Origin of the sequence: Escherichia sp. E4702 (assembly GCF_963883545.1) — a bacterium.
Classification (GTDB): Bacteria; Pseudomonadota; Gammaproteobacteria; order Enterobacterales; family Enterobacteriaceae; genus Escherichia.
In genome coordinates, this window is record NZ_CAWORF010000021.1 from 54928 (window position 1) to 111988 (window position 57061).

Below are 57061 nucleotides of genomic sequence, written 5' to 3' on the forward strand. Positions count from 1 at the left end.
GATAAACTGGTTGAACGCGCTAACCTGCCAGGTTACCTCGGTAACTGCCACTCTTCCGGTACGGTCATCCTGGATCAACTGGGCGAAGAGCACATGAAAACCGGCAAGCCGATTTTCTATACCTCCGCTGACTCCGTGTTCCAGATTGCCTGCCATGAAGAAACTTTCGGTCTGGATAAACTCTACGAACTGTGTGAAATCGCCCGTGAAGAGCTGACCAACGGCGGCTACAACATCGGTCGTGTTATCGCTCGTCCGTTTATCGGCGACAAAGCCGGTAACTTCCAGCGTACCGGTAACCGTCACGACCTGGCCGTTGAACCGCCAGCACCGACCGTGCTGCAGAAACTGGTTGATGAAAAACATGGTCAGGTGGTTTCTGTCGGTAAGATTGCGGACATCTACGCTAACTGCGGTATCACCAAGAAAGTGAAAGCGACCGGCCTGGACGCGCTGTTTGACGCCACCATTAAAGAGATGAAGGAAGCGGGTGATAACACCATCGTCTTCACTAACTTTGTTGACTTCGACTCTTCCTGGGGCCATCGTCGCGATGTCGCAGGCTATGCTGCGGGGCTGGAGCTGTTCGACCGCCGTCTGCCGGAGCTGATGTCTCTGCTGCGCGATGACGACATCCTGATCCTCACTGCTGACCACGGTTGTGATCCGACCTGGACCGGTACTGACCACACGCGTGAACATATTCCGGTACTGGTATACGGCCCGAAAGTAAAACCGGGCTCACTGGGTCATCGCGAAACCTTCGCAGATATCGGCCAGACGCTGGCAAAATATTTTGGTACTTCTGATATGGAATATGGCAAAGCCATGTTCTGATGGATTTGGGCGGAGCGTTGACTCCGCCTTTGTTATGTCACAAAAAGGATAAAACGATGGCTACTCCACACATTAATGCAGAAATGGGCGATTTCGCTGACGTAGTTTTGATGCCTGGCGACCCGCTGCGTGCGAAGTATATTGCTGAAACTTTCCTTGAAGATGCCCGTGAAGTGAACAACGTTCGCGGTATGCTGGGCTTCACTGGTACTTACAAAGGCCGCAAAATTTCCGTAATGGGTCACGGTATGGGGATTCCGTCCTGCTCCATCTACACCAAAGAACTGATCACCGATTTCGGCGTGAAGAAAATTATCCGCGTTGGTTCCTGTGGCGCGGTTCTGCCGCACGTAAAACTGCGCGACGTCGTTATCGGTATGGGTGCCTGCACCGATTCCAAAGTTAACCGCATCCGTTTTAAAGACCATGACTTTGCCGCTATCGCTGACTTTGACATGGTGCGTAACGCGGTAGACGCGGCTAAAGCCCTGGGCGTTGATGCGCGTGTTGGTAACCTGTTCTCCGCTGACCTGTTCTACTCTCCGGACGGCGAAATGTTCGACGTGATGGAAAAATACGGCATCCTCGGCGTGGAAATGGAAGCGGCTGGTATCTACGGCGTGGCTGCAGAGTTTGGTGCGAAAGCACTGGCTATCTGCACCGTGTCTGACCACATCCGTACTCACGAGCAGACCACTGCTGAAGAGCGTCAGACCACCTTCAACGACATGATCAAAATTGCACTGGAATCCGTTCTGCTGGGCGATAAAGAGTAATTGTGTTTCGCTGAAAGGCGATTGTCGTGTTAAGCCGGAGCGGGAGACTGCTCCGGCTTTTTAGTATCTATTCATCAATAGCGACTGATATATAGATTTACTATTATTTTTCATATGGATAGGAAATCAAAACCATTCAAGTATCTATTCACGAATCTATTCATTTATGTTCAGCCGTCATCCAGGAAGGGTGTATCAGCAACTCTGGTGGACAACCATAAATTCCTGCCATTTTGCTTTTGATGTTTGAACTAAGCCGTTCCGTCTTTTCGAGCCGTTTTAGAGAATTAATCGAGATACCTAACATTTTACTTACTTCAGCAAGCGATAATTTATGCCTGATACGCATGGCGGCTAGCCAGGATATACCCTGGCTGAACATTAAATTGATAATCTCCCGTTCCTGGTTCTCCAGATCGATCATATTTCCTTCCCTGGAAATTTTAATGAGCGAGTTACCGCACCGCCCCTGCCATCCATGCCGACAACTCCCGTAGCTCTTTTTCCTGTTCCGGGAAGTCGACCAACAGCGCTTCGCACTCCTGTTGCAGCATATCCGCGCGGTACAGACAGCCTTGCAGCCGCCCGGCGAGAGCTTCCAGCGGCGCGGGGTTAAGGCTGTCGGTAAACACCTGGGCGCGGGTGATATGGCCTTTTTCAACGTCGAAATGCAGTTCTACGCCGCCCCAGGTAAAGCGTTCGTCCAGCAGATGCGAGAACGCCGGAGCCTGACCGAAGTTCCACTCCCAGCTACTCTGGCGGGCAAAGGTTTCGGCGAAGTTCGGCAAGTCTGGCGTTTTGTCCGGGGAGATGATTTCCGCTTCTACACGCTCGCCATAATGGGCGAAAAAGGCCTCGGTTATGGCCTCGCAAACCTGCTCATGGGTGATCCCCGGCAGCAGCTCGGTCAGATTGGTCACGCGGGAACGTACTGAAGTAATGCCTTTCGCCGCCAGTTTCTTTTTATCCGGATTGAGATAGTTTGCCAGGCGGCTGAGGTCGGCATTGAGCAGCAAGGTGCCATGGTGGAAACCGCGATCCTTGGTTTCGCGATAGGCCGAGCCTGAGACTTTGCGGTCACCTTCGGCGGTTTTCACCACCAGATCGTTGCGCCCGGACGCTTCTGCGGTGACGCCGAGCGCGTTCAGCGCATTAAGCACAATCTCCGTGGAGATGGTTTTATCGTACTCCGGCTTGCCAGCCATAAATGTAAAACAGGTATTGCCGAGATCGTGGAACACCGCGCCACCGCCGCTACTGCGCCGTGCCAGGCGGACGTTATCTTCTTCCATTCGCCGGGTATTACACTCTTTCCACGGGTTTTGCGCGCGACCAATCACTACCGTGTCGGCATTGCGCCAGAGAAATAGAACGCGCTGCGTGGCGGGCATCTGGCGAAAAATACACTCTTCCACCGCCAGGTTAAACCACGGATCGTAAGAGTCAGAAATGAGCAGGCGTAATGTGGACATAACGATTTCCTTTCTTGTAGTAATGGGTCACTCTTTTTTCTCGCTTTCTTCCTCTTCCGGTACCGGTTTGCTGGCGGTTAACAGGAAGGGCGATTGCTGCCAGCGGGTACGTTTACCCTGCAACAGTGTGCGAGTCAGCACCACGCCGATTGCCAGCGAGAGCAGCAGCATCAGGCGTAGAATATTGGTGGTGTTATCCACCTGTTTGGCTTCGGTGGCGAGCGTATGGGTATCGAGCGTGAGGCGCAGATAGCCGAGCGGTCCATTTTTCCCCTTAATCGGTTCGACAATCTGCTGGTTAAAATAGCCACCTGCTTTTTTACCGTCGAGCGCCAGTCGGTCGCGCACCTCGACGCTTTCGCCTGCGCGGGCGATAAGATCGCCTTGTTCGTCATACACACCCGCGTCGAGGATGCGACTTTCGTCCGTCAACTGATCGAGGATCGCCCGAATGCGTTTTTCATCAGGTGAGTTGGTACGCATCAGCGGCGCAACGTTCAGGGTTACCTGATGCGCCAGGGTACGGGCCAGTTCTTCCAGCTGTGGATTACGCTGTCGCTGGTGGTTTTGACTAAACCATGATGCTCCCTGCATTAGTGCGACTAACAACGCGAGACAGAACAGGACAATCACTGCCCGATGCAGCCGGAATTTTAGTTTTGTGCGAGCCATATTCCACCCGTTGAAAATTTGAGACTTAATGTTGCCAGAAGCAATGGATACAAGGTAGCCTCATGCGTTATTTTCCCTGCTTCGAACGATTTTACAGGAGCCTTAATGCCTAACATTACCTGGTGCGACCTGCCTGAAGATGTCTCTTTATGGCCGGGTCTGCCTCTTTCATTAAGTGGTGATGAAGTGATGCCACTGGATTACCACGCAGGTCGTAGCGGCTGGCTGCTGTATGGTCGTGGGCTGGATAAACAACGTCTGACCCAATACCAGAGCAAACTGGGCGCGGCAATGGTGATTGTTGCCGCCTGGTGCGTGGAAGATTATCAGGTGATTCGTCTGGCAGGTTCACTCACCGCCCGGGCTACGCGCCTGGCCCACGAGGCGCAGCTGGATGTCGCTCCGCTGGGGAAAATCCCGCACCTGCGCACGCCGGGTTTGCTGGTGATGGACATGGACTCCACCGCCATCCAGATAGAATGTATTGATGAAATTGCCAAACTGGCCGGAACGGGCGAGATGGTGGCGGAAGTGACCGAACGGGCAATGCGCGGGGAGCTTGATTTCACTGCTAGCCTGCGTAGCCGCGTGGCGACGCTGAAAGGTGCTGACGCGAACATTCTGCAACAGGTGCGTGAAAATCTGCCGCTGATGCCGGGCTTAACGCAACTGGTGCTGAAGCTGGAAACGCTGGGCTGGAAAGTGGCGATTGCCTCCGGCGGCTTTACCTTCTTTGCTGAATACCTGCGCGACAAGCTGCGATTAACCGCCGTGGTAGCCAATGAACTGGAGATCATGGACGGTAAATTTACCGGCAATGTGATCGGCGACATTGTAGACGCGCAGTACAAAGCGAAAACCCTGACCCGGCTGGCGCAGGAGTATGATATTCCGCTGGCGCAAACCGTGGCGATTGGCGATGGTGCCAACGACCTGCCGATGATCAAAGCGGCAGGGCTGGGGATTGCCTACCATGCCAAGCCAAAAGTGAATGAAAAGACGGAAGTCACCATCCGTCACGCTGACTTGATGGGGGTATTCTGCATCCTCTCTGGCAGCCTGAATCAGAAGTAATTGCCCGCCCGTCATCCTGCGGGCGGCACAGCATTAACGAGGTACACCGTGGCAAAAGCTCCAAAACGCGCCTTTGTTTGTAATGAATGCGGGGCCGATTATCCGCGCTGGCAGGGGCAGTGCAGCGCCTGTCATGCCTGGAACACCATCACCGAGGTGCGTCTTGCTGCGTCGCCAACGGTGGCGCGTAACGAGCGTCTGAGTGGCTATGCCGGTAGCGCCGGAGTGGCTAAAGTCCAGAAACTCTCCGATATCAGCCTTGAAGAGCTGCCGCGTTTTTCCACCGGATTTAAAGAGTTCGACCGCGTATTAGGCGGCGGCGTTGTGCCGGGAAGCGCCATTCTGATTGGCGGTAACCCAGGTGCCGGGAAATCCACGCTGCTACTGCAAACGCTGTGCAAACTGGCGCAGCAGATGAAAACGCTGTATGTCACTGGCGAAGAGTCGCTGCAACAGGTGGCAATGCGCGCTCATCGCCTTGGCCTGCCGACTGACAATCTCAATATGTTGTCGGAAACCAGCATCGAGCAGATCTGCCTGATTGCCGAAGAAGAGCAACCGAAGCTGATGGTGATTGACTCGATCCAGGTGATGCATATGGCGGATGTTCAGTCATCGCCAGGCAGCGTGGCGCAGGTGCGTGAAACAGCGGCTTATCTGACGCGCTTCGCCAAAACGCGCGGTGTGGCGATTGTCATGGTGGGGCACGTAACCAAAGATGGTTCGCTGGCTGGCCCTAAAGTGCTGGAACACTGTATCGACTGTTCGGTGCTTCTGGACGGCGATGCCGACTCCCGTTTTCGCACCTTGCGCAGCCATAAAAACCGCTTCGGCGCGGTGAATGAGCTGGGCGTATTTGCGATGACCGAACAGGGGCTGCGTGAAGTTAGCAACCCTTCCGCCATCTTTTTAAGCCGTGGCGATGAAGTGACCTCTGGTAGTTCAGTGATGGTGGTATGGGAAGGAACGCGTCCGCTGCTGGTGGAGATTCAGGCGCTGGTCGATCACTCGATGATGGCGAATCCGCGCCGCGTGGCGGTAGGCCTGGAGCAAAACCGTCTGGCAATCCTGCTGGCAGTGCTGCATCGTCACGGTGGTCTGCAAATGGCTGATCAGGATGTGTTTGTGAACGTGGTCGGCGGCGTGAAGGTAACCGAAACCAGCGCCGACTTAGCGTTACTGCTGGCGATGGTTTCCAGCCTGCGTGACAGGCCGCTACCGCAGGATCTGGTGGTGTTTGGTGAAGTCGGGCTGGCAGGGGAGATCCGCCCGGTGCCCAGCGGCCAGGAACGAATCTCAGAAGCGGCGAAACACGGTTTTCGGCGGGCAATTGTTCCGGCGGCTAACGTACCGAAAAAAGTGCCTGAAGGGATGCAGATTTTTGGCGTTAAAAAACTCTCCGACGCGCTTAGCGTGTTCGACGACTTATAATAAGAGATACGGAGGGAGATATGTCGTCATTTGATTACCTGAAAACTGCCATCAAGCAACAGGGCTGCACGCTACAGCAGGTAGCTGATGCCAGCGGTATGACCAAAGGGTATTTAAGCCAGTTACTGAATGCCAAAATCAAAAGCCCCAGCGCGCAAAAGCTGGAGGCGTTGCACCGTTTTTTGGGGCTTGAGTTTCCACGGCAGAAGAAAACGATCGGCGTTGTATTCGGTAAGTTCTACCCACTGCATACCGGACATATCTACCTTATCCAGCGCGCCTGTAGCCAGGTTGACGAGCTGCATATCATTATGGGCTTTGACGATACCCGTGACCGCGCGTTGTTCGAAGACAGTGCCATGTCGCAGCAGCCGACCGTGCCGGATCGTCTGCGCTGGTTATTGCAAACCTTTAAGTATCAAAAAAACATTCGTATTCATGCCTTTAACGAAGAGGGCATGGAGCCGTATCCGCACGGCTGGGATGTGTGGAGCAACGGCATCAAAAAGTTTATGGCTGAAAAGGGGATCCAGCCGGATCTGATCTACACCTCGGAAGAAGCCGACGCGCCGCAGTATATGGAACATCTGGGGATCGAGACGGTGCTGATCGACCCGAAACGCACCTTTATGAGTATCAGCGGTGCGCAGATCCGCGAAAACCCGTTCCGCTACTGGGAATATATTCCTACCGAAGTGAAGCCGTTCTTTGTGCGTACCGTGGCGATCCTCGGCGGCGAGTCGAGCGGTAAATCCACCCTGGTAAACAAACTTGCCAATATCTTCAACACCACCAGTGCGTGGGAGTTTGGTCGTGATTATGTCTTTTCGCATCTCGGCGGCGATGAGATCGCATTGCAGTATTCCGACTACGATAAAATCGCGCTGGGACACGCACAATATATTGATTTTGCAGTGAAATATGCCAATAAAGTGGCGTTTATCGACACTGATTTTGTGACTACTCAGGCGTTCTGCAAAAAGTACGAAGGACGCGAGCATCCGTTCGTGCAGGCGCTGATTGATGAATACCGTTTCGATCTGGTGATCCTGCTGGAGAACAACACCCCGTGGGTGGCGGATGGTTTACGCAGCCTCGGCAGTTCGGTGGATCGCAAAGAGTTCCAGAACTTGCTGGTGGAGATGCTGGAAGAGAACAATATCGAATTCGTGCGGGTTGAAGAGGACGATTACGACAGCCGTTTCCTGCGCTGCGTGGAGCTGGTGCGGGAGATGATGGGGGAGCAGAGGTAACCGTGACGAAACGGCTCAAAGGCGAGGTATAAAATGAGTTTTTTTGATGAGTTGAAAACCTCTCTGGAAGAGGCTGTCGAGATTAAACAAGGTTTGAAAGAACCAGCACGGATGACCCGCTACGAAATTGCGGATGCTAAGGCTGTTGTAGGCCGGAAGAGGCGTTCACGCCGCATCCGGCATCCGGTGCTCAATGCCTGATGCGACGCTTACCGCGTCTTATCAGGCCTGGAGTTTCACACCGTATTGAAATCGCTGGTTTTGTAGGCCGGATAAGGCGTTCACGCCGCATCCGGCATTTTACGCATTACTTCGCAATACGCTTGTACTTGATACGCTTCGGCTCCAGCGCGTCTGCGCCCAGCGTGCGTTTTTTGTACTCTTCGTACTCGGTAAAGTTACCTTCGAAGAACTCAACTTTACCTTCATCCTGGTAATCCAGAATGTGCGTGGCGATACGGTCGAGGAACCAACGGTCGTGCGAGATAACCATCGCGCAGCCCGGGAACTCCAGCAGGGCGTTTTCCAGCGCGCGCAGGGTTTCGATATCCAGGTCGTTGGTTGGTTCGTCGAGCAGCAGCATGTTGCCGCCAACCTGCAGCAGCTTCGCCAGATGCAGACGACCGCGCTCACCACCGGAAAGTTCGCCAACACGTTTACCCTGATCAACCCCTTTAAAGTTAAAGCGGCCAACGTAGGCGCGGCTTGGCATCTCGGTGTTGCCGATCTTCATGATATCCAGCCCGCCGGAAACTTCTTCCCAAACGGTTTTGCTGTTATCCATTGAGTCACGGAACTGATCAACCGATGCCAGTTTCACCGTTTCACCCAAAGTGATGGTGCCGCTGTCCGGCTGTTCCTGACCAGAGATCATACGGAACAGGGTCGATTTACCCGCACCGTTCGGACCGATGATCCCGACGATCGCCCCTTTCGGGATCGAGAAACTCAGGGAGTCAATCAGCAGACGATCGCCATAGGATTTACGCAGGTTGCTGACTTCCAGCACTTTATCGCCCAGACGCGGTCCAGGTGGAATAAACAGTTCGTTGGTTTCGTTACGTTTCTGATATTCGGTGCTGTTCAGCTCTTCAAAGCGCGCCAGACGTGCTTTACCTTTCGACTGACGGCCTTTCGTACCCTGACGTACCCACTCCAGCTCTTTCTCGATCGACTTACGACGCGCCGCTTCTTGAGAAGCTTCCTGCGCCAGACGCTGATCTTTCTGCTCCAGCCAGGAGGAGTAGTTGCCTTCCCACGGAATACCTTCACCGCGGTCCAGTTCGAGGATCCAGCCTGCAACGTTATCGAGGAAGTAACGGTCGTGAGTAATCGCCACAACGGTGCCTTCGAAGTCGTGCAGGAAGCGTTCCAGCCAGGCCACGGATTCGGCATCCAGGTGGTTGGTCGGTTCGTCGAGCAGCAGCATGTCTGGTTTTTCCAGCAGCAGACGGCACAACGCCACGCGACGACGCTCACCACCAGAGAGGTTAGCGATTTTCGCGTCCCAGTCCGGCAGACGCAGCGCATCCGCTGCACGCTCCAGCTGTACGTTCAGGTTGTGACCGTCGTGAGCCTGAATGATCTCTTCCAGACGGCCTTGTTCAGCGGCCAGCTTGTCAAAATCGGCATCCGGATCGGCGTACAGCGCATACACTTCATCCAGGCGTTTCAGGGCGTTAACCACTTCAGAAACCGCTTCTTCAATGGACTCACGCACGGTGTGTTCCGGGTTCAGCTGCGGTTCCTGCGGCAGATAACCAATCTTGATGTCTGGCTGCGGACGCGCTTCACCTTCGATGTCTTTATCAATGCCCGCCATAATGCGCAGCAGGGTGGACTTACCCGCGCCGTTCAGACCCAGGACACCAATTTTTGCCCCAGGGAAGAAACTCAGAGAGATGTTTTTCAAAATATGACGTTTCGGCGGAACAACTTTGCCGACACGATGCATGGTATAAACGAATTGAGCCACGTTGGACTTCGCCTCTATGTTTATCGTGATGATGAGTTTTCAAAGGCGAAGTGTAGCCTGTTTCCTTATCTAATCCCAGCCGGTCGATCACCCTCGCAGTATACTCGTCATACTTCAAGTTGCATGTGCTGCGCTTACGCTCGCTCACCCCAGTCACTTACTTCTGTAAGCTCTTGGGGACTCACTCACTTATCGCCTTCCTGCAACTCGAATTATTTAGAGTATAAAAGTAAAAAAGTGTCCGTAACGTGGCGTAAACGGCAATGACTGGTTAGCATAAATCTATTACGCGGCATGATGCTGCATTGATGTATTTACACTTAGAGGATGCGCTTGTGGAAAAAGCCAAACAAGTTACCTGGCGGCTGTTGGCTGCCGGTGTCTGTCTGCTGACGGTCAGCAGCGTGGCGCGAGCCGACTCACTGGATGAGCAGCGTAGCCGTTACGCGCAAATCAAGCAGGCCTGGGATAATCGACAAATGGATGTGGTCGAACAAATGATGCCATCCCTGAAGGATTATCCGCTTTATCCCTATCTGGAATACCGCCAGATCACCGATGACCTGATGAATCAACCGGCGGTGACGGTTACTAACTTTGTTCGCGCTAACCCCACGCTTCCTCCTGCTCGCACGCTGCAATCGCGTTTCGTCAATGAACTGGCGCGACGCGAAGACTGGCGTGGCTTGTTAGCCTTTAGCCCGGAAAAGCCAGGCACAACCGAAGCCCAGTGTAATTACTACTATGCAAAATGGAACACCGGGCAGAGTGAAGAAGCCTGGCAGGGGGCGAAAGAGCTGTGGCTAACCGGAAAGAGCCAGCCTAACGCTTGTGACAAGTTATTTAGCGTCTGGCGAGCGTCCGGCAAACAAGAACCCCTGGCATATTTAGAGCGTATCCGCCTTGCGATGAAAGCAGGCAATACCGGGCTGGTGACGGTGCTGGCAGGGCAAATGCCTGCCGATTACCAGACTATTGCTTCGGCAATTATTTCGCTGGCGAATGATCCTAATACTGTACTGACCTTCGCGCGTTCCACCGGCGCGACCGATTTTACCCGTCAGATGGCGGCGGTGGCATTTGCCAGCGTGGCGCGTCAGGATGCTGAAAACGCACGACTGATGATCCCTTCACTTGCCCAGGCACAGCAGCTTAATGAAGATCAGATTCAGGAGCTGCGTGATATCGTCGCCTGGCGTCTGATGGGCAACGATGTTACCGACGAACAGGCGAAATGGCGTGATGACGCGATTATGCGTTCGCAATCCACGTCGTTAATTGAACGCCGCGTGCGGATGGCGCTTGGCACTGGCGATCGCCGTGGTCTGAATACCTGGCTGGCGCGTCTGCCAATAGAGGCGAAAGATAAAGATGAATGGCGCTACTGGCAGGCGGATATACTGCTGGAACGCGGGCGTGAAACTGAAGCAAAAGAGATTTTGCATCAACTCATGCAACAGCGTGGATTTTACCCGATGGTCGCTGCGCAACGTATTGGCGAAGAGTATGAGCTGAAGATTGATAAAGCGCCGCAGAACGTTGACAGCGCCCTGACCCAGGGGCCGGAGATGGCGCGCGTGCGCGAGTTGATGTACTGGAATATGGATAACACCGCACGTAGCGAGTGGGCCAATCTGGTGAAGAGCAAGTCAAAAACAGAGCAGGCGCAATTGGCACGCTATGCCTTTAATAATCACTGGTGGGATCTCAGTGTTCAGGCAACGATCGCCGGGAAATTGTGGGATCATCTGGAAGAACGATTCCCCCTGGCCTACAACGATCTCTTCGAACGTTACACCAACGGTAAAGATATCCCGCAAAGCTATGCAATGGCGATTGCCCGTCAGGAGAGCGCCTGGAATCCGAAGGTGAAATCACCGGTAGGAGCCAGCGGTCTGATGCAGATTATGCCCGGTACGGCGACTCAGACGGTGAAGATGTTCTCTATTCCTGGTTATAGCAGCCCTGGGCAATTGCTGGATCCGGAAACGAACATCAACATTGGTACCAGTTATCTGCAATATGTTTATCAGCAGTTTGGCAATAACCGTATTTTCTCCTCGGCAGCTTATAACGCCGGTCCAGGGCGGGTGCGCACGTGGCTTGGTAACAGCGCCGGGCGTATCGACGCGGTGGCGTTTGTCGAGAGTATTCCGTTTTCCGAGACGCGCGGTTATGTGAAAAATGTGCTGGCTTATGACGCGTACTATCGCTATTTCATGGGTGATAAGCCCACGCTTTTGAGCGCTACGGAATGGGGACGTCGTTACTGATTTGAACCTTTATGATATGCTATCGTACTCTTTAGCGAGTACAACCGGGGGAGGCATTTTGCTTCCCCCGCTAACAATGGCGACACACTATGGCCCAGCAATCACCCTATTCAGCAGCGATGGCAGAACAGCGTCACCAGGAGTGGTTACGTTTTGTCGACCTGCTTAAGAATGCCTACGAAAACGATCTCCATTTACCGTTGTTAAATCTGATGCTGACGCCAGATGAGCGCGAAGCATTGGGGACTCGCGTGCGTATCGTTGAAGAGTTGCTGCGTGGTGAAATGAGCCAGCGCGAGTTAAAAAATGAACTCGGCGCGGGCATCGCGACCATTACGCGTGGATCTAACAGTCTGAAAGCCGCCCCCGTTGAGCTGCGCCAGTGGCTGGAAGACGTGTTGCTGAAAAGCGATTGATTTTGTAGGCCTGATAAGACGCGGCAGCGTCGCATCAGGCATTGTGCACCGAATGCCGGATGCGGCGTGAACGCCTTATCCGGTTTACAATGACTGATACACGGCATTATGAAACGGACTCAGCGCCAGGATCACCGCCTGGTGATAGACGCTGGCGCGCGTGAGTTTCCCGGCGGTAAACACGCCGATGGCTCCTTCCTTACGACCAATCTCATCAATACCGGTATAACGCGACATCACGGGGCCAAGCGCTTCACCCTCACGCACTTTCTGCAGAATCACCGCAGGCAACGGCAAAGTAGCCGAACGTGCTTCGCCACGTTGGTTGGCGTTTTCAATGACCACCCAACTGAAGGTGCTGTCGCCATCGATGCCTGCTTCAATCGCCACCCAAAAATCGGCCTCTGGATGTAAACGGCGGGCATTTTCTACCCGATTTCGTGCGCCAGCGCGCGTTTCCTCACTGCCAAAGGGTTGTTCCGGTACGCCGCTCTCGACGGCAACGGACTCAATGTGGCAGGATCCTTCCCCGAAGATCTTGTGAAATGCCTGCAGAATGGCCTGAATTTTAGCGGGATTGGTGGTCGCACAGACAACATGGTGCATAATCAGGATTACTCAAAAATTAACGTTACAGCAGTATACGGAAAAAAAGCATGTTACAGGTATACCTAGTCCGCCACGGTGAAACGCAGTGGAACGCCGAGCGACGTATTCAGGGCCAGTCTGATAGCCCACTGACTGCCAAAGGTGAGCAACAAGCAATGCAGGTGGCGGCGCGAGCCAAAGAGCTTGGCATTACACATATCATCAGTAGCGATTTAGGTCGCACCCGGCGCACGGCGGAAATCATCGCTCAGGCTTGCGGCTGTGACATAGTCTTTGATTCCCGCCTGCGTGAATTAAATATGGGCGTGCTGGAAAAAAGACATATCGACTCTCTGACCGAAGAAGAAGAGAACTGGCGTCGCCAACTGGTAAATGGCACTGTTGACGGGCGTATTCCTGAAGGCGAGTCAATGCAGGAACTGAGCGAGCGCGTCAATGCTGCTCTGGAATCTTGTCGGGATTTGCCGCAGGGAAGTCGACCGCTACTGGTGAGCCACGGTATCGCGCTGGGATGCCTGGTGAGTACTATTCTGGGCCTACCTGCATGGGCAGAACGCCGCTTACGTCTGCGTAACTGTTCTATTTCGCGCGTGGATTATCAGGAAAGCCTGTGGCTGGCGTCTGGTTGGGTAGTTGAAACAGCAGGGGACATCTCGCATCTGGACGCCCCTGCATTAGACGAGCTGCAACGTTAACGACGTACTGGAATCAGCAGTTCGCAGCGCAGATTAATTGGGCGATCTCCCGCTTTGGCATCTTCTGCCGGATAGTATCGCTCAATATCCTGACCTTTACGGCGCGTCAGGTTCAGCATCGGCATACAGGTTCCGTACACCGTCAGGATAAATTCCTGCACGCCGGTTCCCAGACCTTCATAGGTAAACATCACATATTCGCCGCCCTGCAACAGCACCGGATGCCCCGTCAGTACATAGCCGTCTGCTTGCTCCTGGGCTAACGCGGTGGTGTAGAACACCTCTTGCTCGTCGTCTTTATCCTGGCTTGGACGCGTTTCATTCAGGCCGTAGAGCACAGGCGGAATGGTCGGCGCATTACCGAGAAAATCGTGCCAGAACTGATAACGCATTTCATGGCGGAAATCAGAGATTTGCTCCAGTGAACAGGAGTAACTCTGAGTTACGCCAATCAGCGGCGTGTCTTCCAGCGTGATAAATTTGTGCTCTGGCATGGTGAATTCACCCAGACGCAGCGGTGGGCGAATACCAAAGGCGCTCCATTCAGGAGAACGGCGGTAAAGTGCGGGAGTCTGGGCAAACTGCTTCTTGAATGCACGAGTAAATGTCTGTTGAGAGTCGAAGCGGTATTGCAGCGCAATATCCAGAATTGGGCGCGCGGTCAGGCGTAGTGCAACCGCCGATTTCGACAAACGACGAGCACGAATATACGCGCCAATAGCATGGCCAGTGACATCTTTAAACATTCTCTGTAAGTGCCACTTGGAATAACCTGCTTTCGCCGCTACATTGTCGAGCGACAGTGGCTGATCCAGATGACCTTCCAACCAGATTAAAAGGTCGCGAATAATGCCGGCCTGATCCATAAAATATCCTCATCCTTTCACAACGAGCACCTGACATCAGGTAATTGGATAATAGCATTTTTTGCTGTTTTAGCATTCAGTGTTTTTTTCTTAGCAGAGTATGTTTTAGGTCTTGACGGAAATAAAAGTGTTGAGATTTTGTTCTTAATCAATATGTTATTTACCGTGACGAACTAATTGCTCTGTGTAACTTATAAAAATGGTAACAATATGAAATACAAGCATTTGATCCTGTCTTTAAGCCTGATAATGCTGGGGCCATTGGCACATGCGGAAGAAATTGGTTCGGTCGATACCGTATTTAAAATGATCGGCCCGGATCACAAAATTGTCGTAGAAGCCTTTGACGATCCCGATGTGAAAAATGTCACCTGTTATGTGAGTCGGGCAAAAACCGGCGGTATTAAAGGGGGATTGGGCCTGGCGGAAGATACTTCCGATGCGGCTATTTCCTGCCAGCAAGTCGGGCCGATTGAACTGTCAGAGCGCATTAAAAACGGCAAAGCTCAGGGCGAAGTGGTATTCAAAAAACGTACGTCGCTGGTCTTTAAGTCGTTACAGGTCGTACGCTTCTATGACGCCAAACGCAACGCGCTCGCTTACCTGGCCTACTCCGACAAAGTTGTAGATGGGTCGCCGAAAAACGCGATTAGCGCGGTGCCTGTCATGCCGTGGCGGCAATAACAGAGGCGATATATGCAACGGGAAACGGTCTGGTTAGTGGAAGACGAGCAAGGGATAGCCGACACGCTGGTCTACATGTTGCAGCAGGAAGGTTTTGCCGTCGAGGTCTTTGAGCGAGGCTTACCGGTGCTGGATAAAGCACGCCAGCAGGTTCCCGACGTCATTATTCTCGATGTTGGTCTGCCGGATATCAGCGGCTTTGAATTGTGCCGTCAGTTGCTGGTGATCCATCCGGCGCTACCTGTACTGTTCCTGACAGCCCGTAGTGAAGAGGTGGATCGCCTGCTTGGACTGGAAATTGGCGCTGACGACTACGTGGCTAAACCGTTTTCACCCCGCGAAGTGTGCGCCAGAGTGCGCATCTTACTGCGTCGGGTGAAGAAGTTTTCTACGCCTTCTCCCGTCATCCGTATTGGTCATTTTGAACTGAATGAACCTGCGGCGCAGATCAGCTGGTTTGACACGCCGTTAACGCTAACACGGTATGAGTTTTTGTTGCTGAAAACGTTACTCAAGTCGCCGGGCCGCGTCTGGTCCCGTCAGCAACTGATGGATAGCGTCTGGGAAGATGCGCAGGACACCTACGATCGCACTGTCGATACTCACATTAAAACGCTGCGTGCCAAACTGCGCGCTATTAATCCCGAGCTTTCGCCGATCAATACCCATCGCGGCATGGGATACAGCCTGAGGAGCCTGTAATGCGTATCGGCATGCGGCTGTTGCTGGGGTATTTTTTACTGGTGGCGGTAGCCGCCTGGTTCGTACTGGCTATTTTTGTCAAAGAAGTTAAACCGGGCGTGCGAAGGGCGACGGAAGGGACGTTGATCGATACGGCAACGTTGCTGGCGGAGCTGGCGCGTGCCGATTTGCTCTCTGGTGACCCAACGCATGGGCAGTTGGCGCAGGCATTTAACCAGCTACAAAATCGCCCGTTTCGCGCCAATATCAGCGGCATCAACAAAGTGCGCAACGAATATCATGTCTATATGACTGATGCGCAGGGCAAAGTATTGTTTGATTCGGCCAATAAAGCCGTCGGGCAGGATTATTCGCGCTGGAATGATGTCTGGCTAACGTTGCGTGGTCAGTATGGTGCGCGCAGTACGTTGCAAAATCCTGCCGATCCCGAAAGTTCTGTGATGTATGTTGCCGCACCTATTATGGACGGCACGCGGCTGGTTGGCGTTTTGAGCGTAGGCAAACCGAACGCGGCGATGGCACCGGTGATTAAACGCAGCGAGCGGCGAATTTTATGGGCGAGCGCCATTTTGCTGGGAATTGCGCTGGTAATCGGCGCAGGAATGGTTTGGTGGATCAACCGCTCCATTGCCCGGCTCACTCGTTATGCTGATTCCGTTACCGACAATAAGCCCGTTCCGCTTCCTGAACTCGGCAGTAGCGAGCTGCGTAAGTTAGCGCAGGCGCTGGAAAGTATGCGCGTGAAACTGGAGGGGAAAAACTATATTGAGCAGTATGTCTACGCGTTAACTCATGAGTTGAAAAGTCCGCTGGCGGCAATTCGTGGCGCGGCGGAAATTTTACGCGAAGGTCCGCCACCGGAAGTGGTAGCCCGTTTTACCGACAATATTCTGACGCAAAACGCGCGAATGCAGGCGCTGGTGGAAACGCTACTACGCCAGGCAAGACTGGAGAATCGCCAGGAGGTCGTTCTTTCTGCGGTTGATGTGGCGGCATTATTTCGCCGCGTCAGTGAAGCGCGCACCGTGCAGTTGGCAGAAAAAAATATCACTCTTAATGTTATGCCCACCGAGGTTAACGTTGCTGCTGAACCGGCGTTACTGGAGCAGGCGCTGGGGAATTTGCTGGATAATGCCATCGATTTTACCCCCGAGAGCGGTCGCATAACGCTAAGCGCCGAAGTGGATCAGGAACACGTCACGCTTAATGTGCTGGATACCGGTAGTGGTATTCCTGACTACGCGCTGTCACGTATTTTTGAGCGTTTCTACTCTTTGCCGCGTGCGAATGGGCAAAAAAGCAGTGGTCTGGGGCTGGCGTTTGTCAGTGAAGTTGCCCGTTTGCTTAATGGCGAAGTCACGTTGCACAACGTGCCGGAAGGCGGCGTATTGGCCTTGCTTCGACTTCACCGTCACTTCACATAACTTCAAATTCTTCCCACATAGCCTTCATATCCTGTCGCCATTGCAAAGGAGAAGACTATGTTGAAATCCCCCCTGTTCTGGAAAATGACCACCCTGTTTGGTGCTGTATTGCTGTTGTTGATCCCGATAATGCTGATTCGGCAGGTGATTGTCGAACGTGCCGATTACCGTAGCGATGTGGAAGATGCGATTCGCCAAAGTACCAGCGGGCCGCAAAAACTCGTTGGGCCGCTCATCGCTATTCCTGTGACCGAGCTTTATACGGTGCAGGAAGAGGATAAAACCGTGGAGCGGAAACGAAGTTTTATCCATTTTTGGTTACCTGAGTCGTTGATGGTTGATGGTAATCAGAATGTGGAAGAACGCAAGATTGGTATTTATACCGGTCAGGTCTGGCACAGTGATTTAACGCTAAAAGCCGATTTTGATGTTTCGCGTCTTAGCGAACTCGACGCGCCAAATATCACCTTAGGCAAGCCATTTATTGTGATTAGCGTCGGGGATGCGCGTGGTATTGGTGTGGTGAAAGCGCCTGAAGTTAACGGAACAGCGCTGACCATTGAACCCGGTACCGGGTTAGAGCAAGGCGGGCAGGGCGTGCATATCCCTTTACCCGAAGGGGACTGGCGGAAGCAGAACCTGAAGCTGAATATGGCACTGATTTTAAGCGGTACCGGCGATCTTTCTGTGGTGCCTGCCGGGCGTAATAGCGAAATGACCTTAACCAGCAACTGGCCGCATCCCAGTTTTTTAGGTGATTTTTTGCCTGCGAAACGAGAAATAAGTGCATCCGGTTTTCAGGCGCAATGGCAAAGTAGCTGGTTTGCCAATAATCTCGGTGAGCGTTTTGCTTCAGGCAATGATACCGGCTGGGAAAACTTCCCGGCGTTTAGCGTCGCAGTCACTACGCCTGCCGATCAGTATCAATTAACGGACCGGGCGACTAAGTACGCTATTTTGCTGATTGCGCTGACTTTTATGGCCTTCTTTGTTTTTGAAACGCTCACCGCGCAACGTTTGCACCCGATGCAATATTTGCTGGTGGGGCTGTCATTGGTGATGTTTTATTTGCTCTTGCTGGCGCTTTCTGAACATACCGGTTTTACCGTGGCATGGGTAATTGCCAGCTTGATAGGGGCATTAATGAACGGTATTTACTTGCAGGCGGTATTAAAAGGTTGGCGCAATAGCATGTTGTTTACCCTCGCGCTGTTGTTGCTGGATGGTGTGATGTGGGGACTGCTCAACTCTGCCGATAGCGCACTGTTGTTGGGAACCAGTGTGCTGGTGGTGGCGCTGGCCGGCATGATGTTTGTGACGCGGAATATCGACTGGTATGCGTTTTCACTGCCGAAAATGAAAGCCAGTAAAGAAGTCACAACGGACGATGAGTTACGTATCTGGAAATAAAAAAACGGCGCTAAAAAGCGCCGTTTTTTTGGACGGTGGTAAAGCCGATTAATCTTCCAGATCACCGCAGAAGCGATAACCTTCACCGTGAATGGTGGCGATGATTTCCGGCGTATCCGGCGTAGATTCGAAGTGTTTACGAATACGACGGATCGTCACGTCTACAGTACGGTCGTGCGGTTTCAGCTCACGGCCGGTCATTTTCTTCAGCAGTTCAGCACGAGACTGAATTTTGCCTGGGTTTTCACAGAAGTGAAGCATAGCGCGGAACTCGCTGCGCGGCAGTTTGTACTGCTCGCCATCAGGACCGATCAATGAACGGCTGTTGATGTCCAGTTCCCAACCATTGAACTTATAGCTTTCAACGCTACGACGTTCTTCGCTGACAGTACCCAGATTCATGGTACGAGACAGCAGGTTGCGCGCACGGATAGTCAGTTCACGTGGGTTGAACGGTTTGGTGATGTAGTCATCTGCGCCAATTTCGAGGCCGAGAATTTTATCGACTTCGTTGTCACGGCCAGTCAGGAACATCAACGCAACATTTGCCTGCTCACGCAGTTCACGCGCTAACAGAAGACCGTTCTTACCCGGCAGATTGATATCCATGATCACCAGGTTGATGTCATATTCAGAGAGGATCTGATGCATTTCCGCGCCATCTGTCGCTTCGAAAACATCATAGCCTTCCGCTTCGAAAATACTTTTCAACGTGTTGCGTGTTACCAACTCGTCTTCAACGATAAGAATGTGCGGGGTCTGCATGTTTGCTACCTAAATTGCCAACTAAATCGAAACAGGAAGTACAAAAGTCCCTGACCTGCCTGATGCATGCTGCAAATTAACATGATCGGCGTAACATGACTAAAGTACGTAATTGCGTTCTTGATGCACTTTCCATCAACGTCAACAACATCATTAGCTTGGTCGTGGGTACTTTCCCTCAGGACCCGACAGTGTCAAAAACGGCTGTCATCCTAACCATTTTAACAGCAACATAACAGGCTAAGACGTGCCGGACACCCAATAAAACTACGCTTCGTTGACATATATCAAGTTCAATTGTAGCACGTTAACAGTTTGATGAAATCATCGTATCTAAATGCTAGCTTTCGTCACATTATTTTAATAATACAACTAGTTGCCTTATACAACTAATAAACGTGGTGAATCCAATTGTCGAGATTTATTTTTTATAAAATTATCCTAAGTAAACAGAAGGATATGTAGCAATTTTTAACAATTACACCGTTAGTATAGTCAAGAAATAGTTTAGCTTTTTTTAAGTTAACTGAAGGGCTTTTTCTGCGACTTACGTTACGAATTTGTAAATTCTCACCGCGTAATAAGTTGACATTCATCACCCTGTTCGCGGTTATTTGATCAAGAAGAGTGGCAACATGCGTATAACGATCATTCTGGTAGCACCTGCCAGAGCTGAAAATATTGGTGCAGCGGCTCGGGCGATGAAAACAATGGGATTTAGCGAGCTGCGCATTGTCGATAGCCAGGCACACCTGGAACCAGCTACCCGCTGGGTGGCGCATGGTTCTGGTGATATTATTGATAATATTAAAGTTTTTCCAACGCTGGCTGAATCGCTACACGACGTTGATTTTACCGTTGCTACCACTGCGCGCAGTCGGGCGAAATACCATTACTACGCCACGCCGATAGAACTGGTGCCGCTACTGGAGGAAAAATCGACATGGATGAACCATGCGGCGCTGGTCTTTGGTCGCGAAGATTCCGGCTTGACTAACGAAGAGTTGGCGCTTGCTGATGTCCTCACCGGCGTGCCAATGGTGGCGGATTATCCATCACTGAATTTGGGGCAGGCGGTGATGGTCTATTGCTATCAATTAGCAACATTAATACAACAACCGGTGGAATCTGCCGCAACGGCGGACCCATTTCAACTGCAGGCTTTACGTGAACGAGCCATGTCATTGTTAACGACTCTGGCGGTGGCAGATGACACCAAACTGGTCGACTGGTTACAACAACGCATCGGGCTGTTGGAGCAACGAGACACGGCCATGTTGCATCGTTTATTGCATGATATTGAAAAAAATATCACCAAATAAAAAACGACAAGGAAGGGCGTTTTCAGATTTTTATTCTGACTGCAATGGGCAATATGTCTCTGTGTGGATTAAAAAAAGAGCATCTACCAGCACTCTATGAACTGGTAACCTGCCGTGAGTAAATTAAAATTTTATTGACTTAGGTCACTAAATACTTTAACCAATATAGGCATAGCGCACAGACAGATAAAAATTACAGAGTACACAACATCCATGAAACGCATCAGCACCACCATTACCACCACCATCACCATTACCACAGGTAACGGTGCGGGCTGACGCGTACAGGAAACACAGAAAAAAGCCCGCACCTGACAGTGCGGGCTTTTTTTTCGACCAAAGGTAACGAGGTAACAACCATGCGAGTGTTGAAGTTCGGCGGTACATCAGTGGCAAATGCAGAACGTTTTCTGCGGGTTGCCGATATTCTGGAGAGCAATGCCAGGCAGGGGCAGGTGGCCACCGTCCTCTCTGCCCCCGCCAAAATTACCAACCATCTGGTCGCAATGATTGAAAAAACCATTAGCGGTCAGGATGCTTTACCCAATATCAGCGATGCCGAACGTATTTTTGCCGAACTTCTGACGGGACTCGCCGCCGCCCAACCGGGATTTCCACTGGCGCAATTGAAAGCGTTCGTTGATCAAGAATTTGCCCAAATCAAACATGTCCTGCATGGCATTAGCTTGTTGGGGCAATGCCCGGACAGCATCAACGCCGCGCTGATTTGCCGTGGTGAAAAAATGTCGATCGCCATTATGGCCGGGGTACTGGAAGCGCGTGGTCACAACGTTACCGTTATCGATCCGGTCGAAAAGCTGCTGGCAATCGGTCATTACCTCGAATCTACGGTCGATATTGCTGAGTCCACCCGCCGTATTGCGGCAAGCCGCATTCCGGCTGACCATATGGTGCTGATGGCTGGTTTTACCGCTGGTAACGAAAAAGGTGAGCTGGTGGTGCTGGGACGTAACGGTTCTGACTACTCCGCCGCGGTACTGGCCGCCTGTTTACGCGCCGATTGTTGCGAGATCTGGACGGATGTCGACGGTGTCTATACCTGCGACCCGCGTCAGGTACCCGATGCGAGGCTGTTGAAGTCGATGTCGTACCAGGAAGCGATGGAGCTTTCCTACTTCGGCGCTAAAGTTCTTCACCCTCGCACCATTACCCCTATCGCTCAGTTCCAGATCCCTTGCCTGATTAAAAATACCGGAAATCCTCAAGCACCAGGTACGCTCATTGGCGCCAGCCGTGATGAAGATGAATTACCGGTCAAGGGCATTTCCAATCTGAATAACATGGCAATGTTCAGCGTTTCTGGTCCGGGGATGAAAGGAATGGTCGGCATGGCGGCGCGCGTCTTTGCGGCAATGTCACGCGCCCGCATTTCAGTGGTGCTGATTACGCAATCATCTTCCGAATACAGCATCAGTTTCTGCGTACCACAAAGCGACTGTGCGCGTGCTGAACGCGCGATGCAGGAAGAGTTCTACCTGGAACTGAAAGAAGGTTTGCTGGAGCCGCTGGCGGTCACTGAACGGCTGGCTATTATCTCGGTGGTGGGCGATGGTATGCGCACCTTGCGTGGGATCTCGGCGAAATTCTTTGCCGCACTGGCCCGCGCCAATATCAACATTGTCGCCATTGCTCAAGGGTCTTCTGAACGCTCAATCTCCGTCGTGGTAAATAACGATGATGCGACCACTGGTGTACGCGTTACCCACCAGATGCTGTTCAATACCGATCAGGTTATCGAAGTGTTTGTGATTGGCGTCGGTGGCGTTGGCGGCGCGCTGCTGGAGCAACTGAAACGTCAGCAAAGCTGGCTGAAGAACAAACACATCGATTTACGCGTTTGCGGCGTTGCTAACTCGAAGGCGCTGCTGACTAATGTGCATGGCCTTAACCTGGATAACTGGCAGGAAGAACTGGCGCAAGCCAAAGAGCCGTTCAACCTTGGGCGCTTAATTCGCCTGGTGAAAGAATATCATTTGCTGAATCCGGTGATTGTCGATTGCACTTCCAGCCAGGCGGTGGCGGATCAATATGCCGACTTCCTGCGTGAAGGTTTCCACGTGGTGACCCCGAACAAAAAGGCCAACACCTCGTCGATGGATTACTACCATCAGCTGCGTTACGCGGCGGAAAAATCACGGCGTAAATTCCTTTATGACACCAACGTCGGTGCGGGGTTGCCGGTCATTGAGAACTTACAAAACCTGCTCAACGCGGGTGATGAATTGATGAAATTCTCTGGCATTCTTTCTGGTTCGCTTTCTTTCATCTTCGGTAAGTTAGACGAAGGGATGAGCTTCTCCGAGGCCACCACGCTGGCAAGAGAAATGGGCTATACCGAACCGGACCCGCGTGATGATCTTTCTGGTATGGATGTGGCGCGCAAGCTGTTGATTCTCGCCCGTGAAACAGGACGATCACTGGAACTGGCGGATATCGAAATCGAATCTGTGCTGCCCGCAGAGTTTAACGCGGAGGGCGATGTTGCGACTTTTATGGCGAATCTGTCACAGCTCGACGATCTCTTTGCCGCGCGCGTGGCGAAGGCACGTGATGAAGGAAAAGTTTTGCGCTATGTTGGCAATATTGATGAAGATGGCGTCTGCCGCGTGAAGATTGCCGAAGTGGATGGTAATGATCCGCTGTTCAAAGTGAAAAACGGCGAAAACGCCCTGGCCTTCTATAGCCACTATTATCAGCCACTGCCGCTGGTCCTGCGCGGATACGGTGCGGGTAATGACGTTACAGCTGCCGGTGTCTTTGCCGATCTGCTACGCACCCTCTCATGGAAGTTAGGAGTCTAAAATGGTTAAGGTTTATGCTCCGGCTTCCAGTGCCAATATGAGCGTCGGGTTTGATGTGCTCGGGGCGGCGGTGGTGCCTGTTGATGGTTCCTTGCTGGGAGATGTAGTGACGGTTGAGTCAGCAGAGCGCTTCAGTCTCAACAATCTTGGACGGTTTGCAGGCAAGCTGCCGTCAGAACCGCAGGAAAATATCGTTTATCAGTGCTGGGAGCGTTTTTGCCAAGAAGTGGGTAAGCAAATTCCGGTGGCGATGACCCTGGAAAAGAATATGCCGATCGGTTCTGGCTTAGGTTCCAGCGCCTGTTCGGTGGTCGCGGCGCTGGTGGCGATGAATGAACACTGCGGTAAGCCGCTCAATGATACCCGCCTGCTGGCCTTGATGGGCGAACTGGAAGGGCGTATCTCCGGCAGCATTCATTACGACAACGTGGCACCGTGCTTTCTTGGCGGCATGCAGTTGATGATCGAAGAAAACGGCATCATCAGCCAGCAGGTACCAGGATTTGATGAGTGGTTATGGGTGTTGGCGTATCCGGGGATTAAAGTCTCGACGGCAGAAGCACGGGCTATTTTACCGGCGCAGTATCGCCGCCAGGATTGCATTGCGCACGGGCGACATCTGGCAGGCTTCATTCACGCCTGCTATTCCCGCCAGCCTGAACTTGCCGCGAAGCTGATGAAAGATGTTATCGCTGAACCCTACCGTGAACGTTTATTGCCAGGCTTCAGGCAAGCACGTCAGGCGGTCGCGGAAATCGGTGCGCTAGCGAGCGGTATCTCCGGCTCGGGGCCGACCTTGTTCGCCCTGTGCGATAAACTGGATACCGCCCAGCGAGTTGCCGACTGGTTAGGTAAGAATTACCTGCAGAATCAGGAAGGTTTTGTTCATATTTGCCGGCTGGATACGGCGGGCGCACGAGTACTGGAAAACTAAATGAAACTCTACAATCTGAAAGATCACAATGAGCAGGTCAGTTTTGCGCAAGCCGTAACGCAGGGATTGGGCAAAAATCAGGGGTTGTTTTTCCCTCATGAGCTACCGGAATTCAGCCTGACCGAAATTGATGAGATGCTGAAACTGGATTTCGTCACTCGCAGCGCGAAGATCCTCTCGGCGTTTATTGGTGATGAGATCCCACAGGAAGTTCTGGAAGAGCGCGTGCGCGCGGCATTTGCTTTCCCGGCTCCGGTCGCCAAAGTTGAAAATGACGTCGGTTGTCTGGAGTTGTTCCACGGGCCAACGCTGGCATTTAAAGATTTCGGCGGTCGCTTTATGGCGCAAATGCTGACCCATATTGCGGGCGATAAGCCAGTGACTATTCTGACTGCGACTTCCGGCGACACCGGAGCGGCAGTGGCTCACGCTTTCTACGGTTTACCGAACGTTAAAGTGGTCATCCTTTACCCGCACGGCAAAATCAGTCCACTGCAAGAAAAACTGTTCTGTACGCTGGGTGGCAATATTGAAACCGTCGCCATCGACGGCGATTTTGATGCCTGCCAGGCTCTTGTTAAACAGGCGTTCGATGATGAAGAACTAAAAGTGGCGTTGGGACTGAACTCTGCTAACTCTATTAACATCAGTCGTTTGCTGGCGCAGATTTGCTATTACTTTGAAGCCGTGGCGCAGTTGCCACAGGAAGCGCGTAACCAGCTAGTTGTTTCAGTGCCGAGCGGAAACTTCGGCGATTTGACGGCAGGATTGCTGGCGAAATCACTCGGTCTGCCGGTGAAACGTTTTATTGCTGCCACTAACGTTAACGATACGGTGCCGCGTTTCCTGCACGACGGGCAGTGGGCGCCTAAAGCTACCCAGGCGACATTATCCAATGCGATGGATGTCAGCCAGCCAAACAACTGGCCGCGAGTGGAAGAGTTGTTCCGCCGTAAAATCTGGCAACTGAAGGAGCTGGGTTATGCGGCGGTGGATGATGAAACCACCCGGCAGACAATGCGTGAGTTAAAAGCACTGGGCTATACCTCGGAACCGCATGCTGCCGTGGCTTACCGTGCGCTGCGTGACCAGCTTCATCCGGGAGAATATGGCCTGTTCCTCGGCACCGCGCACCCGGCGAAGTTTAAAGAGAGCGTGGAAGTGATTCTTGGTGAAACGCTGGAACTGCCAAAAGAGCTGGCAGAACGTGCTGATTTGCCCTTACTTTCACATAGTCTGCCTGCCGATTTTGCTGCGCTGCGCAACCTCATGATGAATCATAATTAATATCCATTAAATTCCGAAAAAATAGCCGGGCTTGTGTTTATACAGCTCGGCTTTTTTGTGGAGAAAATATGAGAAAAATCGACAGAAAAAAAGGAGAAATTTTCAATAAATGCGGTAACTTAGATTGGATAATGACAACGAGGATTCTTTTACCGTAAGCTCCTTATATCGGCCCATAACTGGCAATGATAATAAGGAGTCACCTGTGAAAAAGATGCAATCTCTCTTACTCGCATTTTCCCTGATTCTGGTTGCTCCTATGGCAGCGCAGGCTGAGGAAATAATGCTGGTGCCATCAGTAAAGTTACAGATTGGCGATCGTGATTATCGCGGTTTCTACTGGGATGGCGGTTACTGGCGTGACCACGACTGGTGGCACAGAAATTATGAATGGCGAGGCAATCGCTGGCACCCATACGGACTGCAGCCGCACTATAATAATCATCGCGATCATCGTGACGATCATCGTCATGACCACCGGGATGATCATTATCCGGGGCCTGGCAGACATCACCGCTAAATATAAATGCCGGATGACCTCCGGCATTTACCGCAAACTTAACGCAGTTCGTAGCGTTTAAACACCAGTTCGCCATTGCTGGAAGAGGCTTCATCGAAGAAGTAACCTTCACTGTTAAAAACTGTCAGTTGCTCTGGCTTGGTCAGGCGATTTTTAATGATAAACCGACTCATCAGGCCACGCGCTTTTTTAGCATGGAAGCTGATGACCTTAAACTTGCCGTTCTTCTCATCGAGGAATACCGGCTTGATTATCTCGGCATTTAATTTCTTCGGTTTCACTGATTTAAAATACTCATCTGACGCCAGGTTAATCACCACCTGATCGCCTTGTGCTTCGAGCGCTTCGTTTAGCTTGTTGGTGATCACATCCCCCCAGAACTGGTACAGGTCTTTACCCCGCGCATTCTCAAGACGGATCCCCATCTCCAGACGGTATGGCTGCATTAAATCGAGCGGGCGCAGTACGCCGTACAAACCGGAAAGCATACGTAAATGCTGCTGGGCAAAAGCGAAATCTTCTTCACTAAAGGTTTCGGCTTGCAAGCCGGTATAGACATCGCCTTTAAATGCCAGAATTGCCTGCCGGGCATTCTCTGGCGTGAAATCTGGCTGCCAGTCATGAAAGCGGGTAGCGTTGAGATCGGCCAGCTTGTCACTGATTTTCATCAGTTTGCCAATCTGCGGTGCCGTTAGTTTTCGCGCTTCATGAATAAGCTGTTGGGAGTTGTCTAACAGCTCCGGCAGCGTGTAGCGTGTGGTGGCCAAAGGGCTTTGATAATCAAGTGTTTTAGCAGGTGAAATCAGAATCAACATATCCAGTCCTTGCAGGAAATTTACTGCGACTGTAGCAAAAAAAGCGGATGAGTTGATCGATAGTTGTGATTACTCCTGTGACAAATCATCCCACGCATCAGGGGACAGTTGCTGACTGATATCCGGGTAGCGCAGCGGATCAAACACCGGACGTACGCCGAGTTTACGTTGGCGCAGATAATCGCTGGCAATGATATGCACCACGGGGGAAAGCAGCAAAATCGCTGTCAAATTGGTGATTGCCATGCAGGCCATAATAATATCGGCCAGTTGCCACATCAGAGGAAGGCTCAGTAGGGTGCCGCCAATGACCGTAACAAAGATACAGATACGCAGACTCCAGATAGCTTTCCGGTTGTTCAGCCGTAAAAAGAAGAGATTATTTTCGGCATAAATGTAGTTGGCGACGATCGAGCTGAAGGCAAATAGAATCACCACTATCGTGACAAATTCTGCCCCCCAGGAACCCATTAATACACGCATCGCTTTCTGAATGAGTTGGATACCTTCCAGTGGCAAATAGGTGGTGCCGTTACCAGCCAGCAATATCAGCATGGCGCTTGCCGTACAAATCACCATCGTGTCGATAAAGATGCCGATCATCTGGACAATACCTTGCGCTGCCGGATGCGGTGGCCATGATGCCGCCGCCGCCGCTGCGTTCGGTGTTGATCCCATCCCTGCCTCATTGGAAAACATACTGCGCTGAAAGCCGTTAGTAATCGCCTGACTCAGGGTATAACCCGCCGCGCCGCCTGCCGCTTCCTGCCAGCCAAAGGCGCTTTCAAAAATAGACCAAATAACGTGTGGAAGTTGCCCGATATTCATTGCGCAAATGACCAGGCTGGCGAGTACCCAGATTAACGCCATAATAGGGACAAACCATTGCATTAACCGGGCGACGCCATGAATGCCGTGAGTTATCGCCAACAAGGTAAAAATGGCGAGAATGACACCCGTTACTAACGGAGGGAAATCAAATGCAAAACTCATCGCGCGAGCGACAGCATTTGCCTGAACACCGCTGAAAATCAGTCCGTAGGCGATGAGCAAAAAGACGGCGAACAGAACGCCCATCCAGCGCATCCCTAACCCACGCGCCATATACCATGCCGGTCCGCCGCGAAACTGCCCATTGACGTCACGTTCTTTATAAAGCTGGGCAAGGGAACATTCGGCAAAAGAGGTCGCCATGCCAATAAACGCGGCAACCCACATCCAGAAAACAGCACCCGGTCCACCGGCGGTGATAGCCAGCGCAACGCCTGCCAGGTTGCCGCTGCCGACGCGCGCGGCGAGACTGGTACACAATGATTGAAAAGAAGTTAAACCACCTCGTTGCGGATGAATGCTATTTTTAAGACTTTTGCCAAACTGACGAATATAGCGAAATTGAACGAACCCAGAACGAAAAGTGAACCAACAGCCTGCGCCGAAGAGCAGGTAGATCATCACTGATCCCCATAGTACGTTGTTAATAAAAGAGAAAAAATCAGGCATTCGTATCCCTCTTGTCGCCGGCGCGCGGTTACATTCCTGTGTAAACGTTACCAATTGATTAAGAATTATATACGATGTGCATTGGTTGATAACGTCTGTGTAGCATACATGAGGTTTTGTTTAAAAATGGCGGGTGATATCAACGCCATGTCAGAAATCCGAAACAGTCTTGCCTGGTGATAACCCTTTTGTCTGCGGTTGCGCTGTCGTTACGTCGTGATATCATCAGGGCAGACCGGTTACATCCCCCTAACAAGCTGTTTAAAGAGAAATACTATCATGACGGACAAATTGACCTCCCTTCGTCAGTACACCACCGTAGTGGCCGACACTGGGGACATCGCGGCAATGAAGCTGTATCAACCGCAGGATGCCACAACCAACCCTTCTCTCATTCTTAACGCAGCGCAAATTCCGGAATACCGTAAGTTGATTGATGATGCTGTCGCCTGGGCGAAACAGCAGAGCAACGATCGCGCGCAGCAGATCGTGGACGCGACCGACAAACTGGCAGTAAATATTGGTCTGGAAATCCTGAAACTGGTTCCGGGCCGTATCTCAACTGAAGTTGATGCGCGTCTTTCCTATGACACCGAAGCGTCAATTGCGAAAGCAAAACGCCTGATTAAGCTCTACAACGATGCAGGTATTAGCAACGATCGTATTCTGATCAAACTGGCTTCTACCTGGCAGGGTATCCGTGCTGCAGAACAGCTGGAAAAAGAAGGTATCAACTGTAACCTGACTCTGCTGTTCTCCTTCGCTCAGGCACGTGCTTGTGCGGAAGCGGGCGTGTTCCTGATTTCTCCGTTTGTTGGCCGTATTCTTGACTGGTACAAAGCCAATACCGATAAGAAAGAGTACGCTCCGGCAGAAGATCCGGGTGTCGTTTCTGTATCTGAAATCTACCAGTATTACAAAGAACACGGTTATGAAACCGTGGTTATGGGCGCAAGCTTCCGTAACATCGGCGAAATTCTGGAACTGGCAGGCTGCGACCGTCTGACCATCGCACCGGCACTGCTGAAAGAGCTGGCGGAGAGCGAAGGGGCTATCGAACGTAAACTGTCTTACACCGGCGAAGTGAAAGCGCGTCCGGCGCGTATCACTGAGTCCGAGTTCCTGTGGCAGCACAACCAGGATCCAATGGCAGTAGATAAACTGGCGGAAGGTATCCGTAAGTTTGCTGTTGACCAGGAAAAACTGGAAAAAATGATCGGCGACCTGCTGTAATCATTCTTAGCGTGACCGGGAAGTCGGTCACGCTACCTCTTCTGAAGCCTGTCTGTCACTCCCTTCGCAGTGTATCATTCTGTTTAACGAGACTGTTTAAACGGAAAAATCTTGATGAATACTTTACGTATCGGCTTAGTTTCCATCTCTGATCGCGCGTCCAGCGGCGTTTATCAGGATAAAGGCATCCCTGCGCTGGAAGAATGGCTGACATCGGCGCTAACCACGCCGTTTGAACTGGAAACTCGCTTAATCCCCGATGAGCAGGCGATCATTGAGCAAACGTTGTGTGAGCTGGTGGATGAAATGAGTTGCCATCTGGTGCTGACAACCGGCGGTACTGGCCCGGCGCGCCGTGACGTAACGCCCGATGCGACGCTGGCAGTAGCGGACCGCGAGATGCCTGGCTTTGGTGAACAGATGCGCCAGATAAGCCTGCATTTTGTGCCAACTGCGATCCTTTCGCGCCAGGTGGGGGTGATTCGTAAGCAGGCACTGATCCTTAACTTACCCGGTCAGCCGAAGTCCATCAAAGAGACACTGGAAGGCGTGAAGGATGCCGAGGGTAAGGTCGTGGTGCACGGTATTTTTGCCAGCGTACCGTACTGCATTCAGTTGCTGGAAGGGCCATATGTTGAAACGGCACCGGAAGTGGTTGCAGCATTCAGACCGAAGAGCGCAAGACGCGAAGTTAGCGAATAAAAAAAAATCCCCCCAGGCGGGGGGATCAGACTGATGACAAACGCAAAACAGCCTGATGCGCTACGCTTATCAGGCCTACGTTCTTCCTGCAATATATTGAATTTGCACGATTTTGTAGACCTGATAAGGCGTTCACGCCGCTTCCGGCATGAATAAAGCGCACGTTGTCAACAATCTGATATCCCCCGAGCGGGGGATCTCAAGCAATTAGTGAGACTCACCAATCGGCAGAACGGTACGGCCAAACTGTTCGTTCAGCACTTCACCCATTGCCAGATAAATTGCGCTGGCACCGCAGATCAGGCCAATCCAGCCGGCAAAGTGGATGATCGCGGCGTTACCGGCAATGTTACCGATCGCCAGCAGGGCAAACAGCACGGTCAGGCTAAAGAAAACGAATTGCAGAACGCGTGCGCCTTTCAGCGTGCCGAAGAACATAAACAGCGTAAACACGCCCCACAGACCCAGGTAGACACCAAGGAACTGCGCATTTGGCGCATCGGTCAGACCCAGTTTCGGCATCAGCAGAATCGCAACCAGCGTCAGCCAGAAAGAACCGTAAGAGGTGAAGGCAGTTAACCCGAAAGTGTTGCCTTTTTTATACTCCAGCAGACCAGCGAAAATTTGCGCGATGCCGCCGTAGAAGATGCCCATGGCAAGAATAATACCGTCCAGAGCGAAATAACCCACGTTGTGCAGGTTAAGCAGAATGGTGGTCATGCCGAAGCCCATCAGGCCCAGCGGTGCCGGATTAGCCAACTTAGTGTTGCCCATAATTCCTCAAAAATCATCATTGAATGAATGGTGAAATAATTTCCCTGAATAACTGTAGTGATTTCAGGGCGCGGCATAATAATCAGCCAATGGAGTAGTGTCCATGATCTTTTGAGGGGAAAATGAAAATTTTCCCCGATGTGAGGGATTAGGCCTGAGTGGCGCTGACAATTCGACGCAGGCAGGCAATTTGCAGGACCGCCGGAATAGTAACGCGATAGGCGCTACCGCTGACGGCTTTAACTCCGTTTAACGCCGCGCCCACCGGGCCTCCTAGCCCCGCGCCGCGCAGCAAACCATGCCCGAGAACGCTCATTGCTGCGTGGGTGCGTAAAATGCGGGTAAGTTGGCTGGAAAGCAGATGCGACACGCCTTTTGCCAATAATTTGTCTTTCATCAGCAGCGGTAATAGCTCTTCCAGCTCGTTGACTCTGGCATCGACTGCCTTGAGAAATTCCTGCTTATGTTCCTCGTCCATTTTCTTCCAGGTATTGCGCAGAAATTGCTCCAGTAACTGTTGCTCAATTTCAAACGTAGACATCTCTTTGTCGGCTTTTAGCTTCAGCCGTTTTGAGACGTCGAGCAAAATGGCCCGGTACAGTTTGCCGTGTCCGCGAAGTTTGTTAGCGATACTATCGCCGCCAAAATGCTGTAATTCTCCGGCAATTAGCTGCCAGTTGCGGCGATGTTGCTCGGGATGCCCTTCCATCGATTTGAACAGTTCATTACGCATCAGAACGCTGGAGAGGCGAGTTTTGCCTTTTTCGTTATGGGTGAGCAAACGGGCGAAATTGGTCAGTTGCTCCTCACTACAATGTTGGAGAAAATCCAGATCTGAATCATTCAGGTAATTAACATTCATTTATTGTGGCTTCTCTGTTCAAGCGTTAATCGTCGCCGATAATTTTCAGCGTGGCCATATCGGACGAGTTCACGGTATGACCGGAAAAGGTGATTTTTGACACGCAACGTTTGTTGTCGTTATCGCTGTTAATGTTGATCCAGCTGGTGGTTTGCCCTTCTTTAATTTCGGCGGGAACATTCAGGCTTTGACTGGCGCTACGGGCGGCTTTGAAATAAACCGACGCGCCGCTCAACTGTAAATCGCCGTGGTCGGCGGTGAGTTGGATACGTTTTACGATGCGGCAAACGGGGAGTTTCAGCGCCAGATCGTTGGTTTCGTTACGCGGCATCGCAATGACGCCGAGGATTTTATGGTCGTTAGCTTGCGCCGTGCAGCACAACATAAGGCCAAGTACCAGGCTGGCAGAAATCGTAAAAACGGATTTCATAAAGATTCTCTTAGCGGGGAGCAGTAGGGGATGAATAGCCACTAGTTTACTGCTGACGAAAAGAAGATTCAGGTATGTAATCTTTTCTTTTTATTACAATTTTTTGGTGAATGCCTTGTGTTGAATTCATTCTTTATATGAATGAAAATGCCGTCTGTTTCATGTCTTCTTTGGGTATATCACGAAATTTCTGCGCAAAAGCACAAAAAAATTTTTGCATCTCCCCCTTGATGACGTGGGTTACGACCCCATTTAGTAGTCAACCGCAGTGAGTGAGTCTGCAAAAAAATGAAATTGGGCAGTTGAAACCAGACGTTTCGCCCCTATTACAGACTCATACCACATGATGACCGAATATATAGTGGAGACGTTTAGATGGGTAAAATTATTGGTATCGACCTGGGTACTACCAACTCTTGTGTAGCGATTATGGATGGCACCACTCCTCGTGTGCTGGAGAACGCCGAAGGCGATCGCACCACGCCTTCTATCATTGCCTATACCCAGGATGGTGAAACTCTGGTTGGTCAGCCGGCTAAACGTCAGGCAGTGACGAACCCGCAAAACACCCTGTTTGCGATTAAACGCCTGATTGGCCGCCGCTTCCAGGACGAAGAAGTACAGCGTGATGTTTCCATCATGCCGTTCAAAATTATTGCTGCTGATAACGGCGACGCATGGGTCGAAGTTAAAGGCCAGAAAATGGCACCGCCGCAGATTTCTGCTGAAGTGCTGAAAAAAATGAAGAAAACCGCTGAAGATTACCTGGGTGAACCGGTAACTGAAGCTGTTATCACCGTACCGGCATACTTTAACGATGCTCAGCGTCAGGCAACCAAAGACGCAGGCCGTATCGCTGGTCTGGAAGTAAAACGTATCATCAACGAACCGACCGCAGCTGCGCTGGCTTACGGTCTGGACAAAGGTACTGGTAACCGTACTATCGCGGTTTATGACCTGGGTGGTGGTACTTTCGATATTTCCATTATCGAAATCGACGAAGTTGACGGCGAAAAAACCTTCGAAGTTCTGGCTACCAACGGTGATACCCACCTGGGTGGTGAAGACTTTGACAGCCGCCTGATCAACTACCTGGTTGAAGAATTCAAGAAAGATCAGGGCATTGACCTGCGCAACGATCCGCTGGCAATGCAGCGCCTGAAAGAAGCGGCAGAAAAAGCGAAAATCGAGCTGTCTTCCGCTCAGCAGACCGACGTTAACCTGCCATACATCACTGCAGACGCGACCGGTCCGAAACACATGAACATCAAAGTGACTCGTGCGAAACTGGAAAGCCTGGTTGAAGACCTGGTAAACCGTTCCATCGAGCCGCTGAAAGTTGCACTGCAGGACGCTGGCCTGTCCGTATCTGATATCGACGACGTTATCCTCGTTGGTGGTCAGACTCGTATGCCAATGGTTCAGAAGAAAGTTGCTGAATTCTTTGGTAAAGAGCCGCGTAAAGACGTTAACCCGGACGAAGCTGTAGCTATCGGTGCTGCTGTTCAGGGTGGTGTTCTGACTGGTGACGTAAAAGACGTACTGCTGCTGGACGTTACCCCGCTGTCTCTGGGTATCGAAACCATGGGCGGTGTGATGACGACGCTGATCGCGAAAAACACCACTATCCCGACCAAGCACAGCCAGGTGTTCTCTACCGCTGAAGACAACCAGTCTGCGGTAACCATCCACGTGCTGCAGGGTGAACGTAAACGTGCGGCTGATAACAAATCTCTGGGTCAGTTCAACCTGGATGGTATCAACCCGGCACCGCGCGGTATGCCGCAGATCGAAGTGACTTTCGATATCGATGCTGACGGTATCCTGCACGTTTCCGCGAAAGATAAAAACAGCGGTAAAGAGCAGAAGATCACCATCAAGGCGTCTTCTGGTCTGAACGAAGATGAAATCCAGAAAATGGTACGCGACGCAGAAGCGAACGCCGAAGCTGACCGTAAGTTTGAAGAGCTGGTACAGACTCGCAACCAGGGCGACCATCTGCTGCACAGCACCCGTAAGCAGGTTGAAGAAGCAGGCGACAAACTGCCGGCTGACGACAAAACTGCTATCGAGTCTGCGCTGACTGCACTGGAAACTGCTCTGAAAGGTGAAGACAAAGCCGCTATCGAAGCGAAAATGCAGGAACTGGCACAGGTTTCCCAGAAACTGATGGAAATCGCCCAGCAGCAACATGCACAGCAGCAGACTGCTGGTGCTGATGCTTCTGCAAACAACGCGAAAGATGACGATGTTGTCGACGCCGAGTTTGAAGAAGTCAAAGACAAAAAATAATCGCCCTATAAACGGGTAATTATACTGACACGGGCGAAGGGGAATTTCCTCTCCGCCCGTGCATTCATCTAGGGGCAATTAAAAAAAGATGGCTAAGCAAGATTATTACGAGATTTTAGGCGTTTCCAAAACAGCGGAAGAGCGTGAAATCAAAAAGGCCTACAAACGCCTGGCCATGAAATACCACCCGGACCGTAACCAGGGTGACAAAGAGGCCGAGGCGAAATTTAAAGAGATCAAGGAAGCTTATGAAGTTCTGACCGACTCGCAAAAACGTGCGGCATACGATCAGTATGGTCATGCGGCGTTTGAGCAAGGCGGCATGGGCGGCGGCGGTTTTGGCGGCGGCGCAGACTTCAGCGATATTTTTGGTGACGTTTTCGGCGATATTTTTGGCGGTGGGCGTGGTCGTCAACGTGCGGCGCGCGGTGCTGATTTACGCTATAACATGGAGCTCACCCTCGAAGAAGCTGTACGTGGCGTGACCAAAGAGATCCGCATTCCGACTCTGGAAGAGTGTGACGTTTGCCACGGTAGCGGTGCAAAACCAGGCACGCAGCCGCAGACCTGTCCGACCTGTCATGGTTCTGGTCAGGTGCAGATGCGCCAGGGCTTCTTTGCCGTGCAGCAGACCTGTCCACATTGTCAGGGCCGCGGTACGCTGATCAAAGATCCGTGCAACAAATGTCATGGTCATGGTCGTGTTGAGCGCAGCAAAACGCTGTCCGTTAAAATCCCGGCAGGGGTGGACACCGGGGACCGCATCCGTCTTGCGGGCGAAGGTGAAGCGGGCGAACACGGCGCACCGGCAGGCGATCTGTACGTTCAGGTACAGGTTAAACAGCACCCGATTTTCGAGCGCGAAGGTAACAACCTGTATTGCGAAGTCCCGATCAACTTCGCTATGGCGGCGCTGGGTGGCGAAATCGAAGTGCCGACCCTTGATGGTCGCGTCAAACTGAAAGTGCCTGGCGAAACCCAGACCGGTAAGTTGTTCCGTATGCGCGGTAAAGGCGTCAAGTCTGTCCGCGGCGGTGCGCAAGGTGACTTGCTGTGCCGCGTTGTTGTCGAAACACCGGTAGGCCTGAACGAGAAGCAGAAACAGCTGCTGCAAGAGCTGCAAGAAAGCTTCGGTGGCCCAACCGGCGAGCACAACAGCCCGCGCTCAAAGAGCTTCTTTGATGGCGTGAAGAAGTTTTTCGACGACCTGACTCGCTAACCTCCCCAAAAGCCTGCCCGTGGGCAGGCCTGGGTAAAAATAGGGTGCGTTGAAGATATGCGAGCACCTGTAAAGTGGCGGGGATCGCTCCCCGCCGTTGCTCTTACTCGGATTCGTAAGCCGTGAAAACAGCAACCTCCGTCTGGCCAGTTCGGATGTGAACCTCACAGAGGTCTTTTCTCGTTAGCAGCGCCGCCACTACGGCGGTGATACAGATGACGATCAGGGCGACAATCATCGCCTTATGCTGCTTCATTGCTCTCTTCTCCTTGACCTTACGGTCAGTAAGAGGCACTCTACATGTGTTCTGCATATAGGGGGCCTCGGGTTGATGGTAAAATATCACTCGGGGCTTTTCTCTATCTGCCGTTCAGCTAATGCCTGAGACAGACAGCCTCAAGCACCCGCCGCTATTATACCGCTCTCTTTAACCCACTCTGTTTTATCGATTCTAATCCTGAAGACGCCTCGCATTTTTATGGCGTAATTTTTTAGGGATTTAATTATTAAACTTTAATTTATCTCTTTATCGCAATTATTGACGACAAGTTGGATTATTTTTGAAATATTGTCCTAACAAACAACGCCGACTGACAACAAATTAATTATTACTTTTCCGAATTAATCCCTCAGAAATCCAGACCTTAAGCTATGATTATCAGGGCTTGAGGTCATCAGCCACCGCTTTCGAGCGCCAAAAACACTTCCTCTGCTGGTGACTTAATCTTCTTTATAGATCGTAAAAAACGAATTATTCCTACACTATAATCTGATTTTAACGATGATTCGTGCAGAGTAAAATAGTTAAAACGATCTATTCACCTGAAAGAGAAATAAAAAGTGAAACATCTGCATCGATTCTTTAGCAGTGATGCCTCGGGAGGCATTATTCTCATCATTGCCGCTGTTCTGGCGATGATTATGGCCAACAGCGGCGCAACCAGTGGATGGTATCACGACTTTCTTGAGACGCCGGTTCAGCTCCGGGTAGGTTCTCTTGAAATCAATAAAAACATGCTGTTATGGATAAATGACGCGCTAATGGCGATATTTTTCCTGTTAGTTGGTCTGGAAGTTAAACGCGAGCTGATGCAAGGATCGTTGGCCAGCTTGCGCCAGGCTGCGTTTCCGGTTATTGCCGCAATCGGCGGGATGATTGTCCCGGCATTGCTCTATTTGGCCTTTAACTACGCCGATCCTATCACACGTGAAGGGTGGGCAATCCCGGCAGCGACTGACATTGCCTTTGCCCTTGGTGTGCTGGCGTTATTGGGAAGTCGTGTACCGTTAGCACTGAAGATCTTTCTGATGGCGCTGGCTATTATCGACGATCTTGGAGCCATCATAATCATCGCCTTGTTTTACACTAATGACTTGTCGATGGCCTCTCTTGGCGTTGCAGCTGTAGCAATTGCGGTGCTCGCGGTGCTCAACATTTGTGGTGTTCGCCGTACGGGAGTTTATATTCTGGTCGGCGTGGTGCTGTGGACCGCGGTGTTGAAATCAGGTGTCCACGCAACGCTGGCAGGTGTCATTGTCGGTTTCTTTATTCCATTGAAAGAGAAGCATGGCCGTTCTCCGGCGAAGCGTCTGGAGCATGTATTGCATCCATGGGTGGCTTATCTGATTTTGCCGCTGTTTGCTTTTGCCAATGCCGGCGTTTCTCTGCAAGGCGTGACGTTGGATGGCCTGACCTCCATCCTGCCATTAGGGATCATCGCCGGTTTGCTGATTGGCAAGCCGTTGGGTATTAGTTTGTTCTGCTGGTTGGCGCTGCGTTTGAAACTGGCTCATTTGCCAGAGGGAACCACTTATCAGCAAATTATGGCGGTTGGGATCTTGTGCGGTATCGGTTTTACTATGTCTATCTTTATTGCCAGCCTGGCTTTTGGTAGCGTAGATCCAGAACTGATTAACTGGGCGAAATTGGGCATTCTGGTTGGCTCAATCTCTTCGGCAGTAATTGGATATAGCTGGTTACGCATTCGTTTACGTCCATCAGTTTGACAGGACGATGTACCGGGGAGCCATAAATGGCTCCCTTTTCATTCTTATCAGGGAGAGAAATGAGCATGTCTCATATCAATTACAACCACTTGTATTACTTCTGGCATGTCTACAAAGAAGGTTCTGTGGTTGGCGCAGCGGAGGCGCTTTATTTAACACCACAAACCATTACCGGGCAGATCCGGGCGCTGGAAGAGCGCCTGCAAGGGAAACTATTTAAGCGTAAAGGACGTGGTCTGGAACCCAGCGAACTGGGGGAGCTGGTCTATCGCTACGCCGATAAAATGTTCACCTTAAGCCAGGAAATGCTGGATATCGTCAACTATCGCAAAGAGTCCAATTTGTTGTTTGATGTTGGCGTGGCAGATGCTCTTTCCAAACGCCTGGTCAGTAGTGTATTGAATGCCGCAGTGGTGGAAGACGAGCAGATCCATTTACGCTGTTTTGAATCGACGCACGAGATGCTGTTGGAGCAACTGAGTCAGCATAAGCTGGATATGATCATCTCTGACTGCCCGATAGACTCCACCCAGCAGGAAGGGCTGTTTTCCATAAAAATTGGCGAGTGTTGTGTCAGTTTCTGGTGCACTAACCCGCTGCCAGAAAAGCCGTTTCCTGCCTGTCTGGAAGAGCGTCGCTTACTTATTCCGGGGCGTCGCTCAATGTTGGGACGCAAGCTATTAAACTGGTTTAACTCTCAGGGCTTAAACGTTGAAATTCTGGGGGAGTTTGATGATGCGGCGTTGATGAAAGCTTTTGGAGCGACGCATAACGCTATTTTCGTTGCACCTTCGCTTTACGCTAATGATTTCTATAACGATGACTCGGTTATGGAGATAGGCCGCGTTGAGAACGTCATGGAAGAGTACCACGCGATTTTCGCCGAAAGGATGATTCAACATCCTGCGGTACAGCGTATTTGCAACACAGATTACTCTGCGTTGTTTACTTCAGCTTCAAAATAACCATTTGTACTCTGCAGGCTGCAGTTTTGGCCTGCAGATGGGCATAAAAAAACCCGCTTGCGCGGGCTTTTTTACAAAGCTGACAACAAAAGGCGATTAAGCCAGTTTGTTGATCTGTGCAGTCAGGTTAGCCTTATGACGTGCAGCTTTGTTTTTGTGGATCAGACCTTTAGCAGCCTGACGGTCCACGATCGGTTGCATTTCGTTAAATGCTTTCAGTGCAGCAGCTTTGTCGCCAGCTTCGATAGCTGCGTATACTTTCTTGATGAAAGTACGCATCATAGAGCGACGGCTTGCGTTGTGCTTACGAGCCTTTTCAGACTGAATGGCGCGCTTCTTAGCTGATTTGATATTAGCCAAGGTCCAACTCCCAAATGTGTTCTATATGGACAATTCAAAGGCCGAGGAATATGCCCTTTTAGCCTTCTTTTGTCAATGGATTTGTGCAAATAAGCGCCGTTAATGTGCCGGCGCTCGTTACGTAGTGATGGCGCAGGATTCTACCAGCTTGCGGGGTGTGAATACAGCTTTTCCGCGATAAAAATTGCATCAGGCCGTGAGTTTCTGCCCGTGATTTGCGCCATGGCAATGAAAAGCCACTTCTTTCTGATTTCGGTACTCAATCGCCGGTTAACCTTGACCGCTGTACAAGGTATACTCGGACGATTTTCACTGTTTTGAGCCAGACATGAAGCTGATACGCGGCATACATAATCTCAGCCAGGCCCCGCAAGAAGGGTGTGTGCTGACTATTGGTAATTTCGACGGCGTGCATCGCGGTCATCGCGCGTTGTTACAGGGCTTGCAGGAAGAAGGGCGCAGGCGAAACTTACCGGTGATGGTGATGCTTTTTGAACCTCAACCACTGGAACTGTTTGCTACCGATAAAGCCCCGGCGAGACTGACCCGACTGCGGGAAAAACTGCGTTACCTTGCAGAGTGTGGCGTAGATTACGTGCTGTGCGTGCGTTTCGACAGGCGCTTTGCGGCGCTGACTGCGCAAAACTTTATCAGCGATCTTCTGGTGAAGCATTTGCGGGTAAAATTTCTCGCCGTGGGTGACGATTTCCGCTTTGGCGCTGGTCGTGAAGGCGATTTCTTGTTATTACAGAAAGCTGGCGTGGAATACGGCTTTGACATTACCAGTACGCAAACTTTTTGCGAAGGTGGCGTGCGTATCAGCAGCACCGCTGTGCGTCAGGCACTGGCAGACGATAATCTGGCTCTGGCAGAAAGTTTACTGGGGCACCCGTTTGCCATCTCCGGGCGTGTGGTCCACGGTGATGAATTAGGGCGCACTATAGGTTTCCCGACGGCGAATGTACCGCTACGCCGTCAGGTTTCCCCGGTGAAAGGGGTTTATGCGGTAGAAGTGCTGGGCCTCGGTGAAAAGCCGTTACCCGGCGTGGCAAACATCGGAACACGCCCAACGGTTGCCGGTATTCGCCAGCAGCTGGAAGTGCATTTGTTAGATGTTGCAATGGACCTTTACGGTCGCCATATACAAGTAGTGCTGCGTAAAAAAATACGCAATGAGCAGCGATTTGCGTCGCTGGACGAACTGAAAGCGCAGATTGCGCGTGATGAATTAACCGCCCGCGAATTTTTTGGGCTAACAAAACCGGCTTAAGCCTGTTATGTAATCAAACCGAAATACGGAACCGAGAATCTGATGAGTGACTATAAATCAACCCTGAATTTGCCGGAAACAGGGTTCCCGATGCGTGGCGATCTCGCCAAGCGCGAACCGGGAATGCTGGCGCGTTGGACTGATGATGACCTGTACGGCATCATTCGTGCGGCTAAAAAAGGCAAAAAAACCTTCATTCTGCATGATGGCCCTCCTTATGCGAATGGCAGCATTCATATTGGTCACTCGGTTAACAAGATTCTGAAAGACATTATCGTGAAGTCCAAAGGGCTTTCCGGTTATGACTCGCCGTATGTGCCTGGCTGGGACTGCCACGGTCTGCCGATCGAGCTGAAAGTAGAGCAAGAATACGGTAAGCCGGGTGAGAAATTCACTGCTGCCGAGTTCCGCGCCAAGTGCCGCGAATACGCAGCTACCCAGGTTGACGGTCAGCGCAAAGACTTTATCCGTCTGGGCGTGCTGGGCGACTGGTCGCACCCGTACCTGACCATGGACTTCAAAACTGAAGCCAACATCATCCGCGCGCTGGGCAAAATCATCGGCAACGGTCACCTGCACAAAGGCGCGAAGCCAGTGCACTGGTGCGTTGACTGCCGTTCTGCACTGGCAGAAGCGGAAGTTGAGTATTACGACAAAACTTCTCCGTCCATCGACGTCGCTTTCCAGGCGGTCGATCAGGATGCGCTGAAAGCAAAATTTGGCGTCAGCAACGTTAACGGCCCAATCTCGCTGGTAATCTGGACCACTACGCCGTGGACTCTGCCTGCAAACCGCGCAATCTCTATTGCACCGGATTTCGACTATGCGCTGGTGCAGATCGACGGTCAGGCCGTTATTCTGGCGAAAGATATGGTTGAAAGTGTAATGCAGCGTATCGGCGTGACCGATTACACCATTCTCGGCACGGTAAAAGGTGCGGAGCTTGAACTGCTGCGCTTTACCCATCCGTTTATGGGCTTCGACGTTCCGGCAATCCTCGGCGATCACGTTACCCTGGATGCTGGTACCGGTGCCGTTCACACCGCGCCTGGCCACGGCCCGGACGACTATGTGATCGGTCAGAAATACGGTCTGGAAACCGCTAACCCGGTTGGCCCGGACGGCACTTATCTGCCGGGCACTTACCCGACGCTGGATGGTGTGAACGTCTTCAAAGCGAACGACATCGTCGTTGCGCTGCTGCAGGAAAAAGGTGCGCTGCTGCACGTTGAGAAAATGCAGCACAGCTATCCGTGCTGCTGGCGTCACAAAACGCCGATCATCTTCCGCGCGACGCCGCAGTGGTTCGTCAGCATGGATCAGAAAGGTCTGCGTGCGCAGTCACTGAAAGAGATCAAAGGCGTGCAGTGGATCCCTGACTGGGGCCAGGCGCGTATCGAGTCGATGGTTGCTAACCGTCCTGACTGGTGTATCTCCCGTCAGCGCACCTGGGGCGTACCGATGTCACTGTTCGTGCATAAAGACACGGAAGAACTGCATCCGCGTACCCTCGAACTGATGGAAGAAGTGGCAAAACGTGTTGAAGTTGATGGCATCCAGGCGTGGTGGGATCTCGATGCGAAAGAGATCCTCGGCGATGAAGCTGATCAGTACGTGAAAGTGCCGGACACGCTGGATGTATGGTTTGACTCCGGATCTACCCACTCTTCTGTTGTTGACGTGCGCCCGGAATTTGCTGGTCACGCAGCGGACATGTATCTGGAAGGTTCTGACCAACACCGTGGTTGGTTCATGTCTTCCCTGATGATCTCCACCGCGATGAAGGGCAAAGCGCCGTATCGTCAGGTACTGACCCACGGCTTTACCGTGGATGGTCAGGGCCGCAAGATGTCTAAATCTATCGGCAACACCGTTTCGCCGCAGGATGTGATGAACAAACTGGGTGCGGATATTCTACGGCTGTGGGTGGCATCAACTGACTACACCGGTGAAATGGCCGTTTCTGACGAGATCCTGAAACGTGCTGCCGACAGCTATCGTCGTATCCGTAACACCGCACGCTTCCTGCTGGCAAACCTCAATGGTTTCGATCCGGCAAAAGATATGGTGAAACCGGAAGAGATGGTGGTACTGGATCGCTGGGCCGTAGGTTGTGCGAAAGCGGCACAGGAAGACATCCTCAAGGCGTACGAAGCATACGATTTCCACGAAGTGGTACAGCGTCTGATGCGCTTCTGCTCCGTTGAGATGGGATCCTTCTACCTCGACATCATCAAAGACCGTCAGTACACCGCCAAAGCGGACAGCGTGGCGCGTCGTAGCTGCCAGACTGCGCTGTATCACATCGCGGAAGCGCTGGTGCGCTGGATGGCACCAATCCTCTCCTTCACCGCTGATGAAGTGTGGGGCTACCTGCCGGGCGAACGTGAAAAATACGTCTTCACCGGTGAGTGGTACGAAGGCCTGTTTGGCCTGGCAGACAGCGAAGCGATGAACGATGCGTTCTGGGACGAGCTGTTGAAAGTGCGTGGCGAAGTGAACAAAGTCATTGAGCAAGCGCGTGCCGACAAGAAAGTGGGCGGCTCGCTGGAAGCTGCAGTGACGCTGTATGCAGAACCGGAACTGGCGGCGAAACTGACCGCGCTGGGCGATGAATTACGATTTGTCCTGTTGACCTCCGGCGCTACCGTTGCAGACTATAACGACGCACCTGCTGATGCTCAGCAGAGCGAAGTACTCAAAGGGCTGAAAGTCGCGTTGAGTAAAGCCGAAGGTGAGAAGTGCCCACGCTGCTGGCACTACACCCAGGATGTCGGCAAGGTGGCGGAACACGCAGAAATCTGCGGCCGCTGTGTCAGCAACGTCGCCGGTGACGGTGAAAAACGTAAGTTTGCCTGATGAGTCAATCGATCTGTTCAACAGGGCTGCGCTGGCTGTGGCTGGTGGTAGTCGTGCTGATTATCGATCTGGGCAGCAAATACCTGATCCTCCAGAACTTTGCTCTGGGGGATACGGTCCCGCTGTTCCCGTCGCTTAATCTGCATTATGCGCGTAACTATGGCGCGGCGTTTAGTTTCCTTGCCGATAGCGGCGGCTGGCAGCGTTGGTTCTTTGCCGGTATTGCGATTGGTATTAGCGTGATCCTTGCAGTGATGATGTATCGCTCGAAGGCGACGCAAAAGCTAAACAATATCGCTTACGCGCTGATTATTGGCGGCGCGCTGGGCAACCTGTTCGACCGCCTGTGGCACGGCTTCGTTGTCGATATGATCGACTTCTACGTCGGTGACTGGCACTTCGCCACCTTCAACCTTGCCGATACTGCCATTTGTGTCGGTGCGGCACTGATTGTGCTGGAAGGTTTTCTACCTTCTAAAGCGAAAAAACAATAATAAACCCTGCCGGATGCGGCCTACAGATTGCTGCGAAATCGTAGGCCGCATCCGGCAAAAATCCTCAAAATATAAGAGCAAACCTGCATGTCTGAATCTGTACAGAGCAATAGCGCCGTCCTGGTGCACTTCACGCTAAAACTCGACGATGGCACTACCGCCGAGTCTACCCGCAACAACGGTAAACCGGCGCTGTTCCGCCTGGGTGATGCTTCTCTTTCCGAAGGGCTGGAGCAACACCTGCTGGGGCTGAAAGTGGGCGATAAAACCACCTTCTCGCTGGAGCCTGATGCGGCGTTTGGCGTGCCGTCACCGGACCTGATTCAGTACTTCTCCCGCCGTGAATTTATGGATGCAGGCGAGCCAGAAATTGGCGCAATCATGCTTTTTACCGCAATGGATGGCAGTGAGATGCCTGGTGTGATCCGCGAAATTAACGGCGACTCCATTACCGTTGATTTCAACCATCCGCTGGCCGGGCAGACCGTTCATTTTGATATTGAAGTGCTGGAAATCGATCCGGCACTGGAGGCGTAACATGCAGATCCTGTTGGCCAACCCGCGTGGTTTTTGTGCCGGGGTAGACCGCGCTATCAGCATTGTTGAAAACGCGCTGGCCATTTACGGCGCACCGATATATGTCCGTCACGAAGTGGTGCATAACCGCTACGTGGTCGATAGCTTGCGCGAGCGTGGGGCTATCTTTATTGAGCAGATCAGCGAAGTGCCGGACGGCGCGATCCTGATTTTCTCCGCACACGGTGTTTCTCAGGCGGTACGTAACGAAGCGAAAAGCCGCGATTTGACGGTATTTGACGCGACCTGTCCGCTGGTGACCAAAGTGCATATGGAAGTCGCGCGCGCCAGCCGTCGTGGCGAAGAATCTATTCTCATCGGTCACGCCGGGCATCCGGAAGTGGAAGGTACGATGGGCCAGTACAGTAACCCGGAAGGGGGAATGTATCTGGTCGAATCGCCGGACGATGTGTGGAAACTGACGGTCAAAAACGAAGAGAAACTCTCCTTTATGACCCAGACCACGCTATCGGTGGATGACACGTCTGATGTCATCGACGCACTGCGTAAACGCTTCCCGAAAATTGTCGGTCCGCGCAAAGATGACATCTGCTACGCCACCACTAACCGTCAGGAAGCGGTACGCGCTCTGGCAGAACAGGCGGAAGTAGTACTGGTGGTCGGTTCGAAAAACTCCTCCAACTCAAACCGTCTGGCGGAACTGGCTCAGCGTATGGGCAAGCGCGCGTTTTTGATTGATGACGCGACAGATATCCAGGAAGAGTGGGTGAAAGAGGCGAAATGCGTCGGCGTGACTGCTGGCGCATCAGCTCCGGATATTCTGGTACAGAACGTAGTCGCACGTTTGCAGCAGCTTGGCGGTGGCGAAGCCATCCCGCTGGAAGGCCGTGAAGAAAACATCGTTTTCGAAGTGCCGAAAGAGCTGCGTGTCGATATTCGTGAAGTCGATTAAGTCATTAGCAGCCTAAGTTATGCGAAAATGCCGGTCTTGTTACCGGCATTTTTTATGGAGAAAACATGCGTTTACCTATTTTCCTCGATACTGACCCAGGCATTGACGATGCCGTCGCCATTGCCGCCGCGATTTTTGCCCCCGAGCTCGACCTGCAACTGATGACCACCGTCGCGGGTAATGTCTCGGTTGAGAAAACTACCCGCAACGCCCTGCAACTGCTGCATTTCTGGAATGCGGAGATTCCGCTCGCCCAGGGAGCCGCTGTGCCGCTGGTACGCGCACCGCGTGATGCGGCATCTGTGCACGGCGAATCGGGAATGGCTGGCTACGACTTTGTTGAGCACAACCGAAAGCCGCTCGAGGTACCGGCATTTCTGGCGATTCGTGATGCCCTGCTGCGTGCACCAGAGCCTGTTACTCTGGTAGCCATCGGCCCGTTAACCAACATTGCGCTGTTACTTTCACAATGCCCGGAATGCGAACCGCATATTCGCCGTCTGGTGATCATGGGCGGTTCTGCCGGTCGCGGCAACTGCACACCAAACGCCGAGTTTAATATCGCTGCCGATCCAGAAGCGGCAGCCTGTGTCTTCCGTAGTGGCATCGAAATCGTCATGTGCGGTCTGGATGTCACCAATCAGGCGGTGTTAACTCCTGATTATCTTGCTACATTGCCGGAGTTGAATCGCACCGGAAAAATGCTTCATGCACTGTTTAGCCACTACCGTAGCGGCAGTATGCAAAGCGGCCTGCGAATGCACGATCTCTGCGCTATCGCCTGGCTGGTGCGCCCGGACTTATTCACTCTCAAGCCGTGTTTTGTGGCGGTAGAAACGCAGGGCGAATTTACCTCAGGCACTACGGTTGTTGATATCGACGGTTGTCTGGGCAAACCAGCCAATGTACAGGTGGCGCTGGATCTGGATGTGAAAGGCTTCCAGCAGTGGGTGGCTGAGGTGCTGGCCCTGGCGAACTAATGATTTAACAGGGATGTGCTCAATGACATATGGAGAGGCGTGGTTGAAAGGATGGCAACACATTTTCGATTATAAAGGTGTCGCCACCCGTTTTGAGTTCTGGTCGTTTATTAGCGGAAGTGCAGTTATCTGCCCGCTGCCGCTTATATGCTGGTGGTTGGCGACAACAATAGACCGTGATTACGGTGTTTTCATATTTTACGCGCTACCTCTTTCTGGTCTGTTGGCGTTGATTTTTGCTGTTCCGGCGATGGCATTGGGCTTTAGACGGATGCATGACATTGGGTATCCTGGCTGGTGGTTTGCTATCGGGGTCTTACTCCCCTATGTTGGGATTATTCTTTTTGTGCTTTGCTGCTTGCCATCAAAACCAGAGAAAATGTATTGATTAATCCTGACACGGTCAGCCCGTGTCAGGAGACGCGATACGTATTAGCACCATTAAAGTTGTGACGAGGTCAGCGAAACAACTTCGTATCGCATAGGGTTAATCGATTAATCTGCTATGCTTTCAGTGTTGTTCTCCTCGGGCCGGAGATACATATGAAACCTTCTTTTATCCAGCCACCACGCTTGTTGTGGGAAAGCGGCGCTTTTACCTCAACTCCTCTTGTCCAAAAATCAACCTGTATTCAGGATCTGCCGGACATTTTTTCTGACGAACGCGCCAGGCATGCATTACCTGCCGACCTGGTCGTGTATTGCGTTGAAATGATTGATAGCTCTCCTGCTGAAGGTGAGTTCTATACCGGTGTTACGCACCTTAATCCGGGAAAAGTCGGCAACGAGTTTTTCATGACCAAAGGCCATTTTCATGCGCGGCGGGAACAGGGCGAAGTTTACTTTGGCTTGCGTGGTCGCGGTCTGCTGTTATTGCAAAACGAAGCGGATGAAGCTCGTCTGGAAGCGGTGTTTCCCGGTTCAGTGCATATTATTCCGGGATTTACTGCTCATCGCTTAATTAATACTGGAGATGAAATCCTTTCTGCACTGGCGGTATGGTCGGGTGTGGCGGGGCATGATTATGCGGCATTACCGCAGGGCTTTGCACTACGCGTGGTTGAGGAAAATGGCGAGATCATGGCAAAAGAGGTGCAGAATGGCTGATTCCCGACAGAGCTACGGCCTGGACATGGCGATTCATCACCAGCCGCTGGGGTTTAGCTATGGTGAAGATGTTACCGGGCCGATGCCTGAAGTTCGTCATCTCAACGACATCCGTGCTTCTCTGCGTGATCCTGACTGTGATGGGCCAGAAGACGTTTATGCCATTGCGATGGATGTGGCGCGGATGCAGGATCGTGAAGAACTGAATAAGCGCATGTTGCTGTTTGGTGTTGTCACCTACGCGGCGGGCAGACTGGGTGAGGAACCCATTCGCAGTCAGGGGCATATCCACCGCATCAGCCAGCACAGCGGTTGGTCGCCGCCGGAGCTTTATGAGATCTGGCAAGGGAAAGCGATTATTTATATGCAGGAATATGTTGATGACGATCCTGGTCGCTGCTTTGCCGTGATAGCAGGTCCTGGTGAAAAGGTGTTAGTGCCGCCAGGCTGGGGGCACGCGACGATTTCGGCAGATCCCAATACACCGTTAACCTTTGGAGCCTGGTGCGATCGGGAATACGGTTTTGAGTATGAGGCGGTACGGGCGCATAAAGGTCTGGCGTGGTATCCATTGTTGCAGGGCAACAATATTATCTGGCAGCACAACTCAAGCTATATTCCGGGGCGCTTACAGGTGGTCACGGCGCGGGAATATCCGGAGTTTGGCATTACTGGCGCGCCGGTTTATCAGCAATTTATTGGCGATCCGGCACGTTTTCAGTTTATTTCGCGACCAGAGAAAGCCGCTGAATTGTGGCAGAATTTCCATCCATAAAAAGCCGGGGGCAGACTGCCCCCGGTATTTCTATTTTGCTTAACCGGCAAATAAACCACTTGCCACGCCGATTGCCGCGAGGATAAGCAACAGTACCATTGCTTTAACCGGCGAGACACCGCGTTTGGCCATCAAATACCAGGTGCCGAGCACCACAACCAGCGGCAGCAGCTGCGGGAAAATACCATCCAGCATTTGCTGAACATGGATATTCACTCCGTCTTTAGTGATAAATTCCAGCCCGGTTCCCAACTTGACATAGCTTGCCGCTACGCCCCCCATCACAAACACCCCTAACAGCGACAAGGCTTCGCGTAATTTCGTTGATTTACTGCTCACCAGCATCTCAACCGAGCCGGAACCCATCTTGTAGCCTTTCAGGAACAGAAACCACGATCCGGGGATAATGATCGCCAGCCAGGCAACGGTATAAAACAGCGGGCCAAGAATATTACCGCCAGCCGCCAGCGCCATCCCAATACTGAGCAGGATAGGAATCAACATGCCGGGGATCATCGAATCACCGATACCGGCAATCGGCCCCATCAGCCCCACTTTCAGCGTATTGATGGTTTCACCGTCAATTGGTTCACCATTGGCTTTTTTCTCTTCCAGACCCAGCGCCATGCCATTAACAATCGCCCCAAGCTGAGGTTCCGTATTGTAAAAAGAAGCATGACGACGAAGCATTTCAGTACGCTGTACGACGTCAGGGTAGAGCTTTTTCGCCACTGGCAGCATGCTGAGACAAAAGCCGAACGACTGAAGTCGTTCAAAACTCATTGATGACAGGTTATGCATCATCCACGCTCGCCAGCAGCGGCGTAGATCTTTTCGGTCGAGTTTACGCGCTTCCATCAGAATTCATCCTCATCATCAATGACCCGACTGGCAGCCGTTGGTTGCGGCGCTTCCGGTTTGTAGTTGTAGTGAATGAGCGCCAGCAGCGCCCCGACAATCACCAACGCCACCATGTTCAGTTTCAGGAAAACGATGCAAACAAAGCCAACAAGGAAGTAAATCAACATGGTGTAATTTTTGATGATCTGCTTGAGTAGGATAGCGATCCCTACGGCGGGTAAAATCCCGCCCAGCACATTCATCGTCGATAGCACGATTTTCGGCAGGCTATCCATAAATCCGCTGATGTATTGCGCGCCAAAATAGACAGCAATAAACGTGGGTACAAAACGCAAAATAAAATTAGTGACTTGCGGCCAGATAGCCGTATTGAGGTATATGCCGCGTTCATCACCGCTCTCTAACGCCACATCGGCGCGATGGTTCCAGAAAGAGTTCAATACCATCATGGCGTTGAATAATACTGTTCCGGCAATACCAATCGTTGCCGCCAGCGCGACGGCCACTTCCGGCCCCTGACCAGAGAGAATGCCTAAAGCAATCGCCGGATAGGCCACGAAGTTCAGATCGGCCGGCATTGAGCCGCCGGGGGTGACCATTGCGATATACACGGCCTGCACGGCGACACCAATCATGATCCCTGTTTTCACATCGCCAAGAATTAGCCCGACCAGCATCCCGGAAACGAGCGGACGTGTGATCAGATACCATCCGCCCGTTAGCCCCAAAAGCCAGGGGCTACTGAGTGCGCCCAGATAACATAGAATGCCAATCAATGTAGCTTCAAAAATCATGGTGTGCTCCTTATTTCAGCTTCTGGCGTGCATCCTGCCAGCTATAACAACTGGCATCCGGTACGAGACGAAACTCAACCAGATGCCCGTGTTGTGTCAGCCAGTCAAAAGCGGCGATTTCATCGGCATTCACTGACTGGTTTGGGCCAATGGTGGTGGTGTCAGCGCGGGCGCTCATCGGGCCAACGTTAATTTTTCCATTGGCGTTTTGCAGGCTGATCCCTGCTTCTTCAATGCGTTTCAGGGTGATGGGAGATTTACCTATCACGAAATAACGCTTCTCACTGGCAATCACTTTCGGCAGTTTTTCAATTGCCGTGGCGGTATCGAACAACCAGACTTTCGTATCCTGAACTGCGCCTTTCATCACCGACGAAAGCAATGAATCGGCGGCAACGGCATCATCAATGGCAACAATGCCATCGCAGGGAAGTTCTTTTGCCCAGCGTGTTACCAGTTGTCCGTGGATCACGCGATCGTCAATGCGTACAAACGAAATGCTCATAACATATTCCTTTAAAAATCATCTGGCTGAACGGATAACACCGGGGCGGCTTTGACAAGCGTCGGTGCGGTCAATGCCAACAGTTCTATGGCGGCGGCGTGAACATCGGTTAAATGGCGGATCTCTTCACTAAGCAAGAGCATAGGGAAATTGACGCCTGCGACTACGGCGACAGGCGGTTTGGTTGAGGGCGAAAAAGCATGTTGGCAGGCCACATTCCACGGTGTGCCGCTTTGTAGATCGCACAGTACCAGAACGCCGTCGCTATCTTGTCCGGCGTTCTCCAGCGTCAGGGCGAAATCACGTTTAAAACCTTCTATGCCCGCCTGTTCACTTAAGGTGACGGTAAAAACGTGGGGTAGCTCACCGTAGACCATCCGGCTGCTGGTCAGTAACGCTCCGGCAAGTGGACCGTGGGTAGCAATAATAAGATTAATCATCAGCTTATCCTCTGACCCAGGCTTTCATCGTCGCCAGTTGTTGCCCGATGCCTTTGCCAAAGGGGGCGATGCGATATTCACCGACAGCGGCAGGAATAATAAACGTCTCGGCATAGTGGATAACGAATGGTTCGAAGGCGTCGCAGGGGCTTTCAACGATAGCTTCGGCACCCTCCACCAGATTCAACACGTTGACGCAGCCGTGGGTGTGATGCATCACTGGCGCGGTAAACCAGTGGCGGCGGGTTTCGATAAATTCCCGTTCATGCATTCCGGTACGCTCTTCTCGCCAGCCGTTACCTTCGGCGATCGGTTCAATCTGATTCACCAGATTTTCATGCACCCACTGCGTATCGCGCTGCCAGTCAATCACCTGTTCGCCGTGTTCCAGATGGACAGGGCGCGGTAATCCATCGAGGCCCAGACGTCCCCAGTCCCACAACTTGAAGGTGAAAATATAGGGCGTTGCGCTGATCTCCAGCACCATCGTGCCCGCACCAGAGCAGTGCACAGTTCCGGCGGGAATCAAAAAGTGGTCGTGTTTACGTGCCGGGAGTTGATTCACAAAGCGGGCATCATCAAAGGCTTTTTCACCACGCCCTGCTGCCTGAAGATCGACCAGCATCTCTTGTGGCTGTGTACCAGTTTTGGTTCCTAAATAAACCACCGCGTCAGGTTCTGCTTCCAGAATGTAGTAACTTTCATCCTGGGTGTAGTGCATCCCGAACTGCTGCTGAATATATTCCGTCACCGGATGCACCTGAAAACTCAGGTTCTGCCCGCCAATGGTATCGAGAAAGTCAAAACGGATCGGAAACTCTGCGCCAAAGCGGGAGTGGACTTTTTCACCCAGCAAAGGGCGCGGGTAGAGAAGCACCAGATCCTGTGAAGGGATCTCGATCCGCACGTTGCCAAAACGCAGTAACAGGCTGTTTTCCTCGGGCACGCAATCAAAACACCATGCGTAATTTGGCGCGGAGGGATCGAGATCGAATTGTTGTTTCATCCATTGACCGCCCCACACGCCGGGATCAAAGAATGGCACGACGCGGAAAGGTCGCGTGGTGGTGTGTTGCAACGCGCAACGTAGCGCCTCGCCGCTAACCATCGCGGGAGACTCTTTTATCGTGGTATCCAGCAGATAATCAGTACGTTTCAGGAGCGGGGTCTTGTGCTTATCGAACACCCGCCACTCAATAAAGAACGCGCGCTTATAGCGGCGCAACATATCTTCATCGCTATTTTCGGCACCCCAGTTTCCCAGTCCGTCGTGACGCATTCGTTGCTGGATTTCCCAACGCGGCATATCGGCGTAAATCAGCACATCGCCGTTATGCGCCAGTGCGGCACCGGAACCGTAGAGAACCACTACGCCTTCCTGAATATCTTCAACTTGCTGACGTAGTCGGTTCAGTTTTTCTGCGTCATAAAATTCAGCAAGCTGATGGCAGGAAAGCACGCCGAACACGCGATCATCAGTAAGATTTCGCGCCAACAGTTCATGCAGTGCCTGCGGTGTGCGGCGCGCCGATTCGACATTCAGTACCTTTACTGCATTGAGCATCGGTAAAAAATGTTGTTCAAGTTCAGCAAGTTGTACTCCTGGATAGCAGTCAATAACGACTACCGTTCTGGCTGACGCCGAAGCCCTGGCGTTAATTTCGTTGCTGATCGACACCCAGCCGCTCCAGGCCTGATTGTCGTATCCCTGAACGGCAACTTCCGGGAATTTGTTATAGGTTGATCGCATTTTCGGCCTCCGTGTTTTCTAAACAGAGATTAATCGATTAACCTTGTTCTGACAGTGTGGTTAACGCGATTAACCCGGCATATTCGATAACAGATAGCGAAAATGGCATTGTTATGTGAGAAGTATCACAGGGAAATTTGAACAAAAAGATTAACCGATTAACCTTCGATAGTGTTCAGGAGAAAAGATGACAACAGTAACGCTGGCGCAGGTTGCAGAGCGAGCGGGGGTTTCTACGGCGACAGTCTCGATGGTGTTGCGTAATCGGGGGCGGATCTCGCAGGCAACGCGTGAGAGAGTATTAAAAGCCCTGGATGATGCCGGTTATGTCTATAACCAGACGGCGGCGAATTTACGCAATCGTAGTAGTAATCAGGTCGGGTTGTTGCTGCATGATATTACTAACCCATTTTACGGCGAGATGACCGCCGGACTGAGCCACGAAATGGAGCGCCATGATCTGCTGCTCTTTCTGGCGAATAGCGAAGAATCTGGCGAGCGGCAGCAAAAGTTTGTCGATTCTCTGATGCGCAATAACGCCTGCGGCATGGTGCTGTGCGCAGCGCGGGAAACGCCAGCCTCCTTTTTTGAGGCGCTGAAACGGCGCAATATTCCCGCCATTATGGTGGTGCGTCCGCTCAGCGATCCTGACTTCGACTTTGTAGGTACTGATAATTTTCTCGGCACGCAGATGGCGACCACACACTTAGTGAAAATGGGGCATAAGAACATTGCCTTTATTGGCGGCAGCCCAAATTCCGGTAGTCGGGCGCAACGTATTGGCGGTTTTACCAGTACCTTACTGGAGCATGGGATTTCACCAAATTCGGCGTGGATCGTCGCAGCTCAAGCCAACCAATCTGATGGCGCTAAAGTGGCAGAGGTACTACTGACAAATAATCCTCAAATTACAGCCGCCGTTTGCTATCAGGATATTGTTGCGCTGGGTGTCATGCAGGCGTTACGGAAAATGGGACGAGAACCGGGGCGAGACTTTGCGCTGGTAGGGTTTGATGACATCACTGAAGCTGCATTGGTACAACCCGCGTTAACGACAGTTTCGGTCGCGGCAAAAGAGATTGGTCGTAAAGCAGGAGAACTGCTTTACAGCCGTATTCAGGGTAACGATGAACCACCAAAGCGGATCATTTTGCCGCCAGCATTAGTGGTCAGAGAATCATGTGGTTTTAATTGATGGGTATATCTTTTACTGATTACCCTGCCTGTTTTACATTTAATTCTAATTATCCGCGTTTTTCTGTAGCAGCGTAGCGATGCGCTGGTTACTCTGAAAACGGTCTATGCAAATTAACAAAAGAGAATAGCTATGCATGATGCAAACATCCGCGTTGCCATCGCGGGAGCCGGGGGGCGTATGGGCCGCCAGTTGATTCAGGCGGCGCTGGCATTAGAAGGCGTGCAGCTGGGCGCGGCGCTGGAGCGCGAAGGATCTTCTTTACTGGGCAGCGACGCTGGTGAACTGGCCGGAGTCGGAAAAACAGGCGTTACCGTGCAAAGCAGCCTCGACGCGGTAAAAGATGATTTTGATGTGTTTATCGATTTTACCCGTCCGGAAGGTACGCTGAACCATCTCTCTTTTTGTCGCCAGCATGGCAAAGGGATGGTGATTGGTACAACGGGTTTTGATGACGCTGGCAAACAAGCGATTCGTGACGCTGCTACAGATATTGCGATTGTCTTTGCCGCCAATTTTAGCGTTGGCGTTAACGTCATGCTTAAGCTGTTGGAGAAAGCCGCTCAGGTAATGGGTGACTACACTGATATTGAAATTATCGAAGCACATCATAGACATAAAGTCGATGCGCCGTCAGGCACTGCGCTGGCAATGGGGGAGGCGATTGCCCACGCTCTTGATAAAGACCTGAAAGATTGCGCGGTCTACAGTCGTGAAGGCCATACTGGTGAACGTGTTCCTGGCACCATTGGTTTTGCCACTGTACGTGCGGGTGACATCGTGGGGGAACATACCGCCATGTTCGCCGATATCGGCGAACGTCTGGAGATTACCCATAAGGCGTCCAGCCGCATGACATTTGCTAACGGTGCGGTAAGATCGGCATTGTGGCTAAATGATAAGGAAAGTGGTCTTTTTGATATGCGAGATGTACTGGATCTCAATATATTATAACCACAAAACATTTGTGTTGATGCAAAAATAACATATCCAATCTATTGATTATAAAGGGCTTTAATTTTTAGCCCTTTTATTTTTCTTGTTTCGTTTATTAATAATTAAAAAATGGCTAAAAATTAAAGTTTAGTTTCCTGTTTTTGTTGTTTTAATGTAAATTTTGACCATCTGGTCCACTTTTTTCTAAGGGTTTTGGTTTTATGCAATTTTCTTGCTGCGCAAGCGTTTTCCAGAACGGGTTAGATGATGTTTTTGCCGCTTAATGCCTGTAAAACATGCATGAGCCACAAAATAATATAAAAAATCCCGCCATTAAGTTGACTTTTAGCGCCCATATCTCCAGAATGCCGCCGTTTGCCAGAAATTCGTCGGTAAGCAGATTTGCATTGATTTACGTCATCGCTGTGAATTAATATGCAAATAAAGTGAGTGAATATTCTCTGGAGGGTGTTTTGATTAAGTCAGCGCTATTGGTTCTGGAAGACGGAACCCAGTTTCACGGTCGGGCCATAGGGGCAACAGGTTCGGCGGTTGGGGAAGTCGTTTTCAATACTTCAATGACCGGTTATCAAGAAATCCTCACTGATCCTTCCTATTCTCGTCAAATCGTTACTCTTACTTATCCCCATATTGGCAATGTCGGCACTAATGATGCCGATGAAGAATCCTCTCAGGTACATGCACAAGGTCTGGTGATTCGCGACCTGCCGCTGATTGCCAGCAACTTCCGCAACACCGAAGACCTCTCTTCTTACCTGAAACGCCATAACATCGTGGCGATTGCCGATATCGACACCCGTAAGCTGACGCGTTTACTGCGCGAGAAAGGCGCACAGAATGGCTGCATTATCGCGGGCGATAACCCGGATGCGGCGCTGGCGTTAGAAAAAGCCCGCGCGTTCCCAGGTCTGAACGGCATGGATCTGGCAAAAGAAGTGACCACCGCAGAAGCCTATAGCTGGACACAAGGGAGCTGGACGCTGACCGGAGGCCTGCCAGAAGCGAAAAAAGAAGACGAGCTGCCGTTCCACGTCGTGGCTTATGACTTTGGTGCCAAGCGCAACATCCTGCGGATGCTGGTGGACAGAGGCTGTCGCCTGACCATCGTTCCGGCGCAAACTTCTGCTGAAGATGTGCTGAAAATGAATCCAGACGGCATCTTCCTCTCCAACGGTCCTGGCGACCCGGCCCCGTGTGATTACGCCATTACCGCCATCCAGAAATTCCTCGAAACCGACATCCCGGTATTCGGCATCTGCCTCGGTCATCAGCTGCTGGCGCTGGCGAGCGGTGCGAAGACCATCAAAATGAAATTTGGTCACCACGGCGGCAACCATCCGGTTAAAGATGTGGAGAAAAACGTGGTGATGATCACCGCCCAGAACCACGGTTTTGCGGTGGACGAAGCAACATTACCTGCAAACCTGCGTGTTACACATAAATCCCTGTTCGACGGTACGTTACAGGGCATTCATCGCACCGATAAACCGGCGTTCAGCTTCCAGGGGCACCCTGAAGCCAGCCCTGGTCCGCACGACGCAGCGCCGTTGTTCGACCACTTTATCGAGTTAATTGAGCAGTACCGTAAAACCGCTAAGTAATCAGGAGTAAAAGAGCCATGCCAAAACGTACAGATATAAAAAGTATCCTGATTCTGGGTGCGGGCCCGATTGTTATCGGTCAGGCGTGTGAGTTTGACTACTCTGGCGCGCAAGCATGTAAAGCCCTGCGCGAAGAAGGTTACCGCGTCATTCTGGTGAACTCCAACCCGGCGACCATCATGACCGACCCGGAAATGGCTGATGCGACCTACATCGAGCCGATTCACTGGGAAGTGGTACGCAAGATTATTGAAAAAGAGCGCCCGGACGCGGTGCTGCCAACGATGGGCGGTCAGACGGCGCTGAACTGCGCGCTGGAGCTGGAACGTCAGGGGGTGTTGGAAGAGTTCAGTGTCACCATGATTGGTGCCACTGCCGATGCGATTGATAAAGCAGAAGACCGCCGTCGTTTCGACGTAGCGATGAAGAAAATTGGTCTGGAAACCGCGCGTTCCGGTATCGCACACACGATGGAAGAAGCGCTGGCGGTTGCCGCTGACGTGGGCTTCCCGTGCATTATTCGCCCATCCTTTACCATGGGCGGTAGCGGTGGTGGTATCGCTTATAACCGCGAAGAGTTTGAAGAAATTTGCGCCCGCGGTCTGG

58 protein-coding genes, 1 pseudogene and 1 other annotated feature (2 of these 60 running past the window's edge) are annotated in these 57061 nt (G+C 51.8%); of the genes and pseudogenes, 40 read left to right on the forward strand and 19 right to left on the reverse strand.

Translation table 11 applies throughout. From position 1 onward, the window contains the following. Positions 1-837: the 3' portion of a phosphopentomutase gene (deoB, locus tag AACU94_RS13725; RefSeq protein WP_000816471.1), read on the forward strand. 387 nt of this gene lie to the left of the window's left edge; 837 of the gene's 1224 nt are visible here — the last part of the coding sequence; its start codon lies off the left edge, out of view; its stop codon occupies positions 835-837. A 56-nt stretch (positions 838-893) separates the two neighbouring features. Next, complete coding sequence (deoD, locus tag AACU94_RS13730; protein ID WP_000224878.1) at positions 894-1613, forward strand: purine-nucleoside phosphorylase; 720 nt, start codon at positions 894-896, stop codon at positions 1611-1613. Between the two features lie 160 nt (positions 1614-1773). On the opposite strand, the gene AACU94_RS13735 is transcribed toward deoD, so the two are convergent. Genes AACU94_RS13735 through AACU94_RS13745 form a run of 3 tightly spaced genes read right to left on the reverse strand, consistent with a single transcriptional unit; the run spans position 1774 to position 3757 of the window. Further along, on the reverse strand, positions 1774-2037 hold the full coding sequence (locus AACU94_RS13735; RefSeq protein ID WP_135489609.1) for a helix-turn-helix domain-containing protein: 264 nt from the start codon (positions 2035-2037) through the stop codon (positions 1774-1776). Between the two features lie 31 nt (positions 2038-2068). Continuing rightward, positions 2069-3085, reverse strand: coding sequence for a lipoate--protein ligase LplA (lplA, locus tag AACU94_RS13740; RefSeq protein WP_135489610.1), 1017 nt, complete (start codon positions 3083-3085; stop codon positions 2069-2071). Positions 3086-3112: 27 nt separating this feature from the next. After that, positions 3113-3757 carry a YtjB family periplasmic protein gene (locus AACU94_RS13745; RefSeq protein ID WP_130204786.1) on the reverse strand — a complete coding sequence of 215 codons (645 nt, stop codon included), beginning with the start codon at positions 3755-3757 and terminating at the stop codon, positions 3113-3115. Positions 3758-3862: 105 nt separating this feature from the next. On the opposite strand from AACU94_RS13745, the gene serB reads away from it, so the two are divergent. The 4 genes and pseudogenes from serB to nadS all read left to right on the forward strand — a co-directional run. Continuing rightward, positions 3863-4831, forward strand: a complete 969-nt coding sequence (gene serB / locus AACU94_RS13750; RefSeq protein WP_130204788.1) for a phosphoserine phosphatase — start codon at positions 3863-3865, stop codon at positions 4829-4831. A gap of 48 nt (positions 4832-4879) precedes the next feature. Continuing rightward, complete coding sequence (gene radA / locus AACU94_RS13755; protein ID WP_001029699.1) at positions 4880-6262, forward strand: DNA repair protein RadA; 1383 nt, start codon at positions 4880-4882, stop codon at positions 6260-6262. 20 nt (positions 6263-6282) lie between these two features. Further along, positions 6283-7515, forward strand: a complete 1233-nt coding sequence (gene nadR, locus AACU94_RS13760) for a multifunctional transcriptional regulator/nicotinamide-nucleotide adenylyltransferase/ribosylnicotinamide kinase NadR (protein ID WP_130217520.1) — start codon at positions 6283-6285, stop codon at positions 7513-7515. A 33-nt stretch (positions 7516-7548) separates the two neighbouring features. Continuing rightward, a pseudogene (gene nadS, locus AACU94_RS13765) lies at positions 7549-7662 on the forward strand (NadS family protein); the annotation flags it as partial. Positions 7663-7822: 160 nt separating this feature from the next. Here nadS and ettA read toward each other — a convergent pair. Then, entirely contained in the window at positions 7823-9490 is a 1668-nt protein-coding gene (gene ettA, locus AACU94_RS13770; protein WP_000046754.1) for an energy-dependent translational throttle protein EttA, read from the reverse strand. Positions 9491-9825: 335 nt separating this feature from the next. Here ettA and sltY point away from each other — a divergent pair, with 335 nt between their 5' ends. Together sltY and trpR are read left to right on the forward strand one after the other, a co-directional pair. Beyond that, positions 9826-11763 carry a murein transglycosylase gene (gene sltY / locus AACU94_RS13775; RefSeq protein ID WP_135489611.1) on the forward strand — a complete coding sequence of 646 codons (1938 nt, stop codon included), beginning with the start codon at positions 9826-9828 and terminating at the stop codon, positions 11761-11763. An 89-nt stretch (positions 11764-11852) separates the two neighbouring features. Next, the gene (gene trpR / locus AACU94_RS13780; protein ID WP_064530383.1) at positions 11853-12179 is read left to right on the forward strand and encodes a trp operon repressor; all 327 of its coding nucleotides are present in this window, start codon (positions 11853-11855) and stop codon (positions 12177-12179) included. 84 nt (positions 12180-12263) lie between these two features. Here trpR and yjjX read toward each other — a convergent pair whose 3' ends face one another. Next, the gene (gene yjjX / locus AACU94_RS13785) at positions 12264-12785 is read right to left on the reverse strand and encodes an inosine/xanthosine triphosphatase (protein WP_135489612.1); all 522 of its coding nucleotides are present in this window, start codon (positions 12783-12785) and stop codon (positions 12264-12266) included. 50 nt (positions 12786-12835) lie between these two features. Here yjjX and gpmB point away from each other — a divergent pair, with 50 nt between their 5' ends. Beyond that, positions 12836-13483, forward strand: coding sequence for a 2,3-diphosphoglycerate-dependent phosphoglycerate mutase GpmB (gene gpmB / locus AACU94_RS13790; protein ID WP_135489613.1), 648 nt, complete (start codon positions 12836-12838; stop codon positions 13481-13483). On the opposite strand, the gene robA is transcribed toward gpmB, so the two are convergent. Next, the gene (robA, locus tag AACU94_RS13795) at positions 13480-14349 is read right to left on the reverse strand and encodes an MDR efflux pump AcrAB transcriptional activator RobA (protein WP_130221680.1); all 870 of its coding nucleotides are present in this window, start codon (positions 14347-14349) and stop codon (positions 13480-13482) included. The genes gpmB and robA overlap by 4 nt on opposite strands. A 210-nt stretch (positions 14350-14559) precedes the next feature. Between robA and creA the strand changes: the two genes are divergently transcribed. The 4 genes from creA to creD are packed head-to-tail and all read left to right on the forward strand — an operon-like array spanning position 14560 to position 18569. Next, on the forward strand, positions 14560-15033 hold the full coding sequence (gene creA / locus AACU94_RS13800; protein ID WP_000875488.1) for a protein CreA: 474 nt from the start codon (positions 14560-14562) through the stop codon (positions 15031-15033). 12 nt (positions 15034-15045) lie between these two features. Further along, positions 15046-15735: a two-component system response regulator CreB gene (gene creB / locus AACU94_RS13805; RefSeq protein ID WP_135489614.1), complete on the forward strand. Its 690-nt coding sequence runs from the start codon at positions 15046-15048 to the stop codon at positions 15733-15735. Next, positions 15735-17159, forward strand: a complete 1425-nt coding sequence (gene creC / locus AACU94_RS13810) for a two-component system sensor histidine kinase CreC (RefSeq protein ID WP_135489615.1) — start codon at positions 15735-15737, stop codon at positions 17157-17159. The genes creB and creC overlap by 1 nt, the downstream gene beginning before the upstream one ends. A 57-nt stretch (positions 17160-17216) precedes the next feature. Further along, on the forward strand, positions 17217-18569 hold the full coding sequence (gene creD, locus AACU94_RS13815) for a cell envelope integrity protein CreD (RefSeq protein ID WP_135489616.1): 1353 nt from the start codon (positions 17217-17219) through the stop codon (positions 18567-18569). Positions 18570-18617: 48 nt separating this feature from the next. Here creD and arcA read toward each other — a convergent pair whose 3' ends face one another. Beyond that, entirely contained in the window at positions 18618-19334 is a 717-nt protein-coding gene (arcA, locus tag AACU94_RS13820) for a two-component system response regulator ArcA (RefSeq protein WP_001194358.1), read from the reverse strand. A 95-nt stretch (positions 19335-19429) separates the two neighbouring features. Here arcA and yjjY point away from each other — a divergent pair, with 95 nt between their 5' ends. From yjjY to AACU94_RS13855, 7 genes are all read left to right on the forward strand, one after another. Beyond that, positions 19430-19570 (forward strand): YjjY family protein, encoded by a 141-nt coding sequence (yjjY, locus tag AACU94_RS13825; RefSeq protein WP_001303782.1) that lies wholly within the window; start codon positions 19430-19432, stop codon positions 19568-19570. Positions 19571-19969: 399 nt separating this feature from the next. Continuing rightward, positions 19970-20656 (forward strand): tRNA/rRNA methyltransferase, encoded by a 687-nt coding sequence (locus AACU94_RS13830; protein ID WP_130217510.1) that lies wholly within the window; start codon positions 19970-19972, stop codon positions 20654-20656. Positions 20657-20869: 213 nt separating this feature from the next. Beyond that, positions 20870-20935 carry a thr operon leader peptide gene (gene thrL, locus AACU94_RS13835; protein WP_001386572.1) on the forward strand — a complete coding sequence of 22 codons (66 nt, stop codon included), beginning with the start codon at positions 20870-20872 and terminating at the stop codon, positions 20933-20935. Then, positions 20871-20990, forward strand: a sequence feature (Thr leader region). It overlaps the preceding gene by 65 nt. A gap of 25 nt (positions 20991-21015) precedes the next feature. After that, positions 21016-23478, forward strand: coding sequence for a bifunctional aspartate kinase/homoserine dehydrogenase I (gene thrA, locus AACU94_RS13840; RefSeq protein ID WP_130204809.1), 2463 nt, complete (start codon positions 21016-21018; stop codon positions 23476-23478). Position 23479: 1 nt separating this feature from the next. Further along, positions 23480-24412, forward strand: coding sequence for a homoserine kinase (thrB, locus tag AACU94_RS13845; protein ID WP_130217506.1), 933 nt, complete (start codon positions 23480-23482; stop codon positions 24410-24412). Then, positions 24413-25699 (forward strand): threonine synthase, encoded by a 1287-nt coding sequence (thrC, locus tag AACU94_RS13850; RefSeq protein WP_130217504.1) that lies wholly within the window; start codon positions 24413-24415, stop codon positions 25697-25699. Between the two features lie 205 nt (positions 25700-25904). Continuing rightward, complete coding sequence (locus AACU94_RS13855) at positions 25905-26219, forward strand: DUF2502 domain-containing protein (protein ID WP_130217502.1); 315 nt, start codon at positions 25905-25907, stop codon at positions 26217-26219. A gap of 38 nt (positions 26220-26257) precedes the next feature. Here the strand turns inward: AACU94_RS13855 and yaaA are convergent, their stop codons facing one another. Together yaaA and AACU94_RS13865 are read right to left on the reverse strand one after the other, a co-directional pair. Beyond that, complete coding sequence (gene yaaA, locus AACU94_RS13860; protein WP_130217500.1) at positions 26258-27034, reverse strand: peroxide stress protein YaaA; 777 nt, start codon at positions 27032-27034, stop codon at positions 26258-26260. A gap of 69 nt (positions 27035-27103) precedes the next feature. Next, positions 27104-28534, reverse strand: a complete 1431-nt coding sequence (locus AACU94_RS13865; RefSeq protein WP_130217498.1) for an alanine/glycine:cation symporter family protein — start codon at positions 28532-28534, stop codon at positions 27104-27106. A gap of 279 nt (positions 28535-28813) precedes the next feature. On the opposite strand from AACU94_RS13865, the gene tal reads away from it, so the two are divergent. Further along, positions 28814-29767 carry a transaldolase gene (gene tal / locus AACU94_RS13870; RefSeq protein WP_000130187.1) on the forward strand — a complete coding sequence of 318 codons (954 nt, stop codon included), beginning with the start codon at positions 28814-28816 and terminating at the stop codon, positions 29765-29767. A gap of 114 nt (positions 29768-29881) precedes the next feature. Beyond that, positions 29882-30469 carry a molybdopterin adenylyltransferase gene (mog, locus tag AACU94_RS13875; protein ID WP_130204821.1) on the forward strand — a complete coding sequence of 196 codons (588 nt, stop codon included), beginning with the start codon at positions 29882-29884 and terminating at the stop codon, positions 30467-30469. A 207-nt stretch (positions 30470-30676) separates the two neighbouring features. Here mog and satP read toward each other — a convergent pair whose 3' ends face one another. The 3 genes from satP to AACU94_RS13890 all read right to left on the reverse strand — a co-directional run bounded on the left by satP (position 30677) and on the right by AACU94_RS13890 (position 32535). Continuing rightward, positions 30677-31243 carry an acetate uptake transporter gene (satP, locus tag AACU94_RS13880; RefSeq protein WP_000528538.1) on the reverse strand — a complete coding sequence of 189 codons (567 nt, stop codon included), beginning with the start codon at positions 31241-31243 and terminating at the stop codon, positions 30677-30679. Between the two features lie 148 nt (positions 31244-31391). Beyond that, positions 31392-32105, reverse strand: coding sequence for an acidic protein MsyB (gene msyB, locus AACU94_RS13885; RefSeq protein ID WP_130217496.1), 714 nt, complete (start codon positions 32103-32105; stop codon positions 31392-31394). A 25-nt stretch (positions 32106-32130) separates the two neighbouring features. Beyond that, positions 32131-32535, reverse strand: coding sequence for a DUF2541 family protein (locus tag AACU94_RS13890; RefSeq protein WP_135385067.1), 405 nt, complete (start codon positions 32533-32535; stop codon positions 32131-32133). A gap of 375 nt (positions 32536-32910) precedes the next feature. Here AACU94_RS13890 and dnaK point away from each other — a divergent pair, with 375 nt between their 5' ends. Together dnaK and dnaJ are read left to right on the forward strand one after the other, a co-directional pair. Further along, positions 32911-34827, forward strand: a complete 1917-nt coding sequence (gene dnaK, locus AACU94_RS13895) for a molecular chaperone DnaK (RefSeq protein WP_000516135.1) — start codon at positions 32911-32913, stop codon at positions 34825-34827. 88 nt (positions 34828-34915) lie between these two features. Further along, positions 34916-36046 carry a molecular chaperone DnaJ gene (dnaJ, locus tag AACU94_RS13900; RefSeq protein WP_001118464.1) on the forward strand — a complete coding sequence of 377 codons (1131 nt, stop codon included), beginning with the start codon at positions 34916-34918 and terminating at the stop codon, positions 36044-36046. A 103-nt stretch (positions 36047-36149) separates the two neighbouring features. Here dnaJ and mokC read toward each other — a convergent pair whose 3' ends face one another. Then, positions 36150-36302 carry a type I toxin-antitoxin system Hok family toxin gene (gene mokC / locus AACU94_RS13905; protein ID WP_205712855.1) on the reverse strand — a complete coding sequence of 51 codons (153 nt, stop codon included), beginning with the start codon at positions 36300-36302 and terminating at the stop codon, positions 36150-36152. 584 nt (positions 36303-36886) lie between these two features. On the opposite strand from mokC, the gene nhaA reads away from it, so the two are divergent. Beyond that, on the forward strand, positions 36887-38053 hold the full coding sequence (nhaA, locus tag AACU94_RS13910) for a Na+/H+ antiporter NhaA (protein ID WP_000681376.1): 1167 nt from the start codon (positions 36887-36889) through the stop codon (positions 38051-38053). 59 nt (positions 38054-38112) lie between these two features. After that, positions 38113-39018 (forward strand): transcriptional activator NhaR, encoded by a 906-nt coding sequence (gene nhaR, locus AACU94_RS13915; RefSeq protein WP_130217490.1) that lies wholly within the window; start codon positions 38113-38115, stop codon positions 39016-39018. Between the two features lie 96 nt (positions 39019-39114). On the opposite strand, the gene rpsT is transcribed toward nhaR, so the two are convergent. Beyond that, a complete protein-coding gene (gene rpsT / locus AACU94_RS13920) occupies positions 39115-39378 on the reverse strand; it encodes a 30S ribosomal protein S20 (RefSeq protein ID WP_001274019.1) in 264 nt (87 codons plus the stop codon). Positions 39379-39480: 102 nt separating this feature from the next. Between rpsT and AACU94_RS13925 the strand changes: the two genes are divergently transcribed. The 10 genes from AACU94_RS13925 to AACU94_RS13970 all read left to right on the forward strand — a co-directional run bounded on the left by AACU94_RS13925 (position 39481) and on the right by AACU94_RS13970 (position 48352). Next, positions 39481-39699, forward strand: a complete 219-nt coding sequence (locus tag AACU94_RS13925; protein WP_064525381.1) for a DUF2575 family protein — start codon at positions 39481-39483, stop codon at positions 39697-39699. 7 nt (positions 39700-39706) lie between these two features. Beyond that, a complete protein-coding gene (gene ribF, locus AACU94_RS13930; protein WP_130204831.1) occupies positions 39707-40648 on the forward strand; it encodes a bifunctional riboflavin kinase/FAD synthetase in 942 nt (313 codons plus the stop codon). A 42-nt stretch (positions 40649-40690) separates the two neighbouring features. After that, positions 40691-43507: an isoleucine--tRNA ligase gene (gene ileS / locus AACU94_RS13935; RefSeq protein WP_135489617.1), complete on the forward strand. Its 2817-nt coding sequence runs from the start codon at positions 40691-40693 to the stop codon at positions 43505-43507. Beyond that, positions 43507-44001: a signal peptidase II gene (lspA, locus tag AACU94_RS13940; RefSeq protein ID WP_000083369.1), complete on the forward strand. Its 495-nt coding sequence runs from the start codon at positions 43507-43509 to the stop codon at positions 43999-44001. Before ileS ends, lspA begins: the two co-directional genes overlap by 1 nt. 87 nt (positions 44002-44088) lie before the next feature. Further along, complete coding sequence (gene fkpB / locus AACU94_RS13945) at positions 44089-44538, forward strand: FKBP-type peptidyl-prolyl cis-trans isomerase (protein ID WP_000004655.1); 450 nt, start codon at positions 44089-44091, stop codon at positions 44536-44538. 1 nt (position 44539) lies between these two features. Beyond that, positions 44540-45490, forward strand: a complete 951-nt coding sequence (ispH, locus tag AACU94_RS13950; protein WP_001166403.1) for a 4-hydroxy-3-methylbut-2-enyl diphosphate reductase — start codon at positions 44540-44542, stop codon at positions 45488-45490. Between the two features lie 65 nt (positions 45491-45555). Beyond that, positions 45556-46470: a ribonucleoside hydrolase RihC gene (gene rihC / locus AACU94_RS13955; protein ID WP_135489618.1), complete on the forward strand. Its 915-nt coding sequence runs from the start codon at positions 45556-45558 to the stop codon at positions 46468-46470. A 22-nt stretch (positions 46471-46492) separates the two neighbouring features. Further along, positions 46493-46858: a DUF805 domain-containing protein gene (locus AACU94_RS13960; RefSeq protein ID WP_130221669.1), complete on the forward strand. Its 366-nt coding sequence runs from the start codon at positions 46493-46495 to the stop codon at positions 46856-46858. 155 nt (positions 46859-47013) lie between these two features. Next, complete coding sequence (locus tag AACU94_RS13965; RefSeq protein ID WP_135489619.1) at positions 47014-47577, forward strand: glucose-6-phosphate isomerase family protein; 564 nt, start codon at positions 47014-47016, stop codon at positions 47575-47577. Beyond that, positions 47570-48352, forward strand: a complete 783-nt coding sequence (locus AACU94_RS13970; RefSeq protein ID WP_135489620.1) for a glucose-6-phosphate isomerase family protein — start codon at positions 47570-47572, stop codon at positions 48350-48352. Before AACU94_RS13965 ends, AACU94_RS13970 begins: the two co-directional genes overlap by 8 nt. A 39-nt stretch (positions 48353-48391) precedes the next feature. Here the strand turns inward: AACU94_RS13970 and AACU94_RS13975 are convergent, their stop codons facing one another. The 5 genes from AACU94_RS13975 to AACU94_RS13995 are packed head-to-tail and all read right to left on the reverse strand — an operon-like array spanning position 48392 to position 52702. Next, complete coding sequence (locus AACU94_RS13975) at positions 48392-49210, reverse strand: PTS system mannose/fructose/sorbose family transporter subunit IID (protein WP_135489621.1); 819 nt, start codon at positions 49208-49210, stop codon at positions 48392-48394. Next, the gene (locus AACU94_RS13980) at positions 49210-50007 is read right to left on the reverse strand and encodes a PTS mannose/fructose/sorbose/N-acetylgalactosamine transporter subunit IIC (RefSeq protein ID WP_130221665.1); all 798 of its coding nucleotides are present in this window, start codon (positions 50005-50007) and stop codon (positions 49210-49212) included. Before AACU94_RS13980 ends, AACU94_RS13975 begins: the two co-directional genes overlap by 1 nt. 10 nt (positions 50008-50017) lie before the next feature. Next, a complete protein-coding gene (locus AACU94_RS13985) occupies positions 50018-50512 on the reverse strand; it encodes a PTS system mannose/fructose/N-acetylgalactosamine-transporter subunit IIB (protein ID WP_130221664.1) in 495 nt (164 codons plus the stop codon). Between the two features lie 11 nt (positions 50513-50523). Further along, positions 50524-50952 carry a PTS sugar transporter subunit IIA gene (locus AACU94_RS13990; RefSeq protein WP_130221663.1) on the reverse strand — a complete coding sequence of 143 codons (429 nt, stop codon included), beginning with the start codon at positions 50950-50952 and terminating at the stop codon, positions 50524-50526. A gap of 4 nt (positions 50953-50956) precedes the next feature. After that, a complete protein-coding gene (locus AACU94_RS13995) occupies positions 50957-52702 on the reverse strand; it encodes a class I mannose-6-phosphate isomerase (RefSeq protein WP_135489622.1) in 1746 nt (581 codons plus the stop codon). A 187-nt stretch (positions 52703-52889) separates the two neighbouring features. Between AACU94_RS13995 and AACU94_RS14000 the strand changes: the two genes are divergently transcribed. The 4 genes from AACU94_RS14000 to carB all read left to right on the forward strand — a co-directional run. Further along, a complete protein-coding gene (locus AACU94_RS14000) occupies positions 52890-53897 on the forward strand; it encodes a LacI family DNA-binding transcriptional regulator (protein ID WP_130221661.1) in 1008 nt (335 codons plus the stop codon). A 132-nt stretch (positions 53898-54029) separates the two neighbouring features. Continuing rightward, the gene (dapB, locus tag AACU94_RS14005) at positions 54030-54851 is read left to right on the forward strand and encodes a 4-hydroxy-tetrahydrodipicolinate reductase (protein ID WP_135489623.1); all 822 of its coding nucleotides are present in this window, start codon (positions 54030-54032) and stop codon (positions 54849-54851) included. A gap of 455 nt (positions 54852-55306) precedes the next feature. After that, positions 55307-56455 (forward strand): glutamine-hydrolyzing carbamoyl-phosphate synthase small subunit, encoded by a 1149-nt coding sequence (gene carA, locus AACU94_RS14010; RefSeq protein WP_001589662.1) that lies wholly within the window; start codon positions 55307-55309, stop codon positions 56453-56455. A 17-nt stretch (positions 56456-56472) separates the two neighbouring features. After that, a protein-coding gene (carB, locus tag AACU94_RS14015; RefSeq protein ID WP_135489624.1) for a carbamoyl-phosphate synthase large subunit crosses the window boundary here: on the forward strand, positions 56473-57061 show its 5' portion. The gene runs 2633 nt beyond the window's last position; 589 of the gene's 3222 nt are visible here — the first part of the coding sequence; its start codon is at positions 56473-56475; its stop codon lies off the right edge, out of view.

What these genes read in the sequence shown, in the direction of transcription:
- deoD (WP_000224878.1), top strand. Translation starts at nt 894, where the DNA reads ATGGCTACTCCACACATTAATGCAGAAATGGGCGATTTCGCTGACGTA.
- AACU94_RS13735 (WP_135489609.1), bottom strand. Translation starts at nt 2,037, where the DNA reads ATGATCGATCTGGAGAACCAGGAACGGGAGATTATCAATTTAATGTTC.
- lplA (WP_135489610.1), bottom strand. Translation starts at nt 3,085, where the DNA reads ATGTCCACATTACGCCTGCTCATTTCTGACTCTTACGATCCGTGGTTT.
- AACU94_RS13745 (WP_130204786.1), bottom strand. Translation starts at nt 3,757, where the DNA reads ATGGCTCGCACAAAACTAAAATTCCGGCTGCATCGGGCAGTGATTGTC.
- serB (WP_130204788.1), top strand. Translation starts at nt 3,863, where the DNA reads ATGCCTAACATTACCTGGTGCGACCTGCCTGAAGATGTCTCTTTATGG.
- nadR (WP_130217520.1), top strand. Translation starts at nt 6,283, where the DNA reads ATGTCGTCATTTGATTACCTGAAAACTGCCATCAAGCAACAGGGCTGC.
- trpR (WP_064530383.1), top strand. Translation starts at nt 11,853, where the DNA reads ATGGCCCAGCAATCACCCTATTCAGCAGCGATGGCAGAACAGCGTCAC.
- yjjX (WP_135489612.1), bottom strand. Translation starts at nt 12,785, where the DNA reads ATGCACCATGTTGTCTGTGCGACCACCAATCCCGCTAAAATTCAGGCC.
- gpmB (WP_135489613.1), top strand. Translation starts at nt 12,836, where the DNA reads ATGTTACAGGTATACCTAGTCCGCCACGGTGAAACGCAGTGGAACGCC.
- robA (WP_130221680.1), bottom strand. Translation starts at nt 14,349, where the DNA reads ATGGATCAGGCCGGCATTATTCGCGACCTTTTAATCTGGTTGGAAGGT.
- creA (WP_000875488.1), top strand. Translation starts at nt 14,560, where the DNA reads ATGAAATACAAGCATTTGATCCTGTCTTTAAGCCTGATAATGCTGGGG.
- creB (WP_135489614.1), top strand. Translation starts at nt 15,046, where the DNA reads ATGCAACGGGAAACGGTCTGGTTAGTGGAAGACGAGCAAGGGATAGCC.
- creC (WP_135489615.1), top strand. Translation starts at nt 15,735, where the DNA reads ATGCGTATCGGCATGCGGCTGTTGCTGGGGTATTTTTTACTGGTGGCG.
- creD (WP_135489616.1), top strand. Translation starts at nt 17,217, where the DNA reads ATGTTGAAATCCCCCCTGTTCTGGAAAATGACCACCCTGTTTGGTGCT.
- arcA (WP_001194358.1), bottom strand. Translation starts at nt 19,334, where the DNA reads ATGCAGACCCCGCACATTCTTATCGTTGAAGACGAGTTGGTAACACGC.
- yjjY (WP_001303782.1), top strand. Translation starts at nt 19,430, where the DNA reads ATGACTAAAGTACGTAATTGCGTTCTTGATGCACTTTCCATCAACGTC.
- AACU94_RS13830 (WP_130217510.1), top strand. Translation starts at nt 19,970, where the DNA reads ATGCGTATAACGATCATTCTGGTAGCACCTGCCAGAGCTGAAAATATT.
- thrA (WP_130204809.1), top strand. Translation starts at nt 21,016, where the DNA reads ATGCGAGTGTTGAAGTTCGGCGGTACATCAGTGGCAAATGCAGAACGT.
- thrB (WP_130217506.1), top strand. Translation starts at nt 23,480, where the DNA reads ATGGTTAAGGTTTATGCTCCGGCTTCCAGTGCCAATATGAGCGTCGGG.
- thrC (WP_130217504.1), top strand. Translation starts at nt 24,413, where the DNA reads ATGAAACTCTACAATCTGAAAGATCACAATGAGCAGGTCAGTTTTGCG.
- yaaA (WP_130217500.1), bottom strand. Translation starts at nt 27,034, where the DNA reads ATGTTGATTCTGATTTCACCTGCTAAAACACTTGATTATCAAAGCCCT.
- AACU94_RS13865 (WP_130217498.1), bottom strand. Translation starts at nt 28,534, where the DNA reads ATGCCTGATTTTTTCTCTTTTATTAACAACGTACTATGGGGATCAGTG.
- tal (WP_000130187.1), top strand. Translation starts at nt 28,814, where the DNA reads ATGACGGACAAATTGACCTCCCTTCGTCAGTACACCACCGTAGTGGCC.
- mog (WP_130204821.1), top strand. Translation starts at nt 29,882, where the DNA reads ATGAATACTTTACGTATCGGCTTAGTTTCCATCTCTGATCGCGCGTCC.
- satP (WP_000528538.1), bottom strand. Translation starts at nt 31,243, where the DNA reads ATGGGCAACACTAAGTTGGCTAATCCGGCACCGCTGGGCCTGATGGGC.
- msyB (WP_130217496.1), bottom strand. Translation starts at nt 32,105, where the DNA reads ATGAATGTTAATTACCTGAATGATTCAGATCTGGATTTTCTCCAACAT.
- AACU94_RS13890 (WP_135385067.1), bottom strand. Translation starts at nt 32,535, where the DNA reads ATGAAATCCGTTTTTACGATTTCTGCCAGCCTGGTACTTGGCCTTATG.
- dnaK (WP_000516135.1), top strand. Translation starts at nt 32,911, where the DNA reads ATGGGTAAAATTATTGGTATCGACCTGGGTACTACCAACTCTTGTGTA.
- dnaJ (WP_001118464.1), top strand. Translation starts at nt 34,916, where the DNA reads ATGGCTAAGCAAGATTATTACGAGATTTTAGGCGTTTCCAAAACAGCG.
- mokC (WP_205712855.1), bottom strand. Translation starts at nt 36,302, where the DNA reads ATGAAGCAGCATAAGGCGATGATTGTCGCCCTGATCGTCATCTGTATC.
- nhaR (WP_130217490.1), top strand. Translation starts at nt 38,113, where the DNA reads ATGAGCATGTCTCATATCAATTACAACCACTTGTATTACTTCTGGCAT.
- AACU94_RS13925 (WP_064525381.1), top strand. Translation starts at nt 39,481, where the DNA reads ATGTGCCGGCGCTCGTTACGTAGTGATGGCGCAGGATTCTACCAGCTT.
- ribF (WP_130204831.1), top strand. Translation starts at nt 39,707, where the DNA reads ATGAAGCTGATACGCGGCATACATAATCTCAGCCAGGCCCCGCAAGAA.
- ileS (WP_135489617.1), top strand. Translation starts at nt 40,691, where the DNA reads ATGAGTGACTATAAATCAACCCTGAATTTGCCGGAAACAGGGTTCCCG.
- lspA (WP_000083369.1), top strand. Translation starts at nt 43,507, where the DNA reads ATGAGTCAATCGATCTGTTCAACAGGGCTGCGCTGGCTGTGGCTGGTG.
- fkpB (WP_000004655.1), top strand. Translation starts at nt 44,089, where the DNA reads ATGTCTGAATCTGTACAGAGCAATAGCGCCGTCCTGGTGCACTTCACG.
- ispH (WP_001166403.1), top strand. Translation starts at nt 44,540, where the DNA reads ATGCAGATCCTGTTGGCCAACCCGCGTGGTTTTTGTGCCGGGGTAGAC.
- rihC (WP_135489618.1), top strand. Translation starts at nt 45,556, where the DNA reads ATGCGTTTACCTATTTTCCTCGATACTGACCCAGGCATTGACGATGCC.
- AACU94_RS13960 (WP_130221669.1), top strand. Translation starts at nt 46,493, where the DNA reads ATGACATATGGAGAGGCGTGGTTGAAAGGATGGCAACACATTTTCGAT.
- AACU94_RS13965 (WP_135489619.1), top strand. Translation starts at nt 47,014, where the DNA reads ATGAAACCTTCTTTTATCCAGCCACCACGCTTGTTGTGGGAAAGCGGC.
- AACU94_RS13970 (WP_135489620.1), top strand. Translation starts at nt 47,570, where the DNA reads ATGGCTGATTCCCGACAGAGCTACGGCCTGGACATGGCGATTCATCAC.
- AACU94_RS13975 (WP_135489621.1), bottom strand. Translation starts at nt 49,210, where the DNA reads ATGGAAGCGCGTAAACTCGACCGAAAAGATCTACGCCGCTGCTGGCGA.
- AACU94_RS13980 (WP_130221665.1), bottom strand. Translation starts at nt 50,007, where the DNA reads ATGATTTTTGAAGCTACATTGATTGGCATTCTATGTTATCTGGGCGCA.
- AACU94_RS13985 (WP_130221664.1), bottom strand. Translation starts at nt 50,512, where the DNA reads ATGAGCATTTCGTTTGTACGCATTGACGATCGCGTGATCCACGGACAA.
- AACU94_RS13990 (WP_130221663.1), bottom strand. Translation starts at nt 50,952, where the DNA reads ATGATTAATCTTATTATTGCTACCCACGGTCCACTTGCCGGAGCGTTA.
- AACU94_RS13995 (WP_135489622.1), bottom strand. Translation starts at nt 52,702, where the DNA reads ATGCGATCAACCTATAACAAATTCCCGGAAGTTGCCGTTCAGGGATAC.
- AACU94_RS14000 (WP_130221661.1), top strand. Translation starts at nt 52,890, where the DNA reads ATGACAACAGTAACGCTGGCGCAGGTTGCAGAGCGAGCGGGGGTTTCT.
- dapB (WP_135489623.1), top strand. Translation starts at nt 54,030, where the DNA reads ATGCATGATGCAAACATCCGCGTTGCCATCGCGGGAGCCGGGGGGCGT.